Origin of the sequence: Nonomuraea sp. NPDC049624 (assembly GCF_040675255.1) — a bacterium.
Classification (GTDB): Bacteria; Actinomycetota; Actinomycetes; order Streptosporangiales; family Streptosporangiaceae; genus Nonomuraea.
Map to the genome: position 1 here is coordinate 1 of NZ_JBFAOR010000011.1, position 51,427 is coordinate 51,427.

Here is a 51,427-nt window from a genome sequence, read left to right on the forward strand (position 1 = left end):
GGCTACGGCCGCAACTGGGACCAGGCCACCTCCTCCGGCCCCTTCTTCTTCCTGTTCGACTCCATGCGCTCATGGGTCCAGTACCAGTGGCAGGTCTTCACCTTCCACAGCAGGGTGCACGAGTACCACCAGTACATGTCCGACCCCTGGACCTGGCCGCTGCTCGTGCGACCGGTGTCGTTCTACTACCCCGCAGACGTGCCGCCGTCGGCGTGCGGGGCCTCGGCGTGCGCGCAGGCGATCCACGGGGTCGGCACCCCCGCCCTGTGGTTCGGCGCGCTGCTCGCGCTGGCGGGCACGGCCGTCCTGTACGCCAGGAGACGCGACTGGCGGGCCGGGGCGGTGCTGCTGGCGTACGCGATGGGCTGGCTGCCCTGGTTCTACTACGCCCTGGCCGACGACCGCACGATGTACCTGTTCTACATGCTGCCGGTGGTGCCGTTCATGGTGCTGGCGGTCGTGCTGATGGCCGGGCTCGTGCTCGGCCGGGCCGATGCGCCGCCCACGCGCAGGGCCGTCGGGGCGGCGTTCGTGGGCGCGTTCGCGATGATCGTGCTGATCAACTTCTGGTGGCTGCAGCCGGTGCTCACGGCCGAGACGCTCACGCAGACACAGTGGTGGGCTCGGATGCTGATGCGCTCTTGGGTGACCGCCGCCCCCAAGTGACGCCCTTGCGCAGCGTGATGGCCGCCGCGATGCAGGCCAGCGGGACGGCCGGCAGCACGTAGCGGTAGTCGAACTCGGCCGTCGCCGCCGGGGCCAGCAACAGCCCGAACGCCCCCAGCCAGGGCAGCGCCACCGGGCCGCCGAACCGGCGCCAGCGGACGACGATGCCGTACAGGCCGATCAGCATGATGCCGCCGAGCATGATGCCGCGCAGGTAGAAGATCTTCTGGTAGCCGCTCATGATGTCCGCCCACGGGTGGACGATCCTGGTCTCGGGCGGGCCCTGCTCGTAGCTGAACGCGTCGGTGTCGGTGTGGCCGCCCCCGTAGGAGGACCACTTCGGCAGGCGCTTGGGCCGCCCGGTGTCGTCCACCTCGTAATAGGGCCTGAACTGGTACATGTTGTACGTCGACTCGTCCGGGAAGCGCGGCCGCCCCCAGTGGAAGGAGCGGAAGAAGTCGCGCGCGACCACCTTCAGGTAGTCGCCCGGCTGGGACAGGATCGCCCGCGTGGCGAACGCGCTGGCCGCGTCGTTGGTGATGCCGCTGAACTTCTTGTTGATGCCCCACCGGTGGAGGACCTCGCCGGTGCCCGTGCCGTCGCCGTTGCCCTGGCCCCACAGATACCACTGTGCGTAGTCTTTGCGCTGGTTGACCGGGTCGTTGATGCACAGCAGGAGGAGCTGGACCTCCTTGTACTTGTCGATCTTCATCTCGTTGCAGTCGGCGAAGATCGCGGTACGCATGTAGAGGATGAGCCCGTCACTGTTGGTCATCGCGAATTTGCCGTAATTTGTAGAAAACCACCCCATATAGCTAAGAACGGGAACCGCGCACGCCGCGATGACCGCCACGATGGGCCGCCACCCCGTGCGCTGGACGATCAGGTAGAGCACCACGAGCCCGAGGATCGGCATGCCGATCGACCGGGTCAGCCAGGTCAGCGCGAGCAGCAGCCCGACCACGATCCCGGCCCGCCACGACAGCCGCCGCTTCCACAGCACCAGCGTCACCACGCCCACGACCAGCAGCGTGAACAGGGTGTCGGACATGACCATCTGCTCGAGCTGGATCTGGTAGGCGTCGAACAGCACCGGCGCCGCCGCCAGCGTCGCGCCCCACTTGGGCAGCGCGAACTTGCAGCGCAGCAGGGCGTAGATGAGCGCGGCCGCGGCCAGGCCCATCAGGTGTTGCGTGAAGATGGCCAGCGTGAAGCTGTGGAACGGCTTGAGCAGCATCAGCCAGAAGCTGTAGCCGTCGGGCCTGATCGGGTGGGGCCTGGGGTGCAGCGCCACGTTGACGTACTCGTAGGAGTCGTTGAACCACATCGCCGGGCCGTAACCGAGCATGGTGATCAGCCGCAGCACGGCGCCGACGCCGAAGGCCACGGCGAACACGCGATGACGGCGCACGAAGGACAGCACGCGAGCTGCCCGGCCAGGAGCGGAGTGGTCCACAGGGGTAATCTCCGCGACGCTCACCATGCTGTAAAGAATGCCAGTCGTTTTTAGGTCTTGACCCGAGCACGCCGGGCACAGGGCATGATGGTTCACTGGAAGAGCCTTATTACTGAAGGGTTGAGACGTGGAACTGACGGTGGTCATGCCCTGCCTCAACGAGGCGGAGACCGTGGAAGTCTGTGTGCGCAAGGCATTGGCGTGCATGGAGGAGCACGGAATCGAAGGGGAAGTCCTGATCGCCGACAACGGCAGCACGGACGGCTCGCAGCAGCTCGCGCGTGATGCCGGAGCCCGTGTCGTCCACGTCGACGAGAAGGGCTACGGCAACGCCCTCATGGGCGGCATCCGCGCCGCCCGCGGCAAGTACGTGATCATGGGCGACGCCGACGACTCCTACGACTTCACCTCGTTGCTCCCGTTCGTCGAGCAGCTCCGCGACGGCGCCGACCTCGTGATGGGCAACCGCTTCAAGGGCGGCATCGCCCCCGGCGCCATGCCCCCGCTCCACCGCTACCTGGGCAACCCGGTGCTGTCGTTCATCGGCCGGCTGTTCTTCCCGTCGGCCATCGGCGACTTCCACTGCGGCCTGCGCGGTTTCCGGCGCGACTCGATCCTGCGCCTCCACCTCCAGACCGGCGGCATGGAGTTCGCCTCCGAGATGGTCGTCCGCTCCACGCTGTCCGGCCTCGACGTGCGCGAGGTGCCCACCACGCTCTCGCCCGACGGCCGCTCCCGCCCGCCCCACCTGCGCTCCTGGCGCGACGGCTGGCGCCACCTGCGCTTCCTGCTGCTCTACAGCCCCAAGTGGCTGTTCTTCTACCCCGGCGTGTTCCTGATGGTCCTCGGCCTGGTCGCGGGCACGGCGCTGACGTTCGGGCCGGTGGAGATCGGCGAGCTGGCCTTCGACGTCGACACCCTGGTCGGGTCGTCGGCGCTGGTCGTGATCGGCTTCCAGGCGGCGCTGTTCGCGGTGTTCACCAAGGTCTACGCGGCCGAGGAGGGCTTCCTGCCCGAGTCGCGGCGGATCCGGAAGATCATCGACATCGTCACCCTGGAGAAGGGCCTCGTGGTCGGCGGCCTGCTGGCGCTGGCCGGTCTGGTCGGCCTGGTGATGTCGCTGGTCCACTGGCAGGTGCGCAGCTTCGGCGCGCTCGACCCGCGCGAGTCGCTGCGCATGGTGGTCCCGGCCGCCACGGCGCTCGTCATGAGCTTCCAGACGATCTTCGCCTCGCTGTTCATCAGCATCCTCGGCATCCGCCGTACCAAGGAGAGCTCGATCGACGTGGCCGCCAAGGCGGCCGAGGAGGCCGCTGAGGCGGTCTCCCTGGAGAAGTCCAAGAGCTAGGGTCCTCCGCGTCCCGGTGGGAGCCGGCGCCGGCCATGTGCCGGCGCCGGCTTCCGTCTTTCCGCGTGGGGGTTGGGGGTTTGGACGAGGAGCGGGGCCGGGCCCCGTAGGCTAAGCACATGTCCCAGCACATCTTGACCGCCGTCGCGTGGCCGTACGCTAACGGCCCCCGCCACATCGGGCACGTCTCGGGTTTCGGCGTGCCGTCCGACGTCTTCAGCCGCTACCAGCGGATGGCGGGCAACAAGGTGCTGATGGTGTCCGGCACCGACGAGCACGGCACTCCGATCCAGGTGCAGGCCGACAAGGAGGGCGTCAGCGCCCGCGAGCTGGCCGACCGGTACAACAGGGTGATCGCCGAAGACCTGACCGGTCTCGGGCTCTCCTACGACCTGTTCACCCGGACCACGACGAAGAACCACTACGCCGTCACGCAGCAGATCTTCAAGGGCCTCTACGACAACGGCTACATCTTCCCCAAGACCACGATGGGCGCGATCTCGCCCTCGACCGGCCGTACCCTGCCCGACCGCTACATCGAGGGCACCTGCCCCATCTGCGGTTACGACGGCGCGCGCGGCGACCAGTGCGACAACTGCGGCAACCAGCTCGACCCGATCCAGCTCATCAACCCCAAGAGCCGCATCAACGGCGAGACCCCCGTCTTCGTCGAGACCGAGCACTTCATGCTCGACCTGCCCGCCTTCGCCGAGGTCCTGGGCTCCTACCTGCAGTCCAAGCAGGGCGAGTGGCGGCCCAACGTGCTGAAGTTCGCCCTCAACCTGCTCGGCGACCTCCAGCCCCGCGCGATCAGCCGCGACCTCGACTGGGGTGTGCCGATCCCGCTGGACGGGTGGCGCGACCAGCCCAACAAGCGCCTGTACGTGTGGTTCGACGCGGTCATCGGCTACCTGTCGGCCTCCATCGAGTGGGCCAGGCGCTCCGGCGACCCCGACGCCTGGCGCCAGTGGTGGCAGAACCCCGACGCCCGCGGCTACTACTTCATGGGCAAGGACAACATCGTCTTCCACGCCGAGATCTGGCCGGCGATGTTGTTCGGCTACAGCGGCATCGGCGCGCGCGGCGGCTCGGCCGGCGAGCTGGGCGCGCTCGACGTGCCGTCCGAGGTGGTCTCCAGCGAGTTCCTGACGATGGAGGGCAAGAAGTTCTCCTCCTCCAGGCAAGTAGTAATTTACGTGCGCGACTTCCTGGCGCGTTACGACGCCGACGCCCTGCGCTACTACATCGCCGTGGCCGGCCCCGAGAACCAGGACACCGACTTCACCTGGCAGGAGTTCGTCAACCGCAACAACGGCGAGCTCGTCGCCGCCTGGGGCAACCTGGTCAACCGGTCGATCTCGATGGCGTCCAAGAACTTCGGCGTGGTGCCCGAGGCCGGCGACCTGACCGACGCCGACCGGGCCATGCTGGAGCGCTCGCGCAACGCGTTCGCCCCGGTGGGCGCCGAGCTGGGCAGGTCGCGGTTCAAGAACGCGATCACCGAGGCGTTCGACGTCGTCCGCGAGGCCAACAAATACCTGGCCGAGCAGGAGCCCTGGAAGCTCAAGGACGACACCGAGCGGCAGAAGTCGATCCTCCACGTCGCCCTCCAGGTCGTCGACGACGCCAAGACGATGCTCACGCCGTTCCTGCCGAGCTCGTCCAACAAGGTCTTCTCGATGCTCGGCGGCCAGGGCGTCTGGTCGGGCATGCCGGAGATCCGCGAGGTCGACGAAGACGGCGGCGCCCCCTACCCCGTCATCACCGGCGAGTACGACGGCGCCGCGCGCTGGGAGCACCGGCCGATCAAGCCAGGCACCCCGCTCGCGCCGCCCGTGCCGCTGTTCAAGAAGCTCGACCAGAAGGTCGTCGAAGAGGAGCTGGGCCGGCTGGCCGACTGAGGCCGTAGTCCTTGAGCGTGATGGCGGAGGCGGTCTTCCTGACCGACTTCGCTATCACGCCCTTCCACGGCAGATACGGCATGATCTTGTAGTTCTGGTTCATGAACCAGGCCATCAGCCGGTTCTCCGGCACCATGAACTTGCTGACGCCCACGGCCGACTTCTGGCAGCCGGTGGCGTAGGCGCGCACCTCCTGCTCGTAGCGGGCGAACGCGGTGCGGTGGTCGCCGCCGGCCGCGGCCAGCTCGCCCGCCAGCACGTGCGCGCCGACCAGCGCGAGGCCCGTGCCCATGCCCGACAGCGGCGACGGGCAGCAGGCGGCGTCGCCGATCAGCACCACCCGGCCGCGCGACCACGAGTCCAGGTGCACCTGGCTGGTGGAGTCGAAGTAGAAGTCGTCCGCGTCCCACATCCTGCGCAGCAGCGTCGGCGTCTCCCAGCCGACCCCCCGGTACGCCTCGGCCAGCAGCTCCTTCTGCCGGGTGACGTCCCTGCGGTCGTGCTCCAGCGGCGGTGAGCCGAAGTAGAACATGGCCTTGGCCTCGGTGTTGTTCCTGGCGCTGTAGAGGCCGACCGTCTTGCCGGGCGTGCTGTGGAGCAGGCCCGTGTGGTCGAGGCCCAGGTAGTTGTCGAGGGTGAACACCGCGCAGTAGAGCCCGAGGTGGCTGGTGACGGCCTCTTCCGGCGCGTCGAAGGCCAGCGAGCGCACGTTGGAGTGCAGGCCGTCCGCGCCGACCACGAGGTCGAACCTGCGCGTCGCGCCCCGCTCGAACGTCACCGTCACCCCGTCCGCGTCCTGGGCGAGGGAGGTGATGGAGTCGCCGAAGACGTACTCGGCGCGGTCCTTGGTGGCGTCGTGGAGGATGCGGGCCAGGTCGCCGCGGAGGATCTCGACGTCGCCGGAGAACAGGTCGCCGGGCACGGAGGCGAGCTTCCTGCCGGACTCGTTGACGTACGACATGTCGCCCATGTGCGTCTGGAGGCGTTCGACGTCGGCGAGGATGCCGAGCGCGCGCAGCGCGGTCATGTGCGCCTCGCCGCGGAAGTCGACGGAGTAGCCGCCCTCGCGCAGGGCGGGGGCGCGCTCGACGACGGTGACGCGGTGGCCGGAGCGGATGAGGTGGAGGGCCAGGGCGGGGCCGGCGACGCTCGCGCCGGAGATCAGGATGTCCATGCCCGAGAGCCTGCCGGGCCCCGCTCACCGCCCCCTCACCCCACACTCACCGCCACCCCGGCCCCGCTCACCGCATTCCTTGCCCTTGATCGGGTTTCAGGGCGAATCGTGGAGTGGGAAGTCGTCGATGGAGTGCAGGGGGGAGGCGTCGATGACCGCCGCCGGGACGCCGGCCAGCATCAGCGCCTCCCGGTGGGAGAGCCGGGCGCCCGCGCGCCGCGCCCTCGCGTACCCCTGCTCGCCCAGCGCCTCCCGCAGCCGCCGCGACAACCCGGCGACGTGCTCGTCCTCGGGCACGTCGATGCCGCGGATCGCGACGGCGGCGCCGAGCAGCGTGGCCGCGGCCGCCGGATCGTCGTCGAAGGCCAGCACCGCCAGCGCCTCGATCGCCCTGACGCTCTCCGACAGCGCGCCCGACGTGACCGTGCTCTCCATCGCCCGCAGGTAGGAGGCCCGCGCCCCGGCGGTGTCGCCCTCGGCCGCGGCCAGCCGTCCGAGCCCGACGAGCAGCCGGGCCATGTTGCCGGACGTCTTCACCCAGACCGGGTCGGACCGGCGCAACGCATCCTCGTAGAGCTCCCGGGCCCGGGCCAGGTCGCCCTCGCGTACCGCCACGTCGCCCAGGCCGCGCAGGGCCGCCGGCAGGATCGCGCCGCCGGTACGCCCGGCCAGCTCCGCCGCGCGCTCGTAGTCGGCCCGCGCGCCGGCCAGGTCGTGCCGGATGCGGTAGTCGCCCCGGTTGCAGTAGTGGTCGGCCAGGTCCTCCTCCGCGCCGAGCTGCTCGGCCAGCGTGATGGCCTCCTCGGTGCGGGCCAGCGCGGTGGCCTCGTCGCCGCACGTGCTGGCCAGCCAGGCCAGGGCGTCGAGCGTCATCGCCGAGCCCCAGCGCTCGCCGAGGCCGCGGAAGCCCTGGAGGGCCGCCTTGAGGTCCGCCTCGGCGGCGGCGAACTCGCCCGCCGCCATCCGCGGATAGGCCCAGATCAGCCGGGTGGCCGCCGTCTCCCACGCGTCGGGGCCGCGCTCGCCGCGCCGGATCAGCGCGATCGTGACGGCGGGGTCGACCGACGCCGAGGTGACCATCGGCCACAGGCAGGTGACGACCGGGTTCCGCAGGCCGCCCGCCGCGATCATCGTCTCGGCGACGTCCTTGTGGCGCTCCCACAGTTCGCGCCGCCCGCTCGCCGCGGTGAGCAGGGTCAGCAGGTACGCGTCCCCCAGCGCGGGATCGGGCCGTGGACCGGCCGCCTCCAGCAGGGCCGCCGCCGCCTTGGCGGGAACCGTGCGCATGCCGCGCATCCACAGCGAGAACGTCTGTGCGGCCAGCAGTCGCATCCCGAGCGCCACCTCGCCCTGCTCCACCGTCCAGCGCAGCGCCGCCTGGAGGTTGTCGTGATCGGCCGCGAACCGGGCCAGCCACGGCAACTGCTCCGCGCCCCGCAGCCGAGGGTCGCCCTCCTCGGCCAGGGCCAGGAAGTACGCGGCGTGCGCCCGCCGGAAAGTCGCGGCCTCCTCGCCGAGCCGGTCGGCGCAGAACGCCCGGATCGTCTCCAGCATGCGGTAGCGGCCGCCCGACACCTCCAGGAGCGACTTGTCGGCCAGCGAGTCGAGCAGGTGCTCGGGCAGGCCGCAGACGGCCGCGGCGGCGGCCGCGGTGGCCCCGCCAGAGAAGACGGTCAGGCGCATGGCCATGGCCTGTTCGGGCTCGGTGAGCAGCTCCCAGCTCCAGGCGACGACCGCGCGCAGCGTCTGGTGCCGGGCGTCGGCCGTACGGCTCCCGCGTAGGCTGAACCGGCCCTGACCGGCCAGGCGTTCGGCCAGCTCGGCGGCCTCGTGCGTACGCATGCGGGCGGCCGCCAGCTCGATGGCCAGCGGGAGGCCGTCGAGCGCGGCGCAGATGCGTTCGACCGGCTCACCAGGGGTGAAACCGGGACGTACGGCTTTGGCCCGGTCGGTGAAGAGCGTGCGGGCGTCGGAGGGGGTGAGGGGGCGTACCGGCCACAGGTGTTCGGGGGTGATCGCCAGCGGCTCGCGGCTCGTGGCCAGCACGCGTAACGCCGGGCACGCCGACAGCAGCCGCTCGGCCAGGGCCGCCGCCTCGCCGACGACGTGCTCGCAGTTGTCCAGGACCAGCAGGGCCGGCCGATCGGCGAGCACCGCGACCAGGCGGGCCAGCGGATCCGGCTCACCGGACGCGCCCAGCGCCGCGGCCCCCAGCAGCGCGCCGTCGCGTACGCCCAGCGCGGCGAGGACCGCTCGCGCGAGGTCGGCCCCCGGGCCGAGCGGAGCCAGCTCGACCAGGACGGCGTCGCGGTGGTCCCTGGCGAGCTCGACCGCCAGCCGGCTCTTGCCCGCGCCGCCGGGGCCGAGCAGCGTGACGAGACGGGCGGCGGCCAGCAGCGCCCGGACCTCGGCCAGGTCGCCGTCGCGGCCGACGAAGCTGGTGAGCCTGCCGGGCAGCGGCACCGCCGCTGTGCCCGTCACGACCCGGGACGCCGGAGCCGGAGCCGGAGCCGGGGGCGGGGGTGGGCTGGTCGCGCCGCGCAGGAGAGATCGGTGCAGGGCGGCGAGTTCGGGGGAGGGGTCGGCGCCGAGTTCCTCGGCCAGCAGCCGCCGGGTCTCCTCGTAGAGCACCAGCGCCTCGGCCGGCCTGCCGTCGGCGCGCAGCGCCCGCATGAGCTGGCCGCGCAGCCGTTCGCGCAGGGGGTGGCGCTGGACGAGCTCGCCCAGCTCGGGGATGACGCCCTGGTGGCCGCCGCAGCGCAGGTCGGCCTCGATGCGGTCCTCCAGCGCGGCCAGACGGCGCTCCTCCAGCGGCGCGCCGTGCACGGGGTCGAGGTCGGCGAAGGCGGGCCCCCGCCAGAGGGCCAGCGCCTCCCGCAACAACTTCCCGGCCAGCACGGCGTCGGCTCTGTCGATCTCGGCCGGGCCGGCGTCGGCCCGGTCGGTGTCAGCCCGGTCGGTGTCGGCCCGGTCGGTGTCGGCTCTGGCGGTGTCGGCTCTGACGGCGTTCGCCCGGTCGGCGGGGTGGTGGCCGAGGAGGGCGGCGCGGCCGGTGTCGGCGAGGTGCAGGAAACGGCCGGCGTCGAGGTCGTCGGGGGCCACCGGCAGCCGGTAGCCGGCGGGGGTCAGCTCGACCGGGATCCCGTCGCCCCGCAGGCGGGAGACCTGGGAGTGCAGGGCGTGCTGGGCGTTCTTCGGCGAGCGGTCGCCGTACAGGAGGTCGACGAGGCGGTCCTGGCTGACGATCTCGCCCGGCCGGACGAGCAGCAACGCCAGCAGCGCGCGCCTGGCCGGACCACCCAGGGGTACGTCGACGCCGGCCGCGTCCCATGCCCGGGTGCTGCCGAGAATGCCGAAGCGCATGGAGGCTACTTTAGATGCGTGAGCAAGACTCCCGCCGCGCCCGAGCCGCTTTCCGCACCGGTGTTCGACAGCCACTGCCACCTGGACATCATGGTGGGCAACAGGCAGGCGTCCTCGGGCGACCCGGTGGCCCAGGCGGCCCAGGCGGCGTCGGCCACCGTACGGTCCATCCTGCGCGACGCCCGCGAGGTCGGCGTGACCAGGCTCGTCACCATCGGGTACGACCTGCCCTCCTCGCGGTGGAACGCCGAGGTGGCGGCCGAGCAGGAAGGCGTGTACGCCGGGGTCGCCATCCACCCCAACGAGGCCCACGAGGCGACCCCCGAGGTGCTGGCCGAGATCGAGGCGCTGGCCGGGCAGGCCGACGTCCGGGCGGTGGGGGAGACCGGCCTCGACTACTTCCGCGACTGGGCCGGCAAGGACGACCAGCACGCGAGCTTCCGCGCGCACATCGAGATCGCCAAGCGCACCGGCAAGGCGCTGGTCATCCACGACCGGGACGCGCACGACGACGTCCTGAAGGTGCTGGCCGAGCAGGGCGCGCCGGACAGGGTGGTGTTCCACAGCTACTCAGGCGACGCCGAAATGGCGAAAAAGTGCGCGGAAGCCGGATATTTCATGTCTTTCTCCGGTCCCGTCACCTACAAGAACGCCGGCTACCTGCGCGAGGCCGCCGCCGTCGCCCCGATGGAGCTCATGCTCGTCGAGACCGACGCCCCGTACCTGCCGCCGGTCCCGTACCGGGGCAAGCCCAACGCCCCCTACCTCATCCCGCTCACGCTGCGCTGCCTCGCCGAGGTCAAGGGCGTCCATCCGGACGAGTTGTGCGCGGTGATCAGCACCAACGGAGTCACGGTCTTCGGCGAGTGGTGACCATCTTTCGGTGCGGCTTTTCATGAAGCGGTGGAGGCGGGCGCGCCGCCGCCGCTAGCGTTCGGGCGGTCCCTGGCCGTTTCCGGAGGTGGTTCGTGCGAGGCAGGAGGCGTGCGCCGCGTCCGCGGATCCCCTGGCGTTCCCCGTGGACGCCGGTGGTGTGCGTCGTGGGTACGCTGGCCGCCGGCCTGCTGGTCGCGGCTTCGTACCTGGTCAAGGACGTCGTCGTGGTCGTCGACGGCACGCCGGTGGCGATCCGCGGCTTCGCCGCGCGGGTGGCCGACGCGCTCGGCGAGGCGGGCGTGTCCGTGGGGCAGGGCGACGTCGTGCGTCCGGCGCTGAGCGAGGCCGTCGCCGACGGCTCCACCATCGAGGTGCGCCACGCCCGCCTGGTCACGCTGACCCTCGACGGCCACACCACCACCCACCTGGTCACCGCCACCAACGTCCGGGACGTCCTGGCCGAGCTCGACGTCGAGGCGGCGGCCGGCAGCCTGTCCGCGCCGCCCGGCCGCCCGGTGCCGCTGTCGGGCATGTCGCTCACGGCCTACACCGAGCGCAGGGTCTACGTGGTCGCGGGCGCCACCCGGCTCGCCGCGCGCACCACGGCGCGTACCGTCCGGCAGGTGCTCAGGCAGGAGCGCGTCGTCGTCCGGCGCGGATCCATGGTGCGTCCGCCGCTCGGCAGCTTCCCCGAGGACGGGACGGTCATCACGGTCATGCCGCCGCGAGCCGTACAGATCCCGTGGGAGGTGACCCGGCTCGACTGGCGGGCGCTGGCCGACTGCGTGGCGCGTGGCGACCCCCAGGCGTACAACCCCGACGGCCCCTACTACGGGATGTACCAGTTCAGCCTGCCCAGTTGGCAGGCGGTCGGCGGCGTCGGCCTGCCGAGCGCCTGGCCGGAGGAGGAGCAGACCTACCGGGCGCAGCTGCTCTACCAGCGGGTCGGCGGCCGGTGGCAGACCCAGTGGCCCAACTGCGGCGACCGCCTGTTCACCTGACGCCACCCTGTCCGGGCCCCTGCCGCTCACGCCGGGCCCCTGCCCGGGCCCCTGCCGGGGGCCCGGCTCGTTCATCGGGCCCCGCTCACCCGGCCAGTGAGGTGCCGAAGTCGGCGCCCTTGGGGGGTTGCACCGACTGCACGTCGTCGGCATTGCGCGGCGCCACCGCGACCTTCCCGTACGGCGGCCCGTCCGGCTGGCCCACGAAGAGCTTGTTCCCGCTGAAGGCCACCGACCAGCCGAACAGCCCTTCGGCCGTGGCGAGCTTCCGGTCGTCGGCCGGGTTCTTCCACGAGAACACCTGGACGCCGCCGCCGTAGGGCGCGCCGACGGCCAGCCTGCCGTCCGACGAGGCCGCCATGGAGAAGCCGAACGCCTGCCTGCCGCCCTGCCTCAGCATCCTGGTCTGCTTCCTGGCCGGGTCGAGGAGCTGCACGTAGCCGGGGCCGGGCGCGCTGACCGCGTAACCGTTGCCCTCGGCGTAGGCGACCGCGTAGCCGTACCGGTCGCCGGAGGCCTTGGTGGGGGAGTCGAGCTTGAGGCTCACGATCCGGGGAGCCAGCACGTCGTCGATGAAGACCACCGACCCCGAGTCGATCTTGCCGGCCTGGACCTGCCGTCCCGCTCCGTCGTCGTTCTCGTACGGGACGCCCACGACCAGGCCGTTGCGCGGCCCGATCGCCAGCGACCAGCCGAACTGGTCGCCGACCTCGCTGTTGCCGCGCACGTCCACGGTCTCCTGGCTGATCCGGCGCAACGCGCCCGAGCCCTGGCGCACGTAGACGGCTCCGGCGTCCTCGATCTGGCCGTCGTCCTCGTAGGGCGCGCCGATCGCCGTCAGTCCGCCCCTGGCCGCCAGCGACCAGCCGAAGTGCGCGAACCGCTGCGGCTGCGGGGCGGTCAGGCGTTGCGGGGGCGCCGCCTTGCCGCCGTAGACGACGTAGACGCTGCCCGCGTCCTGCTCGCCGTCCACGTCCGCGAAGGGGGCGCCGATCAGCAGGTCGGCGCAGGAGTCGCCGTTGACGTCGGCCATCCGTACGGACCAGCCCAGCCCGTCCCCCTTGACCGGCCCCGGCACGGCGACAGGGGTCACCTTGGCCCCCGACAGCAGGTGGACCGACCCCTTCTGCCCGTCGCCGAACGGGTCGCCCACGGCCACGTCGTCCGCGCCGTCACCGTCGAAGTCGGCCGCTCCGGCGCAGGCCGCCGCCGACGCGGCGGCGGGCGCCGGTGCCAGGACGCCGCCGGCGGCGAGCAGGACGGCCATCGCCACCGCCTTGAATGCGCCGGCGGGGAGCGTTCGGACGGGGCTCACAGGGCGACCTCGATCTGTCGGCCGTTCTCCAGCACGGTCGCGGACATCTTCACGGGCCTGCGATAAGGCGCCAGGTCGAACACGAAGGCGCCGTCCACCCGTCCGCCCGGCTGGAGGGCCGGGGGCAGGGTGACCGGGGCGGGGGCGTGCTCGCCGCCCTTGTCGTCGACCATGGTGACGACCGGCCGGACGAGCCGGCGGGGTTCACCGCCTGGATTGATCACGGTCCAGTGGACCACGCAGAGCTGCCCCTTCGTGGTGGTTTGCCCCTCGAACTCCTTCAGCCCGCACTCCGGCGCCTCAGGCACGACCACGACCGGGTCGTCGAAGTTCCCGCCCAGCGCGAACCTGCGGCCCACGTCGCCCGCACGCGGGTTCGTCACGGCCTTGGAGGGGGTGTTGGAGGTGGCGACGGAGGAGGAGTCGCGGCCGGAGTTCACGATCAGGACGGTGACGGTGACCACGATCGCCAGGACGGCGGCCGCGGCGGCGATCAGCCAGCGGGTGCCCTTCGTGCGGGTGCCGCCCAGCGTGTCCGGTTCTTCGGGGGCGTACGTCAGGGCACCCGGGTCCGTGCCTCCGCCGCTCCAGGACCCGTCAACCGACCGGGAGCCGGCGGCGAATCGATGCTCGGCACCGGATCGATGCTCGGCGGCGGATCGGTGCTCGGCGGCGGATCGGGACCCGGTGAAGGGACGGGACTCGGTGGCGGGCCGGGTATCGGTGGGGGGCTGCGACTCGGTGGGGGGCCGGGACTCGGCGGTCGGTCGGGGCCGTGCCGGTTGGCCGCCCGAGGCGGCCTGCCTGCGTGCCAGTTGGCGGGCCTGCTCAAGCTGGCGCTCCTGCTCCTGGCGGCGGGCCTGCGCCTCGGCCTCCCAGCGCGCCAGCTCCTCGCGGGCGGCCTGCTCCTCGCGCCGTGCCAGCTCCTCCGGGGACGCCTGCCGCGCCCCCGCCTGCCCGCCCGCTAAGTCGGTGGCCCCTCCAGAAGCGTTCCGAACATCGGACCCGGCACCAGCCCCGAACGCCCCGGGCACCTTGGGCCGCCCCGCCCCCGCTCCTGGCCGCGCCGCCCCCGCTCCGGGGCCTGGACCTGCTCCGGGCTCTGAGCCCGCTCCTGCCCCGCCTCTTGCCCCGCCTCCGGGCCCCGAGCCTCCTCCGGGTCCCGAGCCTCCTCCGGGCCCCGAGCTCCCTCCGGGCCCTGAAACCCTTCCCGGACCCGCGGCACTCCCGGGGCCGGGGTTGCGCGCGCCCGTGGCGTCGCTCGGCGGCGGGGTCGTGAACGTGGCCGTGATGTCCGGCTCGTCCACGACGTTCTGCGGCGGCTCCCAGTCGGTCAGCATCTCGGTGGCGACCAACGTGGGCGGATTGTCGGCGATCGCCGGAGTGCTCCCGCCCACCAGCGCGATCAGGAGCTCCTGGGCCGTGGGCCGATGGGCGGGATCCATGGCGGTGGCACGGCGTACCAGCTCGTTGAGCGGCGCGGGAAGCGCGCCCAGCTCGGGCGGCGTGTTCAGCACGCGGGTCGCCATCGTGATGGGATCGCCCCGCCCGAACGGATGCCGCCCGTTGCCCGCGTACGCCACCAGGCACCCCCAGGCGAAGATGTCCGCCGCCGGGGACACCAGCTCACCCCGCACCTGCTCAGGAGCCCACCACCCGGGGCTGCCCAGCAGTTCCCCGGAGAGCGTGAATCCGGTCTCCCGGTCCAGCGCCCTGGCGATCCCGAAGTCGATCACCCGCGGCCCGGACAACGACAGGATGACGTTCGCCGGCTTCAGATCCCGATGCACCAGCCCGGCCACATGGATCGCGGCCAGCGCCGCGGCGACCCCCAGCGCCACGCCGTGCAGCGGCCCCGGGTCGAGCGCCCCGAAAGTCACGATCTGGTCGGAAAGGGGAGTGCCCGCGATGTACTCGGTCACCATGTACGGGCGTCCGTCCCCGGTGTTGCCGTTGTCGAGCACCTGAGCCGTGCAGAACGACGCCACCCGGCGTGCGTTGTCCACCTCGGCGTGGAAGCGGGCGGCGAACCCCTCCTGGTTGGCGAACTCCGCCTTCACCACCTTGAGCGCGACGAACCGCCCCGTCGGGGCCCTGGCCAGGAAGACGGTCCCCATGCCGCCTTCGCCGAGCCGTCCGAGCAGGCGGTAGGGCCCGATCTCCCGCAGATCGGTCGGACGGAGCGGCGCGGCGCCCGTTGGCTCCATCAGGGACGTCCCTTCCTGTTCCACGCCATCCTCTCCTTAGGTCTCCCCCATCCGCCATCGCAGGTTCTTCGATGCGGGAGACTGGTTGGATGATGAGGCTGTTGGGCCCTGCAGAAATACGTATTTTGGCGAACAAGCTAGATCTTCGCCCCACGAAAAAGCTAGGCCAGAACTTCGTGATCGACGCGGGGACCGTCCGGCGCATCGTCCGCGTGGCCGACCTGTCGGCCGACGACGTGGTCATCGAGGTCGGGCCCGGCCTCGGCTCGCTCACCCTGGCGCTCCTGCCCGAGGCCGCGCACGTGGTGGCCGTCGAGATCGACCCGGTCCTGGCCACCCAACTGCCCCTCACCGTCGCCGAGCGCGGCCCGTCCGACCGGCTCACGGTCGTCAACGCCGACGCCATGAAGATCTCCCTCGACGACCTCGCCGGTCACGACCCCACGGCCCTGGTGGCCAACCTGCCGTACAACGTGGCCGTCCCCGTGGTGCTCCACCTCCTGGAGACGCTGCCCTCGCTGCGCAAGGGCCTGGTCATGGTGCAACTGGAGGTGGCCGACCGCCTCGCCGCCGGTCCCGGCTCCAAGGTGTACGGCGTGCCGTCGGTCAAGGCCGCCTGGTACGCCGACGTACGCCGGGCGGGCCCGGTCGGCCGTACGGTGTTCTGGCCGATCCCCAACGTCGACTCCGGCCTGGTCTCCCTCACCCGCCGCGAACCCCCCGCCACCACGGCCACCAGGGAAGAGGTCTTCGCCGTCGTGGACGCCGCCTTCGCCCAGCGCCGCAAGACCCTGAGGGCGGCGCTGGCGTCCTGGGCCGGCAGCCCGTCCCAGGCGGAAACAGCACTGAGAGCGGCCGGCGTGGACCCCTCGGCCAGAGGCGAACAACTCACCATCGACTCCTTCGCCCGAATAGCCGAACAAAAGCCCTAACCCAACCCCCACCCTCAAAGCCCACCAGAGCACCCCCTTCACCCCCCAGGGCTTTGGGGTCCCGCGACTCTTGGGGGCTCCGCCACCTCACGGCCCTTCACCCCGAGTGCTCCAGCGCCGCACCGACCTCAGAGCCTCACCACGTCACGGCTCGGGGCTCGCCACCTGAAACCTCAGGGTTCCTACAGCCCGAGGCGTCCACGTCCGCGAGCCCGGCCGCGTCCGACCTCGGCCCACAGAGTCTCCCTCCTGGGCCCGCACACCTCCCAGGTGCCTCGCAGCGAGCCCCCCGACACCAGCCGGTTGTCCACAACCCCAAGACACGCAACACCTACCTGTCCACAGAACCCCGTTCGGCCCCTCCGCTCCCGGGCCACCCACGTGATCCTGGCTCCCGTCCCTCATCACGACGAAGGAGCCACCGATGAGCACCCGCCACCACATCACCCAACTGTCGATCATCCTCAGCAGCGGCCTCCTGACCGCCACAGGAGCCCACCCCGCCCCCGCCAGAGCCACCCCCACTCCATGCCTCAGGGCCACCATCACCATCCCCGCCGCCGGCGCCAAGGCAACCGCCACCACCCGCTGCCCGGCCCCCCACCACCCCAGGAAACCGAAGCCGAAGAAACCCAGAAAGCGTCCGAAGCACAAGGGCGAAATCGCAGCCGCAGCAGCCCTCACCCAGTTGGGCGTCTCGTTCTCGTGGGGCGGCGGCTCCTCAAGAGGCCCCACCATCGGAGTGGGCACCGGCGCGAACACAAGAGGCTTCGACTGCAGCGGCCTCACCCTCTACGCCTGGTCCAAAGCCGGAGTGAGGCTCGCCCACTACACCGGCACCCAGTTCCGCCAGGGCCGCAGAGTCCCCCTCGCCTCCAGGCGCAAGGGCGACCTCCTCTTCTTCGGCGGCACCGGCGACCCCACCCACGTAGCGCTCTACCTGGGCGACAACATCATGATCCACGCCCCCCGGACCGGCGACGTAGTCCGAAGAACCAACTTCCTGAACTCCGCCTACTACCGAACCGCCTACCGAGGAACCATCCGCCCCACCTGACCCCCGGAAGCCCGCCCCCTCCGGACGTCCCCCCAGGATGTCCTCCCCGGCCACCCACCTCCGGACGTCCACCACCTCCGGACGTCCAACACCCATGGGCGCCAGCCAACTGTGGCCGCTCGTCAACCAGGGCGCCCGCCGTCCCGGGCGCCACCAACTGCTGACGACGCGCCCCCGGCAGGCGGCCATCCACCCTGGACGCCACCGTGAACGCCAACTACCGCCCGGCGCAGACCGCCACCAACTCCTTCACCACCGACTCGAGCAACGCCTGATCCTCAGCCCCCGCCGGCTCATACTCCATGAGCCCCAACCCCACCACCTCGAACCGCTCCGCAACGGCCCTCACCAGCTCCACAAGCTCCTCAGGCCGGAACCCGTCAGGCGTAGGAGACCCCACGCTCCCGAAGATCTGCGGATCAAGCACATCGAAGTCGACATGCACATAGACAGCCGTCCGCTCCGCGCCCCCCGCCGCAGCCGCAGCACCAACAGCCTCGACCAGAGCCTCCACATCCGCCGCCCGAACCCACCGCACACCCTGATCCTCGACGAACGCGACCTCGGCCGGATCCAGATCACGAACCCCCGCCAGCACGACCTGCCCGGCCCCGACCGGCTGCCCGGCCACCAGCCCGTCAGGCCCTTCACCGGTCAACGCCCTCAGGACCATGCCATGAAAGGCCCCCGACGGCGACGACTCCGGCGTGTTCAGATCCCCATGCGCATCGAACCAGACGACGACCAGCCCATCCCCGAACCTCCGCCGCGCCGCCGCCACCGGCTCCAGTTCGACACCGCAGTCCCCGCCCGCGGTGACCAGAAGCCCGTCCCACCCAGCCTCGGCGACCGCCGCCCGAACCCTGGAGGCAGTGACCACCAGATCATCGTCATCGACCTCGACCTGAATCCGACGATCGGCGTCCACCATCTCCGCAACCAGCCGAGCCCCCTCACGCAGCCGCTCAGCCGTACGAGCTCCGGACCCCCGCCACTGCGGCACCTCGACAACCGTCACCTCGGACACGAGCACCTCCACATCAAGTAGTCCTCTCAGCATCCCAAGGCGCCGTTCCGGGGAGAAGGTCGGCGGAGGAAAGGCGTCGCGGAAAGACTGCAATGTCGGCGTATGACCACCTGACTGGCAGAAAGGAGGACGAACCTCACTCTGCGTGGCCCGCAGTCGGCCATCTCACACGTCTAATTCCGAGAACCGCATGTCAGCGCACCCCACCCCGATAACATCGAGTGTCCTTGACCCCGGCAAGCGATGAAAGTGGCAGAAGATCGATGAGTTCGGTGACCGTACGTGTGCCCGCGAAGGTCAACGTGCAGCTTTCAGTCGGCCCGCTCCGGGAAGATGGCTACCACGACCTGGTCAATGTCTTCCACGCAGTGTCGATCTTCGATGAGGTGGTCGCGAAGGAGGCCGAGTCGATCACCGTCACGGTCAACGGCAGATGGTCCGACCAGGTGCCCGTCGATGACGACAACCTCGCCATCCGCGCCGCCCGTGCCCTCGCCAAGCACGCGGGCCGCTCGTACGGCGCCGACCTGATCATCGAAAAGGCCATCCCGGTCGCCGGCGGCATGGCGGGCGGCAGCGCCGACGCGGCGGGGGCCCTCGTGGCCTGCAATGAGCTCTGGGGGCTCGGCCTGCCCTTCGAGGACCTCATGGAGATCGCCGGAGACCTGGGGAGCGACGTACCGTTCTCGCTGCTCGGCGGTACGGCGGTCGGCACCGGCCGCGGCGAGCAGCTCAGCGAGCTGCCCACGGGCGGCACGTTCCACTGGGTGTTCGCGCTGGCCGACGGCGGCCTCTCGACCGCCAAGGTCTACGCGGAGTGCGACCGTCAGCGCGAGGCTTCGAACGCCCGCGTGCCCTGGCCCGAGCTCGACGCCCCGCTCATCGAGGCCCTCGGCACTGGCGACGCGTACGCCCTGGGCGCCCATTTGAGCAACGACCTCCAGGCCGCCGCTCTGGCCCTCCGTCCCGAGCTCGCCACGACCCTCGACAGCGGGCGCCAGCACGGCGCGCTGGGCGCGATCGTCTCCGGCTCCGGCCCCACCTGCGCCTTCCTGGCCATCGACGCCACCCACGCCCGCGACCTCGCCAACAGCCTCACCGCCACAGGCGCCGCCACCACCACGGTCGCCGCCCACGGCCCCGTAACCGGCGCCACCCTGCTCTGACCCCCTGACGACACCCCCAGCGCCTCCAGCGCCCCCAACGACCACAGCCACGCCGGCCCCGCACGGGGACGCCCCGCTGGGCCCGCCACGGCGGACGGCATGGCGGGCGGCACGGCGGACGGGACGAAGATCCGGCGTTGCGGCCCAAGGCCACGGCTCCAGGCGTTGGTTTGCGGTGCGTGTTGAGGCGACGGCGGCGTCGATGAGGGGCGGAGGGCTGGTGGTTGGCGCCGTCATCATCCGCGCTTCAGCCACCGGCATCCGGATCTGAACATTCGTGGGGTACGGGGGTCCGGGCCTGGCCCGTACGGACCTGCTGATCACGGCGGGAGGTGGTGCGGGGTGCCCGGCGTCGCGTGCACCTTCACATCGTGTGAGGGCCCGACGTTCCATCGGGCGGGGACGACGTGAACAGCAGATGGACGTGAGCTGGGCACTCAAGGCGGGCATCAGGTCCGGCAATCCCCGGCCCGTAGACGATCAAGGGACGTCGAGGGCGTCGGGAAGCGGTTGAGGGGACCGATACCCTGGACACGTCATGAATCTGGTCAACCTTGAGTCGGTCTCCCACGCCTACGGGCCCAAGCCGCTCCTCAGCGACGTCTCCCTGGGCATCGAGGCCGGGGAGCGCATCGGCGTCGTCGGCCGCAACGGGGGCGGCAAGACGACCCTGATGTCGGTCATCGCCGGTGACGTGCGTCCCGACAGCGGCCGGGTCACCCACACGCGCGGGCTGCGGGTCGGCTTCCTGTCCCAGCAGGACACCCTCGACCCCGAGGCCACCGTGAGCCAGCTCGTCCTGGGGGACAGGGCTGAGCACGAATGGGCAGGTGACCAGCAGGTCCGCGAGATCCTGGCGAACCTGATCGGCGACCTCGACCTCAGCGCCAAGGCCGCCGCGCTGTCCGGCGGCGAGCGCCGGCGTACGGCGCTGGCCCGTCTGCTCATCGACGACCACGACCTGGTCATGCTCGACGAGCCCACCAACCACCTCGACATCGAGGCGATCGCCTGGCTCGCCGCCCATCTGGCGGCCAGGAAGAGCGCCCTGCTGGTCGTGACGCACGACCGCTGGTTCCTCGACGCCGTCTCCACCCGCACGTGGGAGGTCGTCGACGGCCGGGTCGAGCGCTACGAGGGCGGCTACGCCGCGTACGTGCTGGCCAAGGCCGAGCGCGCGCGCATCGCCCAGGCGGCCGAGGAACGCCGCCAGAACCTCATGCGCAAGGAGATCGCCTGGCTGCGACGCGGCCCGCCCGCCCGCACGTCCAAGCCGAAGTTCCGGATCGAGGCCGCGCAGGCCCTGATCGCGAACGAGCCGCCGGCGCGGGAGACCGTCGAGCTGATGCGGTTCGCCGCGGCCAGGCTCGGCAAGACCGTCTACGACCTGGAAGACGTCACCCTGCACGCGGGCGGCCCCGGCGACGGGCCGCTGGTGCTCGATCACTGCACGTGGCAGTTCGGGCCGGGCGACCGGATCGGCCTGATCGGCGTCAACGGGTCGGGCAAGTCGTCGGTGCTGCGGTTGCTCGCCGACAGCGTCCAGCCGGACTCGGGCCGGGTGATCCGGGGCAAGACCGTACGTCTGGCGCATCTGTCCCAGGAGCTGACCGAGCTCGACCCGTCGCGGCGGGTGCTGGAGTCGGTGGAGGAGATCCGCAAGTACCTCCAGCTGGGCAAGCGGGAGTGGACGGCGTCCCAGTTGCTGGAGCGTCTGGGCTTCAAGGGCGATGCGCAGTGGAAGGTCATCGGCGACCTGTCCGGCGGTGAGCGGCGGCGGCTGCAACTGCTGCGCCTGCTGATGGACGACCCCAACGTGCTGCTCCTCGACGAGCCCACCAACGACCTCGACATCGAGACGCTCAACGAGCTCGAAGACCTGCTGGACGGCTGGCCCGGCACGCTGATCCTGGTGAGCCACGACCGCTACTTCCTGGAGCGCGTGACCGACCGGTGCGTGGCCCTGCTGGGTGACGGCAAGCTGGTGATGCTGCCGGGCGGGGTCGACGAATACCTCGAACGCCGCAGCGCCGGCACGGCCGTGACCGCCCGTATCGGCAGCGCGCCTGCCCCGGCGTCCGGCGCTTCGGCCCCTGCCGCGGCTTCGTCCGGCGCGCAGCCGGAGACCGGGCTGTCGGCCAAGGAGGAACGCGAGCTCCGCAAGGAACTCAACCGCCTGGAACGTCAGCTCGACAAGCTCGGCGACCAGGAGGCCCGCCTCCACGCCGCCATGGCCGAAGCCGCCAGCGACTACGCCAAGCTGGGCTCCCTTGATGCCCAGCTACGCGACGTCCTGACCCAGAAGGACACCGTCGAGGCGGAATGGCTCGAAGTGGCCGATCGCCTCGGCGACTGACTCCCGCACGCTCTCGTACGCGAGGGTTCGCGCCGGTTCGACGGCTGCCGCAGAGGCGGCGTCAGCGGACCGGCCTGGAGCCGTCGCCGGTGCGGGGGCGTAGGGCAGTGGCTGACGTGGCGGCTTCCGCCGCAGGCCGGCGAGGCCCATAGGGGTCATTCCCGTCGACCCACCTCAGGACCGACGCCCGCTGACGTCGGCGGGCCAGGACCCCGCGCAATCACGAAACCGCATCAAACCAAAGAGAACCCCGCAGAAGAGCGGCAGCGCGGCAGAACAGCACCGTGGAAGCGCAGAACCGTGGAAGCGCAGAACCGGGGAACCGCGGAAGCGCCAAACCGCGGAACTGCGGAAGCGCAGCACCGCAGCACCGCGTAACCGCAGCACCCGGCAGAACAGAGCCGCACACAACCGCTCGCCGCCGCCCCTGCCGGGACCGCCGCCGGACGCCGGGCCCTGAGGTCATCCCCGGACGGGGGCCGCCCGCCGCCGTCCGCGCCGGACGATCGTGCGTACGTGGAAGGACTATTGGGGGGAGTCGAAGGGGGCGAGGAGCAGGCGGAGGAGGGCGGCGAGGGAGCGCTGGTCGGCGGGTTGGAGGCCGGAGAGCAGGTCGCGCTCACGCCGGAGCAGGTCGGCGAACGCCGCGTCCACCCGCGCCACCCCCGTGTCCGTCAGCGACACCAGCACGCCGCGCCGGTCCTCGGGGTCGGGCCGCCGCCGCACCAGCCCGGCCTGAGCGAGCCGGTCGATGCGGTTGGTCATCGTGCCGGACGTCACCAGTGTGGCCCGCAGCAGGGCCCCGGGGCTCAGCTCGTACGGCTTCCCGGCCCGCCGCAACGCGGTGAGCACGTCGAACTCCCAAGGTTCCAGATCATGTTCGGCGAACGCCGCCCGCCTGGCGCGGTCGAGATGTTTGGCCAGCCGTGACACCCTGGAGAGGACCTGGAGGGGCTCGACGTCGAGATCGGGCCGCTCGATCCGCCATGCCGCGACCAGCCGGTCGACCTCGTCATCCTGTGGCGTCATGACACAGAGTCTACTGTCTTGACATCGAGATATCTCTCTCGATATCAATTATCTCTATGTCAAGAGATATCTGGGACCCGGTGACCTACGCCGTCTACGCCGACGAGCGGTCGCGGCCGTTCATCGAGCTGATGTCCAGAGTCGGTGCGGTGGCTCCCGATTATGTCGTGGACGCGGGCTGCGGCAGCGGCGAACTCACCGTCATGCTGGCCGAACGCTGGCCCGGCGCCACCGTCGAGGGCTTCGACGCCTCGCCCGCGATGATCGCCAAGGCCCGCAAGCTCACCAGCTCGGTGCACTTCGCCGTGGCCGACGTCGACACCTGGCACCCCGACCGCCCCATGGACGTGATCGTCTCCAACGCCGTCCTGCAGTGGGTGCCCTCCCACCATGGCGTGCTCGAACACTGGCTGGAGGAGCTGGCCCCCGGCGGCTGGCTGGCCTTCCAGGTGCCGGGCAACTTCGACGCCCCGAGCCACGTCGCGATCCGCGAGCTGTGCGCCTCCCGCGCCTGGTCCGACCGGCTCAGCGACCTCAACAGGGCCAACCCGGTGGACGACCCGATCCAGTATCTCGACTTCCTCAACGACGGCGGCTGCCAGGTGGACGCCTGGGAGACCACGTACGTGCACCTGCTCCAGGGCGAGAACCCGGTCCTCGACTGGGTGTCCGGTACGGCCCTGCGCCCGATCTTCGACCGGCTCGACCCGGAGGAGCAGCGGCGGTTCAAGGCCGACCTGGCCGGGCCGCTCGCCGAGGCCTACCCGGCCAGAAGCTACGGCACCCCCTTCCCCTTCCGCCGAATCTTCGTGGTGGCCCAGAAATAACTGATGGCCCGGAGACAAGCTGAGGAGACCCCGCAGATGACGATCAAAGCCCTGCACCACGTGCAACTGGCCGCGCCCAAGGGCAGCGAACCCGAGCTGCGCGCCTTCTACGGCGACGTGCTCGGCCTGACCGAGGTCCCCAAACCGCCGGAGCTGGCCGAACGCGGCGGCGCGTGGTTCCGCGGCGACGGCGTGGAGATCCACCTCGGCATCGAGGACGACTTCAGGCCCGCCCGCAAGGCCCACCCGGCCTTCCTGGTCGAGGACGTCGACGCCTACGCCGCCAGGATCCCCGGCGCGGTGCCCGACGACCTCTTCCCCGGCTACCGCCGGATCTACGTGACGGACCCCGTGGGCAACCGGATCGAGCTCCTGCAAGCCGTGTGATGTTCACCTCCAGGTGGCATCATGGTCCGAAATCGGACACTTGTGAGGTGCAGTGGGCATCGAGATCGAGGACAAGTTCGACGTTCCGACCGACTACACGATCCCGGACCTGAGCGGCTTGGCCCAGGTCACGGGCCCGCGCGGTCACCAGCTCGTGGCGCTCTACTACGACACGGCCGACCTGCGGCTGGCCGCGCGCGGCGTCACGCTCAGACGCAGGCGCGGCGGCGACGACGCGGGCTGGCACCTGAAGCTGCCCAAGGCCAGGGGCGTGCGCCAGGAGATCACCTGCCCGCTCACCCGCAGCACCAAGGTCGTGCCGCCGGAGCTGGCCGAACTCGTCCGGGCCTACGCCAGGGGCGCCGAGCTCCAGGTGGTGGCCGAGCTCGACACCCGCCGCAGCGTCACCCTGCTGCACGACGGCGGCACCCGGCTGGTCGAGATCGCCGACGACCGGGTGAAGGGCACCGTCCACCGGGACGGCAAGGTGCTGCGGTGGCGCGAGGTCGAGGCCGAGCTGCTGGCCGAGGACCGGCCGGACCTGCTGGCCAAGGTCGGCAAGCGGCTGCGCAAGGCGGGGGCGACCCCGGCGGGCAGCGCCAGCAAGCTCGCCCGGCTCCTCGAACCCGCCCCGCCCGCCAGGGCCGCCACCGAGCCCGGCACGGCGGGGGAGACCGTCATCGACTACCTGTCGAGCCAGGTCGCCGCCCTGCTCAGCCAGGATCCGCGGGTGCGCAGGGCCGAGGAGGACGCCGTCCACCAGATGCGGGTGGCCTCGCGCAGGTTGCGCAGCGCGCTCAAGGCGTTCAAGTCGGTGGTGACCGGCACGGAACAGGTCCAGGAGGAGCTGCGCTGGCTCGGCACGGTGCTCGGCGAGGCCCGCGACCTGGAGGTGATCAGGGCCAGGTTCGCCGGGGAGCTGTCCGGTCTCGCCCCCGAGCTGGTCACCGGTCCCATCCGGACCCGTCTCGGCGCGGACCTGCGCGTACGCGAGCAGGAGGCGTACGAGCGCATCAAGGACGCACTCAGCGGCAACCGCTACTACACCCTCCTGGACGCCCTCGACGCCCTGATCGCCACCCCCGAGCTGGGCAAGGCCGCCGCCAAGCCGGCGAAGGACAAGCTCACCGCCCTCGCCTCGGCCGGCTGGGACCGCGTGACCAGGGCGTACGAGGCAGCCCAGGCCACCGAGGACCCCGGACGCCGCGAGATCGCCTTGCACGACGTCCGCAAGGCGGCCAAACGCGCTCGATACACCGCCGAAGCGCTCGAACCGACCCTCGGCAAGGGCATGGCCAGGCTGGCCGAGCTGGCCGAGAACGTCCAGGAGGTGCTGGGGGCCCACCGGGACGGCGTGGTCGCCCAGGAGACGCTGGCCAAGGAGGCCGAAAGCGCCCGGCAGGCGGGCGAGGACACCTTCACGTACGGGCTGCTGATCGGGATCGAACGTAACACCGCCGAACGTGCCGAGGCCGATTTCCCCAGAGTCTGGGCGGAGACCGTGAAGGCGGTTAAGAAGGTTCTATGACGAACCTTCCGGCAATACCCTTCCCGCGCAGCGACCCCCTCGACGTTCCGGCGGCCTACCGGGAGCTGCGGGAGAAGGAGGGCATCGCGCGGGTGCGCACCCCGGTGGGCGACGAGGTCTGGCTGGTCACCGGCTACGAACAGGCACGCAGGCTGTTCACCGACAGCCGGCTGGGACGCTCCCACCCCGAGCCCGAGCGGGCGCCGCGCGTGTCGAACTCGGCCCTGCTCGGCGGGCCGCAGGGCGAGGCCGCCACCGAGAAGGCCGACCACGAGCGCCTGCGCAGGCTCTTCGCGCCCTCCTTCTCGGCCCGGCGGATGAGGCGGCTGGCCGGCGAGGTCGGCGCCCTGGTCGAGGAGCGGCTGGACCGCCTGGCCGGCCTCACGCCGCCGGCCGACCTGCACGCCGAGCTCTCCTTCCCGCTGCCGGTGCTGGTCATCTGCCGGCTGCTCGGCGTCCCGTACGAGGACAGGGAGTACTTCAGCGGCGTGTCCGCGCGTATGGCCGACCTGCGGGACGAGGCGGCCGGCGTCGCGGCGCGGGCGGAGCTGAGCGCCTACATGGCCGGGCTGATCGCCCGCAAACGGCAGGAACCGGCCGAGGACGTCCTGTCGGACCTCGCGGGCGAGCTGGACGACGACGGCAAGATCGCCGAGCTGGCCGCCGGCCTGCTGTTCGCCGGGCACGAGACCACGGTCAACCGCATCGACCACGGCGTGCTCCTGCTGCTGGCCAACCCCGGCCAGCTCGACCTGCTGCGGTCGGACCCCGGGCTCGCGCCCGCCGCGGTCGAGGAGATCCTGCGCATGGCCGCGCCGAGCCTGCACGGCCTGCCCAGGTACGCCCACGAGGACATCGAGATCGACGGCCGCACGATCCGCCGCGGCGAGGCGGTCGTCCTCAACACCGGCGTGGCGAACCGGGACGAACAGGTCTATCCCGATCCCGACACCTTCGTCATCGGCCGTCCTGCGACCGACCCGCATCTCGCCTTCGGGTACGGCCCGCGGTTCTGCATCGGCGCGAGCCTGGCCAGGGTGGAGCTGGAGGCGGTCTTCAGCCGGCTCTTCCAGCGTCTTCCCGGCCTGCGGCTGGCCGTCCCGGTCGCCGAGCTGCCGCGCTACGAGGGCAGGATCACCCAGGGCTTCGCCCGGCTGCCGGTCACCTGGTGAGCCGTCAGGTCGCGTAGCGCTCCACGCCGACGACGTGCCCGCCGACCCGGTGCAGCACCGCGAACGCGCCCTTGCGCAGGTGCACGTCCTTGCCGCTCAGCGCGTGGATGAGGTGCGGCAGGACCTTGCCGTGGCTGCACACGGCCGCGGGCACGGCGAGGTCGCCGACCAGCTCCGGCGTCTTGTGCGGGTCCTGGCCCTCCTCGCTGAGCAGCGGCTCGGTCCTGATCTCGGCCCCGATCCCGGTCCCGTACGGCTCCAGCGTCTGGACGCAGCGCCGGCTGGGCGAGCTGACCAGCAGCTCCGGCCGGTACGCGGGCAGCGCGGTGGCCAGGGCGGCGGCCTGGGAGCCGCCGTGGTCGTCCAGCGGGCGCAGCGCGTCGTCGCCGTCCCACCGGCTCCTGGACCCGGCCGTGGCGTGCCGGACGAGCACCAGCGGCACGGTCGCGAGCGGCGCGGCGGCCAGGGCGCGCAGCAGCCCGGCGTCCCACTCGTAGGTCAGCAGCTCGCGAGCCCGGTCGACGGGCAGCCAGCGCAGCCCGTCGACCTCGTCGCCCGGTTCGAAGCCGGCGTCGGAGGCGACCCGCGCCGTCCAGTAGTCGACGCGCTTGAGCCGGCCGCCGCTGAGGTAGTGGATCGGCGGCAGGGCGCGGCCCAGGACGACCGTCAGGCCGGTCTCCTCGGTGACCTCGCGCAGGGCGGCGGCGATGACGTGCTCGCCGCTCTCCAGCTTGCCCTTGGGGAAGGTCCAGTCGTCGTAGCGCGGGCGGTGGATCACCGCCACCTCGGGGCCGCTCTCCGCGCCCCGCCAGACCACGGCTCCGGCGGCCCGGAGCAGGTCAGTCGTCAACGGTCCTCCATCGCCTGGTGCCGACGAGATGGCTCTGCAGATCCTCGCCCTCGTGGCGGATCCAGGTGCCGTCGGAGTTGAGCCACCACGCGTTCGTGGTGTCGGCCATGGCCAGGTCCATCAGCTCGATCAGGTACGCCTTGTGCTGCTGCGAGGTCACCTTGACCAGGGCCTCGACCCGGCGGTCGAGGTTCCTGCGCATCAGGTCGGCGCTGCCGATCCACACCTCGGGACGTCTGCCGAGGCCGAACTCGTACACGCGGGAGTGCTCCAAAAAGCGCCCCAAAACCGACCTTACGCGGATATTTTCTGACAAGTTGGGGATTCCGGGGCGAAGAATGCAGATACCGCGCACCCACAGGTCCACCGGCACCCCCGCCCTGGACGCCCGGTAGAGCGCGTCGATGATCGGCTCGTCCACCAGCGAGTTCGTCTTGATCCTGATCCGCGCCGGACGGCCCGCCTGCTGGTGGGCGATCTCCCGGTCGATCCTGGCCAGCAGGCCGCTGCGCATCGAGTGCGGCGCGACCAGCAGCCGGCGGTAGGCCGAGTGGTTGGAGTAGCCGGTCAGGTGGATGAACAGGTCGGTGACGTCCTCGCCCACCAGCGGGTCGGCGGTGAGCAGGCCGAAGTCCTCGTACTGGCGGGCCGTCTTGGGGTTGTAGTTGCCGGTGCCGATGTGGCAGTAGCGGCGCAGCTCGCCCGAGGGCTCCTGCCGGACGACGAGGGCCAGCTTGCAGTGGGTCTTCAGGCCGACCACGCCGTAGACCACGTGGCAGCCGGCCCGCTCCAGCTTCCTGGCCCAGGAGATGTTGGCGTGCTCGTCGAAGCGGGCCTTGATCTCCACGACCACGACGACCTGCTTGCCCGCCTCGGCCGCGTCGATCAGCGCGTCGACGATGGGCGACTCGCCGCTGGTCCGGTAGAGGGTCTGCTTGATCGCCAGCACCCGCGGGTCGGCCGCGGCCACCTCGATGAACCGCTGGACGCTGGTCGCGAACGAGTCGTACGGGTGGTGCAGCAGCACGTCGCGCTCGCGCAGGGTGGAGAAGAGGTCGTCCTCGGCGTTGATCACCTCGGCCGGCACGAACGGGCGATAGCTCAGCTCGCCGCGGTCGAGGTCGGCGATGGCGTGCAGGCCGGTCAGGTCGAGCGGGCCGGGCAGCCGGTAGATCTCGTGCGGGGCCAGCTCCAGCTCCTCGATGAGCGGGGCCAGCACCTCGGGCGTGATGGTCTCCTCGACCTCCAGCCGCACGGGCGGCCCGAACCGCCGCTTGAGCAGCTCCTTCTCCAGCGCCTGCATGAGGTTCTCGGTGACGTCCTCGTCGACGTCGAGGTCTTCGTTCCTGGTGACGCGGAAGACGTGGTGCTGGAGGATCTCCATGCCCTTGAACAGCTGGCCGAGGTGCGCCGCGATGACGTCCTCCAGCGGCACGAACCGGTCCTTCGACGCCGGCACGAACCGGGGGAGCTGCGAGGGCACCTTCACCCGCGCGAAGACGGTGTGGTCGGTGATCGGGTTGCGCACCAGCACGGCCAGGTTGAGGCTGAGCCCGGAGATGTAGGGGAACGGGTGCGCCGGGTCGACCGCCAGCGGCGTCAGCACCGGCCTGATCCGCTCCCTGAACAGCTTGCGCAGCTCCGTGCGCTCCTCGCGGCCCAGGTCGTCCCACCGGACGATCTCGATGCCCTCGGTCGCGAGCTGGGGGCAGACACGGTCGTGGAAGGCGGCGGCGTGCCGCTTGGCCAGGGAGTCGGCGATCGTGGCGATCCGGGCCAGCTCCTCGCGCGGCTTCAGCCCGCTCTTGGTGCGCAGCAGCAGCCCGGTGGCCATGCGCCGCTTCAGGCCGGCCACCCGTACGCGGAAGAACTCGTCCAGGTTGCTGGCGAAGATGGCCAGGAAGCGCACCCGTTCGAGCAGCGGGACCGACGGGTCCTCGGCCAGTTCGAGGACGCGCTCGTTGAACTGGAGCCAGCTTTCCTCGCGGTTGAGGAACCGCTCCTGTGGCAGGGGCAGGTCGTTTCCCGATTGCAGCGGTTCCGCGGACATATGGCCTATATTGCCCCGATTGGTTGAACGGAACGTTAACGTAGCCGCAACGAACTCACTCTGGCTGGTCGGCCTGCTCCAGGCGTGCGGCGCGCTCGGCGAGCCTGGCCTCCCGCTGACGGATCTTCTCCTCGCGCTCGCGGGCCTTCTCCGCCTCCTTCAGCAGCCGCTCGCGCTCCTTCAACTCTCGTACCCGGGCTTTCTCCGCGTCACGCAACTCTCGCTGGCGGAGCTTCTCGGCTTCCTTGAGCTCCTTCTCCCGGGCCTTCTCGAATTCGCGCAGATCCTTGTCGCTGACGCGCGGCTTGGCGGCGGCGGCGGCCTGGTTGCGGGTGGCCACCGAGATGACCGGGCTCGGGTTCAGCCCGGTCAGGCCGTTCCAGGCCAGGTTCACCAGGTGCGCGGCGACCTCCTCGCGGCCCGGCTTGCGCACGTCCAGCCACCACTGGCCGGTCAGCGCGACCATGCCGACCAGCATCTGGGCGTACATCGGGGCGAGCTTGGGGTCGTAGCCCCGGCCGGCGAACTCGTCGGCCAGGACGTCCTCGACCTGGCTGGCGATCTCGCTGATCAGGCTGGCGAACGTGCCGGTGCCCGAGGCCGCGTGCGAGTCGCGCACCAGGATGCGGAAGCCCTCGCTGCTCTCCTCGATGTACTGGAGCAGGGCCAGGGCGGCCCGCTCCAGCTTGATGAGGGAGTGGGAGGCGGCGAGGGCCGAGGTGATCATGCCGAGCAGCTTCTGCATCTCGCGGTCGACGACGACCGCGTAAACGCCTTCCTTGCCGCCGAAATGCTCGTACACCACGGGTTTGGACACCTGCGCGGTGGCGGCTATCTCCTCTATGGAGGTCCCGTCGAACCCCTTCTCGGCGAACAGCGTGCGGCTGATCCGGATCAGCTGCTCTCTGCGCTCTCTACCGGACATGCGCCTGCGAGATCGGGGTTCGGTCACGGGTTCCATAATGACGGCCACGGACGAATGGCCGTTCATCGGCTGATTCTCGTCAGGCAATGCGCTTCGCCGCCAGGCGTTCTGGCGTCGGCCAGCGCACGTCGTACACCCAGCCCGCCCGTTCGAAGAGGCGGATCAGGCCGGCGCTGAGGTCGATCTGGCCCTTGAGCGCGCCGTGCCGGGCGCAGGTGGGGTCGGAGTGGTGCAGGTTGTGCCAGGACTCGCCGAACGACGGGATGGCCAGCCACCAGACGTTGCGCGACTTGTCACGCGTCTGGAAGGACTCCTCGCCGAAGACGTGGCAGATCGAGTTGATCGACCAGGTCACGTGGTGCAGCAGGCCGATGCGGATCAGCGAGCCCCAGAACAGCGCGGTCAGGCCGCCCTGCCAGGACCAGGTCAGCAGCAGGCCGAGCACGCCGGGCAGCAGGACCGAGACGAGGGCCAGCGTGGGGAACCACTTGTGCAGCTTCTGGATGTCCTCGTCCTTGCACAGGTCGGGGGCGTACTTCTCGCGGTTGGTGCGCTCGCTCTCGAACAGCCAGCCCATGTGGGCGTACAGCAGGCCCTTGGACATCGACCTGAAGCCGGGGCCGAAGCGCCACGGCGAGTGCGGGTCGCCGTCCTTGTCGGAGAACTTGTGGTGCTTGCGGTGCGTGGCCACCCAGTCCAGCACGGACATCTCCAGCGACAGGCTGCCCGCGATGCCCATCGCGATCTTCAACGGCCGCTTGGCCTTGAACGAGCCGTGCGTGAAGTAGCGGTGGAACCCGACGGTGACGCCGAGCCCGGAGACGACGTAGAAGACGAAGGCGATGACGATGTCCGTCCAGCCGAGTCCCCATCCCCAGGCCAGCGGGACCGCCGCCGCGAGCGCGACCAGGGGCAGTCCGACCACGAGTGCGAACGTGATGATCTCGGCCCTGGACTTCGGTTCTTCTTCGAAGTCGGGCTTCGGGGCGGGGGAGGAACGCTCGGCGAGAACGGTCATGGGCTACCTCCAACTACATGTATGAGGATGAATGTCCAGGCTACGCCACCGTAACCTACGCCATCGTAAGTAAGGAAGCCCTAAGTGTGGATGTCACTTAGCTGACGGCCGGCGCGCCCAGGTGAGTGGGTTTCGTGCCTTGCGGCTTTTGGGGTGTTCTGTTATACGACCAGCGCGCCGACTACCCCCGCGTGTCCCCGGTATTCGCGGCACTGGAGATGTGCGAGAGAATTGAGGGCGCATACGCCCGTGCGGGCTCGGTATCGTAGGGGCTGTGTGTCGGACGCCACGGCGTCCGGTCCGTCCCGGATCGTCTAATCGGCAGGACAAGTGGTTTTGGTCCACTTTGTAGGGGTTCGAGTCCTCTTCCGGGAGCCTTGACAGCCATCCCGCGACTCCCCGCGCGAAAGAGTTCCGAACCGGGCAGGTATCCTCACGGTGTCGGGAGGGTTGCGGCGCGGTAGCCGCGCCGACGACCCTGATCCGTCCAGTCACAGGGAGTCTCAGTCCGTGAGTGTGCCGCGCCCGGCAGCCGTCATCGTCCTCGCCGCGGGCGAGGGCACCCGGATGAAGAGCCAGACCCCGAAAGTCCTCCACGAGCTGTGCGGCCGCGCGCTGGTCGACCACATGCTCGCCGCCGCCCGCGACCTCGATCCCGAGCGGCTCATCGTGGTCATCGGCCATGCGCTCGAACAGGTCGGCGGTCATCTGGCCGCCACCAGCCCCGACGCGCGCGCCGTCGTCCAGCGTGAGCAGCGCGGCACCGGCCACGCCGTCCGCACGGTGCTGGAGGAGGTCGGCACGATCGCCGGCACGATCCTGGTCACCTACGGCGACGTGCCGCTCATGCAGGCCCGCACGCTCGCCACGCTGCTCGCCAAGCACGCCGCCGACGGCAACGCGGTCACCGTGCTGACGGCCGAGGTGCCCGACCCGACCGGCTACGGCCGGATCGTCCGCGACCCCTCCGGCGCCGTGCTGGAGATCGTCGAGGAGAAGGACGCCGACGACGAGCAGCGCGCGATCAAGGAGATGAACTCCGGCATCTACGCCTTCGACGGCCTGCTGCTCGCCGACGCCGTCAAGCGCGTGTCCACCGACAACGCCCAGGGCGAGGAGTACCTCACCGACGTCCTCGGCATCCTGCGCGGCGACGGCCACCGGGTCGGCGCCTGCGTGGCCGCCGACTACGTCGAGGTCGAGGGCGTCAACGACCGCGTCCAGCTCGCCTTCGCCCGCAAGGTGCTCAACCAGCGGCTGCTGGAGCAGCACATGCGCGCCGGCGTCACCGTCGTCGACCCGGCCACCACGTGGGTCGACGTGGACGTCGAGATCGGGCCCGACGCCGTCGTCCACCCCGGCACCCAGCTCCACGGCCGCACGGTCATCGGCGCCGGCGCCGAGGTCGGCCCGGCCACCACGCTGACCGACACCCGCGTCGGCGAGCGCGCCGTCGTGCGCAACGCGGTCTGCGACGACGCCGAGATCGGCCCCGAGGCCAACGTCGGCCCCTACGCCTACCTGCGTCCCGGCACCGTGCTCAGCCGCAGGTCGAAGGCGGGCACGTTCGTCGAGATGAAGAACACCAAGGTCGGCGAGCGCTCCAAGGTGCCCCACCTCACCTACGCCGGCGACGCCACCATCGGGGAAGACGTCAACATCGGCGCCTCCACCGTCTTCGTCAACTACGACGGGGTCGACAAACACCACACCACCGTGGGCGACGGCGCGTTCGTCGGCTGCGACACCATGCTCATCGCCCCCGTGACGATCGGCGAAGGCGCCAACACCGCGGCCGGGTCCGTGATCGTCAGCGACGTACCCCCAGGGGCGATGGGCGTGGCCAGGGCGCGACAGCGCAACATCGAGAAATGGGTCCTGCGCAAGCGCGCGGGCACCAAGTCGGCCGCCGCCGCCGAACGGGCGCTGGCCGAGCGAGCACAGCAGGAGAACGAACAGTGACCAGCATCAAACAGCCGGGCGAGAAGAACCTCATGCTCTTCTCCGGCCGGGCCTATCCAGAGCTGGCCGAAGAGGTTGCCGAGCACGTCGGCGTCTCCCTCACCCCCACCAAACTGATCGACTTCGCCAACGGCGAGATCTACGCCCGCTACCTGGAGTCCGTCCGCGGCTGCGACGCGTTCGTGATCCAGAGCCACACCGGTCCCATCAACAAGTGGATCATGGAACAGCTCATCATGGTCGACGCGCTCAAGCGGGCCTCGGCCAAGCGCATCACCGTGGTCATGCCGTTCTTCGGCTACGCCCGCCAGGACAAGAAGGGCCGCGGCCGCGAGCCCATCACGGCCCGGCTGATGGCCGACCTGTTCAAGACCGCCGGCGCCGACCGGCTCATGTCGATCGACCTGCACACCTCGCAGATCCAGGGCTTCTTCGACGGTCCCGTCGACCACCTGTTCGCGATGCCGGTCCTGGAGAGCTACCTGAAGAACAAGCTCGACCTGGAGAACACGACCGTCGTCTCGCCCGACACCGGCCGCGTCCGCCTGTCCGAGCGCTGGGCCGACACCCTCGGCACGCCCCTGGCCTTCATCCACAAGCGCCGCGACCTCGACGTGGCCAACTCCGTGAAGGTCAGCGAGGTCGTCGGCAAGGTCAGCGGGCGCACCTGCGTGCTGATCGACGACATGATCGACACCGCCGGCACGATCTGCAAGGCCGCCGACGCCCTCTACGAGCAGGGCGCCACCAACGTCATCGTCGCCGCCACCCACGCGGTCTTCTCCGACCCCGCCGTCGACCGGCTGAAGAACTCGCGCATCTCCGAGGTCATCGTGACCAACACGCTGCCGCTGTCGGAGGCCAAGCGGTTCGACAAGCTGACCGTGCTCTCGATCGCGCCGCTCATCGCGCGCGCCGTCACCGAGGTCTTCACCGACGGCTCCGTCACGAGCCTGTTCGAGGGCGACACCTGAGCGAGTAAGCTGTACGGGTTGCGCTCGTAACGCCTTCCGCTAGGGCGGGTGAGGGGGAGCGCGCCACAATCCGATCTCTGCATCCCTAGGAGATGTCGTGTCTGAAGTACGTATCGCCGCCGAGCCGCGCACGGTGTTCGGCAAGGGCGCCGCCCGCAAGATCCGCCGCGCCGACAAGGTGCCCGCCGTCCTCTACGGGCACGGCATCGACCCCAAGCACCTGACCCTGCCCGGTCACGAGGTGCTGCTCGCCCTCCGCACGCCCAACGTGCTGATCCGCCTCCAGGGTGACGGCGTCGACGAGCTCGCCCTGCCCAAGGGCGTGCAGCGCGACCCGATCAAGGGCTTCGTCGAGCACGTCGACCTGCTCCTGGTCAAGCGCGGCGAGAAGGTCACCGTCGAGATCCCGGTCACCACGACCGGCGACGTCAACTCCGAGGGCCTGCTCGACCAGCAGCTGGTCTCGGTGGCCGTCGAGGCCGAGGCCACCCACATCCCGACCGGCGTCGAGGTCGACGTCGAGGGCATGGAGGTCGGCACCGTGGTCACCGCCGCGCAGCTCGACCTGCCGTCGGGCGCCACGCTGGCCGCCGACCCCGAGGCCGTGGTCCTCCACGTCATCGCCAAGCCGACCGAGGAGCCCGCCGCGGAGGCCGAGGAGGCCGCCGAGGGCGAGACCGCCGAGGCCGAGGGCGAGGGCGAGAGCGCCGAGGCTGCCGCCGAGTAAGCACGTACCGCGACAACGGGGGTGGCGCGAGGCCGCCCCCGTTCCGCTGTAAGGGGAGCGCACATGGACCGCTGGCTGATCGTCGGACTGGGCAATCCGGGGCCCGAATACGCGGGTAACAGGCACAACGCGGGCTTCATGGTGCTCGACGAGCTGGCCGCGCGGGCCGGCGGGCGCTTCAAGGCGCACAAGAGCAGGTCCGAGGTGCTGGAGACGCGGGCGGCCGTGCTGGCCAAGCCGCTGACGTACATGAACCTGTCGGGCGGGCCGGTCAAGGCGCTCGCCGACTTCTACAAGATCGGCCCCGACCGGCTGATCGTCGTCCACGACGAGCTCGACGTCCCCTACGGCGCGCTGCGCGCCAAGCTGGGCGGCGGCGACAACGGCCACAACGGGCTCAAGTCCATCACCAAGGTCCTCGGCACCCGCGACTACCTGAGGGTGCGCTTCGGCATCGGCCGGCCGCCCGGCCGCATGGACCCGGCCACCTTCGTGCTGCGAGACTTCGCCACCGTCGAGCGCAAGGATCTGCCCTTCCTCGTCGACCGGGGCGCCGACGTCGTCGAGTCGCTCATGGCCCGCGGCCTGGAAGCCACCCAGAACGACTTCCACCGGGCTGATCTCCACATTTCCGGCCCTCCGCGCTGATCGCCGCATAGAACCGTTCGCCGCCTGTCGCGGCGCACGCCCGGCTAGCATCGGTGACTGTCCGTTCGGGAACGGGCACACAGAGGCGTGCCACCGCCCGGAGCGACGGCGGGAGCGGAGCGGGGGAAGACGGCATTTGGCGACCGAGGCCGCCTCACGGAGTGAGGCAGGAGAGCCCGTGAAGTCCGGCGAGGCCCTCTCGTGGCGGGTCAGCCCGGTGACTCCGGCATGGATGCGTTCCTACCGGTTCCGTGCCGTGGTGGGCGATCTGTGCGGGGCGGGCATCGGGTCCGCCGCCGCCTTCTGCGGCAGGTTCGGCGGGTTCACCCCCTACGTGCTGCCGTACCTGCTGGTCAGCGTGGCGCTGCCGTGGGTGTGGATCTGCGCGGTCGCGCTCAACCGGGCCTACGAGCCCCGCATGATCGGCGTCGGCTCCGAGGAGTTCCGCCGCGTCGTGCACGCCGGTGTGGCGCTGACCGCGGCCACCGCGATCGGCTCGTACGTCACCAAGACCGACGTCGCCCGCGGCTACGTCGTGCTCGCGCTGCCCCTGGTCACGCTGCTCACGCTGGTCGCCCGCTACCTGCTGCGGCGCTCGCTCAACCGGCGCAGGGCGGCCGGGGCCTGCATGCGCCGCGTGGTCGCGGTCGGCCACCCGGCCTCGGTCGCCGAGCTGGTCCACCTCTTCCGCAGGGAACGCCACCACGGCATGGACGTCGTGGCCGCCTGCCTGCCCTACGGCGAGCCGCCCGGGGTGCTGACCGAGGTGCCCGTCGCGGGCGACTTCGGCGACGTGCCGCTGGTCGTCGACCAGCTGCGCGCCGACACCGTGGCGGTGCTGGCCTGCCCCGAGATGGACGGCGACGCGCTGCGCCGGCTGGCCTGGCGGCTGGAGCGCACCCACACCGAGCTGGTGGTCGCCCCCGCCCTGATGGACGTCGCCGGCCCGCGCACGATGATCCGGCCGGCCGCCGGGCTGCCGCTGCTGCACGTCGAGCACCCCGAGCTGACCGGCGCCCGGCAACTGGTCAAGAACGTCTTCGACCGCGTGGTCGCCGCCGGTCTGCTGGTGCTGCTGTCACCGCTGCTGGCGGCCCTGGCCGTGGCCGTGCGCGGCACGAGCCCGGGGCCCGCGCTGTTCCGCCAGACCCGCGTCGGGAAGGACGGCAGGCCGTTCACCATCCTGAAGTTCCGTACCATGCGGCGCGGCTCGGAGCAGCAGAAGATCACCCTCGTCAGCGACCACGACGGCGTGCTGTTCAAGATCCGCAACGATCCGCGCGTGACGCCGCTCGGCACGCTGATGCGCCGCCACTCTCTCGACGAGCTGCCCCAGCTCATCAACGTGCTCCTCGGACACATGTCGCTCGTCGGCCCCCGCCCGCCGCTTCCGGAGGAGGTGGCGCGCTACGGTGACGACGTGCGCAGACGGCTTCTGGTGCGTCCCGGGCTGACCGGGCTGTGGCAAGTGAGCGGACGATCTGACCTATCGTGGGAGGAATCCGTCCGTCTCGACCTGCGTTACGTGGAGAACTGGTCCCTCACGCTGGACCTGCAGATCCTGTGGAAGACTTGGTCGGCCGTCGCCCGCGGGCAAGGAGCATATTGATGACGATTCGCGACGACCACGCCGTGGCCGGCGACCTGGCGACGGAGGCGGGCGAGAGGCTGCTGCAGGTCCGCGAGCGCACCGGGTTCGGCGACTCCGCCGCGTTGCGCGCGGAGGGCGACCGGGCCGCGCACGTGTTCCTCATGGAGGCGCTGGCACGGTTGCGTCCGAGTGACAGTGTGCTGTCCGAGGAGGCCACCCGCGAGGAGCGGCTCGACCCGCGCAGGCTGGGCGCCGAGCGCGTGTGGATCGTCGACCCCCTCGACGGCACGCGCGAGTTCGCCGAGGAGGGCCGGGCCGACTGGGCCGTGCACGTCGCGCTGTGGGAGCGCGGCAAGCTGACCGCGGGCGCGGTGGCGCTGCCCGCGCAGGGCCGTACGCTGACCACCGCCGAGCCGCCCGCCCTGCCGGCCTTCGAGAAGGGCCGCTTCCGCATCGCGGTGAGCCGCACCCGGCCGCCGGAGTTCGTCCAGAAGCTGGCCTACCTGCTGGGGGCCGACCTGGTGCCGATCGGCTCGGCGGGGGCCAAGATCTCCGCGGTGCTCACCGGCGAGGTCGAGGCGTACGTGCACGCCGGCGGCCAGTACGAGTGGGACTCCGCGGCGCCCGTCGCCGTCGCGCAGGCGGCCGGGGCGTTCGCCAGCCGCGTCGACGGCTCGGAGCTGACCTACAACCAAGCGGACCCGTCACTACCGGATATCCTGGTTTCCCTACCGGAGCTGGCGACATCCCTGCTCGCCGGAATTCGGGACCTGCATCGCTAACCGCCGGAGGAAGCGCCCATGCTCCAGCGCGACTACACGACGTCGCAGCTCGACGTACTCGAAGCCGAGGCCATTCACATCATGCGCGAGGTGGCGGCGGAGTTCGAGCGGCCGTGTCTGCTCTTCTCCGGCGGCAAGGACTCGATCGTCATGCTGCGCATCGCGGAGAAGGCGTTCTGGCCCGCGGCCATCCCGTTCCCGCTGATGCACGTCGACACCGGGCACAACTTCGACGAGGTCATCGAGTTCCGCGACCGCCGTTCCGAGGAGCTGGGCGCGCGCCTGATCGTGGCCAGCGTGCAGGAGTCGATCGACAGCGGCCGGGTGGTCGAGGAGACCGGCCGGCGCGCCTCGCGCAACCGCCTGCAGACCACCACGCTGCTCGACGCGATCGAGGAGCACGAGTTCGACGCCGTCTTCGGCGGCGCCCGGCGCGACGAGGAGAAGGCCCGCGCCAAGGAGCGCGTGTTCTCCTTCCGCGACGACTTCGGCCAGTGGGACCCGAAGAACCAGCGCCCCGAGCTGTGGAACCTCTACAACTCCCGCATCCGCAAAGGTGAGCACATCCGGGTCTTCCCGCTGTCCAACTGGACCGAGCTCGACATCTGGGACTACATCCGGCGTGAGGGCATCGAGATCCCCTCGATCTACTTCTCGCACACCCGCAAGGTGTTCGAGCGCGACGGCATGCTGCTGCCCGACTCCGACGTCGTGTCCCGCGGCGACGACGAGCCGCTGTTCGAGGCCGTCGTACGCTACCGCACGGTCGGTGACATGACCTGCACCGGCGCCGTGCAGTCCACGGCCGCCACGGTCGAGGAGATCATCGAGGAGATCGCGGCCACCCGGATCACCGAGCGGGGGGCCACCAGGGCCGACGACCGCTCGTCCGAGGCCGCCATGGAGGACCGCAAGCGAGAGGGCTACTTCTGATGGACATTCTTCGCTTTGCCACCGCGGGAAGCGTCGACGACGGCAAGTCCACCCTCATCGGACGGTTGCTCTTCGACTCCAAGGCCATCTTCGAGGACCAGCTCGAAGCGGTCGAGCGCACCTCCCGCGACCGCGGCACCGAGTACACCGACCTGTCGCTGCTGACCGACGGCCTGCGGGCCGAGCGCGAGCAGGGCATCACGATCGACGTGGCCTACCGCTACTTCGCCACGCCCAAGCGCAAGTTCATCATCGCCGACACGCCCGGCCACATCCAGTACACCAGGAACATGGTCACCGGCGCCTCCACGGCCGACCTGGCGATCATCCTCATCGACGCGCGCAAGGGCGTGCTGGAGCAGTCGCGCCGGCACGCGTTCCTGACCTCGCTGCTGAGGGTGCCGCACCTGGTGCTGGCCGTGAACAAGATGGACCTGGTCGACTACTCGCAGGAGCGGTTCGAGGAGATCCGGGAGGAGTTCACCTCCTTCGCCTCCAAGCTCAACGTGAGCGACCTGACGTTCATCCCGATCTCTGCGCTCAACGGCGACAACGTCGTCTCGCGCTCGGAGAACATGCCCTGGTACCTCGGCACGTCCCTGCTCCACCACCTGGAGAACGTGCACATCGCCTCCGACCGCAACCTGGTCGACGTGCGCTTCCCCGTCCAGTACGTGATCCGTCCGCAGAAGGCCACCGACCACGCCTTCCACGACTACCGCGGCTACGCGGGGCAGGTCGCGGGCGGGGTGCTCAAGCCGGGCGACGAGGTGACCCACCTGCCGTCCGGGCTGAGCACGCGGATCGCCTCGATCGACACGTTCGACGGGCCGGTGGAGGAGGCGTTCCCGCCCATGTCGGTCACGCTGCGCTTCGAGGACGACCTCGACATCTCGCGCGGCGACATGATCGCCAGGCCCAACAACCAGCCGCACGCGGCCCAGGAGCTGGAGGCCATGGTCTGCTGGATGGCCGACGGCCTCAAGCTGACCCCGCGCACCAAGCTGACGATCAAGCACACCACCCGTACGGCGCGGGCGCTGGTGCGCGACCTGCACTACCGGCTCGACGTCAACACGCTGCACCGGGACGAGGAGGCCACCGCCCTCGGCCTGAACGAGATCGGCCGGGTCTCGCTGCGGGTCACCCAGCCGCTGTTCGTCGACGACTACGCCCGCAACCGGCTGACCGGCGGCTTCATCCTCGTGGACGAGGCCACCAACGGCACGGTCGGCGCCGGAATGATCATCGACGCCAGCTGAGCGTCATGCGAACGGCCCGGCGACACCACGCCGGGCCGTTCGCCGTTTCGGTAGATCTTTGCAGGGTTTCCTGACCATCTGATTACCCTCCGCGCTAGGGTCGTCGCGTTCCGTGTTGGCGACGTGAAGGCCCTCCCCTGTGACCGACCGCGCATCCGCCACCCGAGTGATCTTCCTCGGGGGCCTCGGCCGTAGTGGCACCACCCTGCTGGAACGGCTGCTCGCCGAGCTGCCCGGCGTCGTGGCGCTCGGCGAGGTGGTCCATCTGTGGTCCAGGGGCGTGCTGGCCGGAGAGCCGTGCGGCTGCGGCGCCGCCTTCGCCGCCTGCGACTTCTGGCTGCAGGTGGGCCGGGCGGCGTTCGGCGGATGGCGGCCGTCGGTGGCCGAGCGGGTGCTCATGTTGCGGCGACGGGTCGACCGCACCCACCGGATGGGGCGCATCGCGCATCCCGACCTGGCCGAGTACGCGCGGGCGTACCGGAAGGTCTACGAGGCGACCGGCGCACCCGTCGTGATCGACTCCAGCAAACACGCCTCCCTCGCCCACTGCCTGGTCGCGGCCGGCATGGACGTACGCGTGGTGCACGTCGTCCGCGACCCGCGGGCGGTGGCCCACTCCTGGCGCAGGACCGTCGAGCGGCCCGAGGACGGGCGTCCCATGACCCGCTGGGGGCCGCTGCGCACGTCCCTCCACTGGACGGCCCAGAACGCCGGTCTCGAGCTCCTCGCCCGTCAGGGGGCCCTGGTGACCCGGGTGCGCTACGAAGACCTGGTCGCCCGTCCGGAGCCCACGCTGACCTCGCTGGCCGGCTTCCTCGGCCTCGACGTTCCCGGCCTGCCGTTCCTGGAGGGCACGACGGCGCGGCTCGGGCCCGCGCACACCGCGTCCGGCAATCCGATGCGGTTCCAGGTCGGGGGCATCCGGCTGCGGTGCGACGACTCGTGGCGTTCGGGGCTGCCCGTCCGCGACCGGCGGCTGGTCACCGCGCTCACCTGGCCCCTCCGCGTCCGGTACGGCTACCGGGAGGTCGCCGCGTGAGCGCGCCGCCGTCCGTGGGGGTGGTGATCCCGACCTGCGGCGACCGGCCCGGGCTGCTGCGCGAGGCCGTGGCGGCGGTGCTGGCCCAGGACTATCCGGGGCGGCTCGCCGTGGTCGTGGTCCACGACGGCGGGCGCGGCTGCCCGGGGCCGGAGCTGGGCGTGCCCGTCCTGGCCAACCGGCGTACCCCGGGGCTTCCCGGGGCGCGCAACACCGGCATCGCGGCCCTCGACACCGATCTCGTCGCCTTCTGCGACGACGACGACCTGTGGCTGCCGGGCAAGCTCACCGCCCAGGCGCGTGCGCTGGCCGTGACCGGAGGCGAGTTCGCGAGCTGCGCCATCGAGATCGAACACGCGGGGCGCCGGGTGGCCAGGCTCGCCGGCGCCGACACGGTGACCATGGCCGATCTCCTGCGGTCGCGCATGGTGATGGTGCACTCCTCGACGTTCCTGTTCCGGCGCGGGGCCCTGTGGGCCGACGAGAGCGCCCCCGGGGGCCAGAACGAGGACTGGGACCTGGCCCTGCGGGCGGCCCGGCGGCGGCCGATCACGCACGTCGACCGGCCGCTCGTCCGGGTGCGGTGGGGCGGTTCGTCCCACTACGCGGCCCGCTGGGCGGACCGGATCGCGGGGCTCGACTGGATGCTCGACCGCCATCCCGAGCTGGCCGCCGACCGGCGCGGCGCGGCGCGGGTCTACGGCCAGTTCGCCTTCGCGTACGCGGCGCTCGGGCGGCGGCGCGCGGCGGTCCGGTGGGCGGTGCGCGCGTTCGGGGCGCGGCCGGGTGAGCCGCGGGCGCCGATCGCGCTGGCCGTCGCGGCGGGGATCGTCCCGGCCGCGACCGTGCTCGGGCTGCTGCACGGACGGGGGCACGGCATTTGACCCCGCCCAGGACCCGCGTGCCCGCCGTGCCCGTCCAGCGTCCGCCCGCCCCGGACCCCGTCTCCGACTCCCCGCCCGCGCGCGGGCGGGCCGCCGAGGCCGCGTCCGCCCGGACCTACGCGTCGGCGGCCGGGCATGCCGCCGAGGCCGCGCGGGTCCGCGCGGCCGGGCCGGCCGTGGCCGGCCGGGGCCGTGGCGCCGAGCCGGAGGTCGCCCGCACCCTTCCGTCCGAGCGCCTGGCGGGTCGCGGGCCCGCCGAGGCCGGGCGCCGGGGACGTGCGGCGGAGCGCGTGCGGGTGGGCGGGGTCGGGGTGGACGTCGTCACCGAGGCCGACGTGGTGCGCTGGATGGCGGCGGAGGCCGCGGCCGGCCGGGGCGGCCGCATCGTGACGCCCAACGTCGACATCTGCCGGGCCGTCGCCCGCGACCCGGCCCTGCAGGAGCTCGTGGGCTCGGCCGAGATCGTGGTGGCGGACGGCATGCCGCTGGTGTGGGCGGCCAGGCTGCTCGGCACCCCGCTGCCCGAACGGGTCACGGGGGCCGACCTGATCTGGTCGCTCAGCGAGGTGGCCGCGGCCCGGAACTGGCCGGTGTACCTGCTCGGCGGGCCGCCGGGCGTGGCCGAGCTGGCCGCCGACGAGCTCAGGAGCTGCCGTCCCGGGCTGAAGGTGGCAGGGGTGCACGCGCCGCCGTACCGCTTCGACGACACGGCGGAGGGCAGGGAGCGGGTGCGGCGCCGGGTGGTCGCGGCGCGGCCCCGCCTGGTGTTCGTCGGGCTGGGCTTCCCCCGGCAGGATCTGCTCATCGCCGAGCTGCGCGAGGAGCTGCCGCAGGCGTGGTTCGTGGGCTGCGGGGCCGCCATCGCCTTCGCCGCCGGCACCGTCCGGCGGGCGCCGCGCTGGATGCGGAGGGCAGGGCTGGAGTGGGCGTTCCGGCTGATGAGCGAGCCCGGCCGGCTGGCGCGGCGCTACCTCGTGGACGACCTCCCCTTCGCGGTACGCCTGCTCGCCGGCTGCCTGCTGACGAGACTCAGGCGGTGAGGGCCCGGACCCGGGCCGCCTCGGCCGGGGTGAGCCCCCGGGCCGCAGTGGCCAGGGCGTGACGGGAGTCCATCGGACGGAAGGCCGTACGGGACAACCCCGACCAGGCGAAGGCCGCCGACCGGCGGGACGGCGTGGTGCAGGCCCGGACGATCCGGCGTTCGGCGGCCGGCGACCACGGCAGGCCCGCGTGGGCGTAGAGCCGCCGGAAACCGGTCACCGGATCCTGGGCCAGCGACTCGTACGACGCCACCAGGACGCCGGTAGTGGCGGCCAGCACCGACCGTGCGGCCCGCCACAGGGCGGCCGTCGTGGCCAGGTCGTCGGCGGAGCCGAGCAGCGGGCACAGCCGCAGCAGGCCGGGATGGTCGCGGACGAGCAGCGGCTGGCCGAGCAGGTCGCCCACGTCGAACCGCCACCCGAGCCGGCGCCAGCTCGCCACGAACGACACCGGATCACGGACGAGGACGATGACCGCGCACCCCAGCCGCCGGGCGAACCAACCGGCCGACAACACCGCGAACGGGTCGTCGAGCAGCGCCCGGCGCCCGGCCAGGCGGCCGAACGCGAACGCGGTGCCGTAGCGCGCCAGCCGGGCCAGGTCGTAGGGGGAGCGGTTGGCGCGCAGCTCGGCGAGCCAGTGGTAGCGCAGGGCGACCGTGTCGCGGAAGGCGGGCAGGAAGTCGGCGGCGTTGTCGTCGCAGATGTACTGGAACCGGTGGGCGACCTCGGCCCGCAACACGCCGGGGCAGCGGCCGGGCGGGTGTTGCGGGTTGAGCGGCTCGTTGACGTAGACCAGGCCGCCCCCGGCGGCGAGCATCTTGCCGGCCCAGCTCGTGCCGCTCCTCGGCAGGCCGGTGACCAGGACGGGAGTGTTCACGCGGCGGCCGCCCAGGTGCGCGGGCGCAGGGCGGGCAGGGTGTGGCGGCCGAACGGGCGCAGGCCGTAGCGGTGGTGGAGCTGCCACAGCGGCAGCAGGTTCTTCACGATCACCCCGGCCGACCAGCCGACGACCGCGCCGAACGCCCCGTGGGAGGGGATCAGGGCCAGGTCGAGCGCGACCGTGACGGCGACCGCGGCCAGCAGGTTGAGCAGGCTGGCCAGGGTGTGGCCGGCGGCCGTCAGGACGACGTCGACCATGCCGCAGGCGGTGGCCACCAGCATGGTCCCGGCCAGGACGAGGGCGATGGGGGCGGCGGCGCCGTACGCGGGGCCGAAGACGCGCAGCAGCCACGGCGCGAGGACGGCGTAACCCAGCCACACCGGCCAGGTCAGCAGCACCAGCCAGATCGTGGTGGCCTGGTACAGCTCGCGCGCCCGGCCGAGCTCCCCGTCGGCGAGCGCCCGGACCAGCCGCTCCTGCACGGCCTGCGCCAGCCCCTGGTTGGCGAGCTGCCCGACGACCCGGAACCGGGTGGCGGCCGTGTAGACGGCGGCCTGGGCCGGCCCGCCGAGCAGGGCGACGACCACGATGTCCAGCCGCTGGAACACCGCCTGGATGGCCCCCGCGGCGGACCGGGGCGCGGTGTACCGCCACAGGTCACGCGCGGTCCCCGGCAGGTACGGCGTGCGCGGCGCCCGTCCGCGCAGGTCGGCCAGGGCCAGGACGAGCAGCGGCAGGAAGGGCAGCGCCCAGGCCGCCGGCAGCCACTGCGGCGCGTGGGCCAGCGCCGCCCAGGTGACGAGCAGGAGCTGCGCGGCGGGCAGCAGCACGCCGTCCAGCAGCACGGTGGGCCGCATCGAGCCGAACCCGCGGGTGGCGGCCAGCGCGATGTCGCCGAGCACGATCACCGGCAGGGCCCAGGCCAGCAGCCCGATGCGCGGCTCCAGCAGCACTCCGGCCGCGCAGGCGGCCAGCGTGCACGGCACCATGGCCGCCCGGAAATATCCGGAGATACCGCGATAGCCGTACGTCCTGGCCCGCGCGATGAAGTACACCAGACCGTTCCCGGCGTCCAGTTTGGCGATGCCGGCGGCCATCAGCGCCAGGGCCGTCACGCTGAAGAACGCCCCCGCCTGCGCCGGGCTGAACGCCCTGGTCACCACCACGGCCACCAGGAACTGCGTCAGCGCGCTCACCCCGGCGCCGGTCAGCCCGGCGATCCCGCGCCGGACCATCACCGGCGCCACGACGGCTCACCGCCCAGCCAGCGCGTCAGCCGCGCGTCGTAGGGCTCGAAATGGTCCCGGAGCGCCCGTTCCAGCACCCGGGGCACGGGCCGGGGCAGCGGCCGGCCGTTGTGCCGCTCGAACGCCGGATAGCCCAGGTGCGGCACCGTCAGGAACTCCAGCACGCGGTCGTAGGCGGTCTCGGGCTCGGCGAAGAACCGGTGGCTGTCGAGCACCAGCATCCGGTCGCGGCCGAAGAGCGGTTCGAGGCGGTCGAGCTGGTCGGCGTACCGGCCGCGGGCCAGGTAGGCGTGGTGGCGGTGGGAGTGGTGCTCGGAGAACGGCGACACGCGCAGGCTCTCCTCGGCCCCGGCCAGCCGTCCGGCCTCCAGCTCAAGGGCGGATTCGAGGTGCGACTCGGACTCGAAGCCCCTGGCCAGCTCGTGGGCGTGGGCCGAACAGGCCCGCTCGACCGGGTCGCGGACCAGGACGATCAGCTTGACCCCGGGCAGGTCGGCGGCGATCCGCTCACCGGCCAGCGGGTGGAACAGGTAGTAGGGGGACGACTCGAACGCGTGGGTGCGGCCGCCGTACCGGTGGGACAGCAGCGCCGCGCCCGCACGCAGCGGGAAATGCGCCTGGTACCAGGCCATCGGCCGGTGGTAGCCGACGTCGAAGTAGTGGACCCCCTTGTGCAGGACGGGCTTGAGCAGCAGCGGATGCTGGGCCAGCGCCCGGTAGAGCGAGGTCGTGCCGCACCGCTGCGCCCCCACGATCAGGAACGACGGCAGCACCCGCGCGCTCGACGTGAACCGGCCCGCCAGCCGCGAGAAGGACAACACCGGCCGCTTCATCGTCCTCATGGCAGCAGCTCCTCGTGGTCGACGGCCGGGTTGAGCCAGGTCTCGGGCGGCCCGAGCGGGCTGTGACCGTCGGCGGCGTGCCGGTCGGCCAGCACGATGAGGTAGCGCAGCGCCGTCCGCCTGGCCTCGGCCGACGACAGGCCGAGCGGGGCCAGCTCGCGGGGCGCCCTGGCCAGGCAGGCGCGGGCCGCCGTGGCCGGGTCCATCCTGCGCAGCGCCCGCTGGAAGAGGTGGTGCGCGGCGTCGAGGCCGTAGGGGACGCCGGTCTCGTACCGCTCCCAGTCCCAGACGAGCAGCCGGCCGTCGGCGGAGGGGCAGATGTTCCACGGGGACAGGTCGCCGTGCCAGGCCGGCACCGGACCGCCGGTGGCGGCGATCTCCATGATCGCGGCGTGCAGCAGGGCCGGGGGCACCCGGCCGCGCCGTACGGGCAGGGGTGACAGCGCCAGCACGGGCAGGCCGCGCCACTCGCCGTGGTGCAGCACGTCGGGCACGACGACGGTCTTCAGCGGCGCCGCGGCCAGCCCGCGCAGCGCGGCCGCCTCGCGGCCGACCAGCTCGCGGGCGAGCGGGCTGTCGCCGACCTTCACGTACGCCAGCAGCCGCCCCCCGGTACGGGCCTCCAGCACGGGCTTGCGGTTGGGCCGCAACGCCGGACGCACGTGCAGCACGATCTCCACGGGCGCGTCGAAGACCTCGCCCAGATAAGCCGCCACGGACCCCTCCAGCGGCACGGTGACCGCGCCCCCCACGTGCCACCAGCGCCGCGGCGCCAGCCGGCGGGGCAGCACCCGGTGCGGCAGCACCGAGTACGGCCGCGGCGACCCGGTACCAGGGAACAGCAGGCGCACGGTCTCGCGGAGGTATCCGAGCCGCGCGGAGGCGTCCTTCATGCGTTTCTCCACAGCAGGGCGAACGAGATGAGATAGAGGCTCAGCGGCGTCACCAGGCCGTCGTAGACGAACATGTAGAGCAGCACGAGGCCCATCACCAGCACCCCGGCCAGCCCGATCGGGGAGCGGTCGGCCCAGTGGCGGCGGATGGCGCCGAGGAAGAAGGCCACGTAGAGGGCGGCCCCGGTGAAGCCCTGGGTGATCAGCAGTAGCCAGAGCTGCCCGTCGCTGCCGAGCGGCGGGTGCCCGCAGGCCGCGCACCACTGCGTCTTGCCCGTGGTGATCGAGCGGTGGTTGCCGAGCGAGTTGCGGGTGTTGCCGTAGCCGATGACCGGCGAGTGGCGGGCCGCGGCGACCGTGGCGGTCATCGTGAAGGCCCTGACGTCGTTGGAGTGCGGTTTGTCCAGCCGCTGGGCGAACACCGAGGCCAGCGGGCTGAGCGCGAACACCACCAGCCCGGCAGCCACCGCCCCGCACAGCACGACCCTGGTCCGGCCCGCCACCCGCACGATCAGGTACGCCACGGCCAGCCCGAGCCCGATCCACAGGCCGCGGTTGAGCGAGTACACGACCGGGATCGCGGCCAGGGCGATCACCAGCACCGCCAGCACCCGGCGCCCCCGCCCGCCGTACGTCCACCAGCCGACGACGAACCAGATCAGCAGCACCGACGCGTTGCTGCCCCACGCGTTGGCCCACTCGAAGGGCGCCTCCGGCCTGGGGGAGGAGTAGCCGAGCACCTTCTGGGTCTGGGCGGCCGTGGGATGGATGAGGTTCTGGACGAAGGAGTTCTCGCTGATCCAGCCGGGCAGCAGCAGCTCGACCGGCGAGGTGAAGGCGAAATGCGGGACCAGGACGCCGAGCAGGCCGCCGGCGACCGTGGTCAGGAACAACACCCCGAGCCAGCGCACCAGGCGCAGCTGCGGCAGCTCGCGCTCGCTCAGGTTGCCCAGGTAGAGCACCATGACCAGGACGGACACGTACAGGGCCAGGCGCATGGCCCAGCCGATCAGGCGGCCGGCGCTGAACTCGCCGTACGTGCCGGGGGGCAGCTCGTCCAGCATCATCGCGCTCAGCAGGTAGCCGGCCAGCAGCAGCAGCCACAGGCCGAACCCGTGGGGCACCCGGATCGGCCGCCGCCGCCACAGGATCACCGCCATCGGCACGGCCAGGACGACCACCGACAGGCCGCCGAACCCCAGCGCCCACCAGATCGGGTAGCCGAGCAGGAGCGCCGCGATCGGCCAGGCTGGTCGTGTCACGTCTGCTTGCGCTGCCGGTGGTGGAACGACGGCATGGGCGTGGTCTCGGCCGCTAGGCTCACCTCCAGCTCGCCGGTGGCGACGAGCTTGCCGAGCGAGGTGTGGGTGCGCGGCTCCAGCAGCGGGACGAACTCCGGCACCGCGTCGGTCGCCGTCACCACGCCCACGACGGGCACGTCGTGCCGCTCCAGGTGGCGCGCGGCCGCCGTCACCTCCGGGGCGGTGACCCGGCCCAGCCCGACCAGCAGCAGGGCCGCGTCGGCCCGCGCCAGGTCGCGGACGTCGGAGCCGTCGAGCACCGACAGCGGCGCGCTGATGGCCAGCGGCTCGGCCAGCGAGGAGGCGTAGAGGTCGGCGGGCAGCGACCGGACCAGCAGCCGCTTGCCGGGACAGGCCGCGACCACGGCGCAGGCCAGCTCGTGCAGCACGCCGTGCTCACGGGAGGTGGACAGATCGGTCAGCACGGGCAGCCCGGTCAGCCGCTCGACGTCGGCGGCCGTGCGCAGCCGGGTGTCGAGCCGGTCGCGGGCGTAGGCCGCCGCCGCGCCGAGCAGCAGGCCGGCCATCAGGCCGGTGCCGAGGTAGAGGGGCAGGCTGGGGGAGCTCGGCCGGGTCGGCGGCAGCGCCTCGCTGATGACCGAGCCGGGGGTCACCGCGACCGTGCGCAGCGCGTCGTACTTGAGCGTCAGGCTGGCGGCCTGCCGGTTGAGCACGCTCTGGCGCTGGGTGGCGATGGCGTGCTCGGCGCTGCCCTTGGGCAGGCGGCCGACCTCTTTGATGGCCGCGTCGAGGCCGGTGTTGACCTGCTTGAGCTTGGCCAGCACCGCCTGCTGCCGCTCGGCCATCGCGGCCTGCGCGCTCTCGCGCCTGTTGGCCAGGTAGGCGTCGGCGTAGGCCCGGGACTGCGCGGCGGCGGCCACGGGATCGGCGTCGGTCACCGAGACCCACAACACGGCCGAGTTGGGCGGGACGGAGACCTCGACCGGCTGCGGCGCGGTGATCCGCAGGGCCTGGGCGACCCGCGCCGAGACGACCGCCGACTGGGCGATCTGGGCCTCGGTGTCGAGGTTGAGCGGCTCGCGCTGGCGGTTGCTCACCTGGTTGGCCTGGTCCTGACCGTCGACGGGCGTGACGAGGATCTGGGTGACCGCGGTGTAGGCCGGCGGGGTGGCCCGCAGCAGGGCGAGCCCGGCGGTGCCGCCGACCACGACGCAGCCGACGAGCAGCAGCCACCGCCTGCGCAGCAGGGAGAGGTGCTCGTCCAGGTCGGCGCCCGGGCGGCGCGCCTGGAGGTCCGGCGACGGGCTCATGGGGACGGTCTCCTGGAGGGGATGCGCGCTGTCGCGGATTGGCAACGCTGCGTCACTCGGCGCAGTGTGCGCCCACTATAGGCCGGACGGATATTACCCAAGTCGAATACTGAAGATTTTTTCCGGTACGGCCGCGAAGATGCCCCTTTTTAAATGGATATTTCCAGAAAATGTGGGTGGCGGGTTCGGGGCTGTGACCTGGGCAGACGAGCACACTGGCTGAAGTTCGAGGAATGGCATGGCAAGGTTCAGGTTTGATAGGCGGGGGTCCGTCGACAAGGGGGTTGGAAGGCGTTGCAGCTTCGGGGCTTTTCTTATGTCGCGTCTTGCGCGATGAAGTGTCACTTCGCGTCTTTCGCGACGAAAACCGCAATCACCTGCGCGGTGCTCGCCCTCCTGGCCGCCTGCTCGACGGCCGAGGGCGCGCCCGCCCGGGTCGACACCAGCACGGCCGAGCTGGCCGGCGCGCCCTCCTGCGCGGTCACCGCCAGGCTCATCCCCTCCTGCGGCGCCTGGTGGGGCGTGGCGCCCGAGGTCTTCACCGGCGCTCCCGTGGCCGAGGCGCTGCGCGGGGCCGAGTCGCGCATGGGCGCCGGCGCCGACGTGCTGCACGTCTACCACCGCGGCAGCGAGCTGTTCCCCACCCCCCAGGAGATCGGCCTGGCCCGCGACCCGGGCCGTCCCCGGCTGCTCATGATCAACTGGAAGCCGTCGCTCGACCGCACCTGGGCCGACATCGCCGACGGCGCCCTCGACCGGCGGATCGACCGCCTGGCCGACCACCTCAGGCGCACCTTCCCCGAACGGTTCTTCCTCACCCTCCACCACGAGCCGGAGAACGACGTCGACGCCCGCTCGGGGTCAGGCATGCAGGCCGGCGACTACGCGGCGATGTTCCGGCACGTCGTGCTCAGGCTGCGCGAGCGCGGGGTGAAGAACGCCGTGACGGTCATGACGTACATGGGGGCGCCCAACTGGGCGGCCAAGCCCTGGTTCGAGGATCTCTACCCCGGTGACGACGTGGTCGACTGGGTGGCCATGGACCCGTACGCCGACGACCGGGTGCACGACTTCGACGGGCTGGTGAACAAGACCCGCAAGGAGTACGGCAGCTGGCCGGGGTTCTACCGGTGGATGCAGGCGCGCTTCCCCGGCAAGCCGGTCATGGTGGCCGAGTGGGGGGTGTTCGAGCGGCCGGCCGACCGGGCCTTCAAACGGCGCTTCTTCGAGTCGGTGCTGAGACAGATCAAGCGGTATCCGCAGATCAAGGCGTTGTTGTACTTCGACTCGCCGCAGGCGCCGCGCGGCAACACGAGCTTCGACTCCGATCCGGGCGCGGCCCGCGCCTTCACCCAGCTCGCCCGCGACCGCTACTTCCGCTCGACCCGCGTGCCGCGGCCCTAGCGGTGTTCATGGCCTCACTGCGTGAGGCGGCTCGGTCGCCTTACGCCGCCGCCTTCCCCCGCTCTGGTCGCTGCGCTCCCGCCGCTCCTCCAGGCGACGGCACTCCCTCGCGG

At 71.5% G+C, this 51,427-nt stretch carries 41 protein-coding genes, 1 tRNA gene and 1 pseudogene; 26 read left to right on the forward strand and 17 right to left on the reverse strand.

Features of this window, described 5'->3' with window-relative positions; genetic code table 11:
• A pseudogene (locus tag AB0J76_RS38240) lies at positions 1–666 on the forward strand (phospholipid carrier-dependent glycosyltransferase); the annotation flags it as partial.
• Here AB0J76_RS38240 and AB0J76_RS38245 read toward each other — a convergent pair.
• The gene (locus AB0J76_RS38245) at positions 602–2,089 is read right to left on the reverse strand and encodes a hypothetical protein (protein WP_352330687.1); all 1,488 of its coding nucleotides are present in this window, start codon (positions 2,087–2,089) and stop codon (positions 602–604) included. The pseudogene AB0J76_RS38240 and the gene AB0J76_RS38245 overlap by 65 nt on opposite strands.
• A 160-nt stretch (positions 2,090–2,249) precedes the next feature.
• Between AB0J76_RS38245 and AB0J76_RS38250 the strand changes: the two genes are divergently transcribed.
• Positions 2,250–3,470, forward strand: coding sequence for a glycosyltransferase (locus AB0J76_RS38250; protein WP_352330688.1), 1,221 nt, complete (start codon positions 2,250–2,252; stop codon positions 3,468–3,470).
• A gap of 119 nt (positions 3,471–3,589) precedes the next feature.
• Positions 3,590–5,371 (forward strand): methionine--tRNA ligase, encoded by a 1,782-nt coding sequence (gene metG / locus AB0J76_RS38255; protein ID WP_352321937.1) that lies wholly within the window; start codon positions 3,590–3,592, stop codon positions 5,369–5,371.
• Here metG and AB0J76_RS38260 read toward each other — a convergent pair.
• Positions 5,316–6,545 carry an FAD-dependent monooxygenase gene (locus AB0J76_RS38260; RefSeq protein ID WP_352321939.1) on the reverse strand — a complete coding sequence of 410 codons (1,230 nt, stop codon included), beginning with the start codon at positions 6,543–6,545 and terminating at the stop codon, positions 5,316–5,318. The two genes, metG and AB0J76_RS38260, sit on opposite strands and share 56 nt — an antisense overlap.
• Before the next feature lie 96 nt (positions 6,546–6,641).
• Positions 6,642–9,908 carry a BTAD domain-containing putative transcriptional regulator gene (locus AB0J76_RS38265; protein WP_352321941.1) on the reverse strand — a complete coding sequence of 1,089 codons (3,267 nt, stop codon included), beginning with the start codon at positions 9,906–9,908 and terminating at the stop codon, positions 6,642–6,644.
• A gap of 18 nt (positions 9,909–9,926) precedes the next feature.
• Here AB0J76_RS38265 and AB0J76_RS38270 point away from each other — a divergent pair, with 18 nt between their 5' ends.
• Positions 9,927–10,781 carry a TatD family hydrolase gene (locus AB0J76_RS38270; protein WP_352321943.1) on the forward strand — a complete coding sequence of 285 codons (855 nt, stop codon included), beginning with the start codon at positions 9,927–9,929 and terminating at the stop codon, positions 10,779–10,781.
• Between the two features lie 167 nt (positions 10,782–10,948).
• On the forward strand, positions 10,949–11,785 hold the full coding sequence (locus AB0J76_RS38275) for a ubiquitin-like domain-containing protein (protein WP_352321945.1): 837 nt from the start codon (positions 10,949–10,951) through the stop codon (positions 11,783–11,785).
• 85 nt (positions 11,786–11,870) lie between these two features.
• On the opposite strand, the gene AB0J76_RS38280 is transcribed toward AB0J76_RS38275, so the two are convergent.
• Together AB0J76_RS38280 and AB0J76_RS38285 are read right to left on the reverse strand one after the other, a co-directional pair.
• Positions 11,871–13,100 carry an FG-GAP-like repeat-containing protein gene (locus tag AB0J76_RS38280; RefSeq protein WP_352321947.1) on the reverse strand — a complete coding sequence of 410 codons (1,230 nt, stop codon included), beginning with the start codon at positions 13,098–13,100 and terminating at the stop codon, positions 11,871–11,873.
• Positions 13,097–15,307, reverse strand: coding sequence for a protein kinase (locus tag AB0J76_RS38285; protein WP_352322004.1), 2,211 nt, complete (start codon positions 15,305–15,307; stop codon positions 13,097–13,099). Before AB0J76_RS38285 ends, AB0J76_RS38280 begins: the two co-directional genes overlap by 4 nt.
• A gap of 71 nt (positions 15,308–15,378) precedes the next feature.
• Here AB0J76_RS38285 and rsmA point away from each other — a divergent pair, with 71 nt between their 5' ends.
• The gene (rsmA, locus tag AB0J76_RS38290) at positions 15,379–16,239 is read left to right on the forward strand and encodes a 16S rRNA (adenine(1518)-N(6)/adenine(1519)-N(6))-dimethyltransferase RsmA (RefSeq protein WP_352321949.1); all 861 of its coding nucleotides are present in this window, start codon (positions 15,379–15,381) and stop codon (positions 16,237–16,239) included.
• Positions 16,240–16,663: 424 nt separating this feature from the next.
• Positions 16,664–17,296 carry an NlpC/P60 family protein gene (locus AB0J76_RS38295; RefSeq protein ID WP_352321950.1) on the forward strand — a complete coding sequence of 211 codons (633 nt, stop codon included), beginning with the start codon at positions 16,664–16,666 and terminating at the stop codon, positions 17,294–17,296.
• Between the two features lie 217 nt (positions 17,297–17,513).
• Here AB0J76_RS38295 and AB0J76_RS38300 read toward each other — a convergent pair whose 3' ends face one another.
• On the reverse strand, positions 17,514–18,335 hold the full coding sequence (locus AB0J76_RS38300; RefSeq protein WP_352321952.1) for an arginase family protein: 822 nt from the start codon (positions 18,333–18,335) through the stop codon (positions 17,514–17,516).
• A 251-nt stretch (positions 18,336–18,586) separates the two neighbouring features.
• Here AB0J76_RS38300 and AB0J76_RS38305 point away from each other — a divergent pair, with 251 nt between their 5' ends.
• Together AB0J76_RS38305 and AB0J76_RS38310 are read left to right on the forward strand one after the other, a co-directional pair.
• Positions 18,587–19,489: a 4-(cytidine 5'-diphospho)-2-C-methyl-D-erythritol kinase gene (locus AB0J76_RS38305; RefSeq protein ID WP_352321954.1), complete on the forward strand. Its 903-nt coding sequence runs from the start codon at positions 18,587–18,589 to the stop codon at positions 19,487–19,489.
• Positions 19,490–20,027: 538 nt separating this feature from the next.
• Entirely contained in the window at positions 20,028–21,845 is a 1,818-nt protein-coding gene (locus AB0J76_RS38310; RefSeq protein WP_352321955.1) for an ABC-F family ATP-binding cassette domain-containing protein, read from the forward strand.
• A gap of 525 nt (positions 21,846–22,370) precedes the next feature.
• Here the strand turns inward: AB0J76_RS38310 and AB0J76_RS38315 are convergent.
• Positions 22,371–22,874: a MarR family transcriptional regulator gene (locus tag AB0J76_RS38315; protein WP_352321957.1), complete on the reverse strand. Its 504-nt coding sequence runs from the start codon at positions 22,872–22,874 to the stop codon at positions 22,371–22,373.
• Between the two features lie 56 nt (positions 22,875–22,930).
• Between AB0J76_RS38315 and AB0J76_RS38320 the strand changes: the two genes are divergently transcribed.
• From AB0J76_RS38320 to AB0J76_RS38335, 4 genes are read left to right on the forward strand one after another with little or no spacing between them, the layout of a single operon-like run.
• On the forward strand, positions 22,931–23,701 hold the full coding sequence (locus tag AB0J76_RS38320; RefSeq protein WP_352321959.1) for a trans-aconitate 2-methyltransferase: 771 nt from the start codon (positions 22,931–22,933) through the stop codon (positions 23,699–23,701).
• Positions 23,702–23,737: 36 nt separating this feature from the next.
• Positions 23,738–24,088, forward strand: coding sequence for a VOC family protein (locus AB0J76_RS38325; protein ID WP_352321961.1), 351 nt, complete (start codon positions 23,738–23,740; stop codon positions 24,086–24,088).
• 52 nt (positions 24,089–24,140) lie between these two features.
• Complete coding sequence (locus tag AB0J76_RS38330) at positions 24,141–25,616, forward strand: CYTH and CHAD domain-containing protein (protein ID WP_352321963.1); 1,476 nt, start codon at positions 24,141–24,143, stop codon at positions 25,614–25,616.
• Positions 25,613–26,788 (forward strand): cytochrome P450, encoded by a 1,176-nt coding sequence (locus AB0J76_RS38335; RefSeq protein ID WP_352321965.1) that lies wholly within the window; start codon positions 25,613–25,615, stop codon positions 26,786–26,788. The genes AB0J76_RS38330 and AB0J76_RS38335 overlap by 4 nt, the downstream gene beginning before the upstream one ends.
• A 4-nt stretch (positions 26,789–26,792) precedes the next feature.
• On the opposite strand, the gene AB0J76_RS38340 is transcribed toward AB0J76_RS38335, so the two are convergent.
• From AB0J76_RS38340 to AB0J76_RS38355, 4 genes are all read right to left on the reverse strand, one after another.
• The gene (locus AB0J76_RS38340) at positions 26,793–27,638 is read right to left on the reverse strand and encodes an NUDIX hydrolase (RefSeq protein WP_352321967.1); all 846 of its coding nucleotides are present in this window, start codon (positions 27,636–27,638) and stop codon (positions 26,793–26,795) included.
• On the reverse strand, positions 27,628–29,688 hold the full coding sequence (locus AB0J76_RS38345) for an RNA degradosome polyphosphate kinase (protein ID WP_352321968.1): 2,061 nt from the start codon (positions 29,686–29,688) through the stop codon (positions 27,628–27,630). Before AB0J76_RS38345 ends, AB0J76_RS38340 begins: the two co-directional genes overlap by 11 nt.
• Positions 29,689–29,743: 55 nt before the next feature.
• Positions 29,744–30,613: a TetR family transcriptional regulator gene (locus AB0J76_RS38350; RefSeq protein WP_352321970.1), complete on the reverse strand. Its 870-nt coding sequence runs from the start codon at positions 30,611–30,613 to the stop codon at positions 29,744–29,746.
• A 79-nt stretch (positions 30,614–30,692) separates the two neighbouring features.
• Positions 30,693–31,631: an acyl-CoA desaturase gene (locus tag AB0J76_RS38355; RefSeq protein WP_352321972.1), complete on the reverse strand. Its 939-nt coding sequence runs from the start codon at positions 31,629–31,631 to the stop codon at positions 30,693–30,695.
• Between the two features lie 303 nt (positions 31,632–31,934).
• Between AB0J76_RS38355 and AB0J76_RS38360 the strand changes: the two genes are divergently transcribed.
• From AB0J76_RS38360 to AB0J76_RS38415, 12 genes are all read left to right on the forward strand, one after another.
• Positions 31,935–32,006 (forward strand) — tRNA-Gln (locus AB0J76_RS38360).
• Between the two features lie 135 nt (positions 32,007–32,141).
• On the forward strand, positions 32,142–33,593 hold the full coding sequence (gene glmU / locus AB0J76_RS38365; protein ID WP_352321974.1) for a bifunctional UDP-N-acetylglucosamine diphosphorylase/glucosamine-1-phosphate N-acetyltransferase GlmU: 1,452 nt from the start codon (positions 32,142–32,144) through the stop codon (positions 33,591–33,593).
• Positions 33,590–34,567: a ribose-phosphate diphosphokinase gene (locus AB0J76_RS38370; RefSeq protein ID WP_352321976.1), complete on the forward strand. Its 978-nt coding sequence runs from the start codon at positions 33,590–33,592 to the stop codon at positions 34,565–34,567. The genes glmU and AB0J76_RS38370 overlap by 4 nt, the downstream gene beginning before the upstream one ends.
• 97 nt (positions 34,568–34,664) lie before the next feature.
• A complete protein-coding gene (locus AB0J76_RS38375; protein WP_352321978.1) occupies positions 34,665–35,294 on the forward strand; it encodes a 50S ribosomal protein L25/general stress protein Ctc in 630 nt (209 codons plus the stop codon).
• 63 nt (positions 35,295–35,357) lie between these two features.
• Positions 35,358–35,942 (forward strand): aminoacyl-tRNA hydrolase, encoded by a 585-nt coding sequence (pth, locus tag AB0J76_RS38380; protein WP_352321980.1) that lies wholly within the window; start codon positions 35,358–35,360, stop codon positions 35,940–35,942.
• A 232-nt stretch (positions 35,943–36,174) separates the two neighbouring features.
• Positions 36,175–37,551 (forward strand): sugar transferase, encoded by a 1,377-nt coding sequence (locus AB0J76_RS38385; protein ID WP_352322006.1) that lies wholly within the window; start codon positions 36,175–36,177, stop codon positions 37,549–37,551.
• Positions 37,551–38,315 (forward strand): 3'(2'),5'-bisphosphate nucleotidase CysQ, encoded by a 765-nt coding sequence (locus AB0J76_RS38390; RefSeq protein ID WP_352321982.1) that lies wholly within the window; start codon positions 37,551–37,553, stop codon positions 38,313–38,315. Before AB0J76_RS38385 ends, AB0J76_RS38390 begins: the two co-directional genes overlap by 1 nt.
• 18 nt (positions 38,316–38,333) lie before the next feature.
• The gene (gene cysD, locus AB0J76_RS38395; protein WP_352321984.1) at positions 38,334–39,248 is read left to right on the forward strand and encodes a sulfate adenylyltransferase subunit CysD; all 915 of its coding nucleotides are present in this window, start codon (positions 38,334–38,336) and stop codon (positions 39,246–39,248) included.
• Positions 39,248–40,510: a sulfate adenylyltransferase subunit CysN gene (gene cysN, locus AB0J76_RS38400; RefSeq protein WP_352321986.1), complete on the forward strand. Its 1,263-nt coding sequence runs from the start codon at positions 39,248–39,250 to the stop codon at positions 40,508–40,510. Before cysD ends, cysN begins: the two co-directional genes overlap by 1 nt.
• A gap of 139 nt (positions 40,511–40,649) precedes the next feature.
• Positions 40,650–41,549 carry a sulfotransferase gene (locus tag AB0J76_RS38405; RefSeq protein WP_352321988.1) on the forward strand — a complete coding sequence of 300 codons (900 nt, stop codon included), beginning with the start codon at positions 40,650–40,652 and terminating at the stop codon, positions 41,547–41,549.
• Positions 41,546–42,433, forward strand: coding sequence for a glycosyltransferase (locus AB0J76_RS38410; protein WP_352321990.1), 888 nt, complete (start codon positions 41,546–41,548; stop codon positions 42,431–42,433). Before AB0J76_RS38405 ends, AB0J76_RS38410 begins: the two co-directional genes overlap by 4 nt.
• Before the next feature lie 17 nt (positions 42,434–42,450).
• Positions 42,451–43,473, forward strand: a complete 1,023-nt coding sequence (locus AB0J76_RS38415) for a WecB/TagA/CpsF family glycosyltransferase (protein ID WP_352321991.1) — start codon at positions 42,451–42,453, stop codon at positions 43,471–43,473.
• Here AB0J76_RS38415 and AB0J76_RS38420 read toward each other — a convergent pair.
• The 6 genes from AB0J76_RS38420 to AB0J76_RS38445 are packed head-to-tail and all read right to left on the reverse strand — an operon-like array spanning position 43,463 to position 49,910.
• Positions 43,463–44,353: a sulfotransferase gene (locus AB0J76_RS38420; RefSeq protein ID WP_352321992.1), complete on the reverse strand. Its 891-nt coding sequence runs from the start codon at positions 44,351–44,353 to the stop codon at positions 43,463–43,465. The two genes, AB0J76_RS38415 and AB0J76_RS38420, sit on opposite strands and share 11 nt — an antisense overlap.
• Positions 44,350–45,603: a lipopolysaccharide biosynthesis protein gene (locus AB0J76_RS38425; RefSeq protein ID WP_352321994.1), complete on the reverse strand. Its 1,254-nt coding sequence runs from the start codon at positions 45,601–45,603 to the stop codon at positions 44,350–44,352. The genes AB0J76_RS38420 and AB0J76_RS38425 overlap by 4 nt, the downstream gene beginning before the upstream one ends.
• A complete protein-coding gene (locus tag AB0J76_RS38430) occupies positions 45,591–46,445 on the reverse strand; it encodes a sulfotransferase domain-containing protein (RefSeq protein ID WP_352321996.1) in 855 nt (284 codons plus the stop codon). Before AB0J76_RS38430 ends, AB0J76_RS38425 begins: the two co-directional genes overlap by 13 nt.
• The gene (locus AB0J76_RS38435) at positions 46,442–47,338 is read right to left on the reverse strand and encodes a hypothetical protein (RefSeq protein WP_352321998.1); all 897 of its coding nucleotides are present in this window, start codon (positions 47,336–47,338) and stop codon (positions 46,442–46,444) included. The genes AB0J76_RS38430 and AB0J76_RS38435 overlap by 4 nt, the downstream gene beginning before the upstream one ends.
• A complete protein-coding gene (locus AB0J76_RS38440) occupies positions 47,335–48,600 on the reverse strand; it encodes a hypothetical protein (RefSeq protein ID WP_352321999.1) in 1,266 nt (421 codons plus the stop codon). Before AB0J76_RS38440 ends, AB0J76_RS38435 begins: the two co-directional genes overlap by 4 nt.
• A complete protein-coding gene (locus tag AB0J76_RS38445) occupies positions 48,597–49,910 on the reverse strand; it encodes a Wzz/FepE/Etk N-terminal domain-containing protein (protein WP_352322000.1) in 1,314 nt (437 codons plus the stop codon). The genes AB0J76_RS38440 and AB0J76_RS38445 overlap by 4 nt, the downstream gene beginning before the upstream one ends.
• 384 nt (positions 49,911–50,294) lie before the next feature.
• Between AB0J76_RS38445 and AB0J76_RS38450 the strand changes: the two genes are divergently transcribed.
• A complete protein-coding gene (locus tag AB0J76_RS38450) occupies positions 50,295–51,314 on the forward strand; it encodes a hypothetical protein (protein ID WP_352322002.1) in 1,020 nt (339 codons plus the stop codon).
• Positions 51,315–51,427 lie beyond the last annotated feature (113 nt).

What these genes read in the sequence shown, in the direction of transcription:
- AB0J76_RS38305 (WP_352321954.1), top strand. Translation starts at nt 18,587, where the DNA reads ATGAGTTCGGTGACCGTACGTGTGCCCGCGAAGGTCAACGTGCAGCTT.
- AB0J76_RS38320 (WP_352321959.1), top strand. Translation starts at nt 22,931, where the DNA reads ATGTCAAGAGATATCTGGGACCCGGTGACCTACGCCGTCTACGCCGAC.
- AB0J76_RS38435 (WP_352321998.1), bottom strand. Translation starts at nt 47,338, where the DNA reads ATGAAGGACGCCTCCGCGCGGCTCGGATACCTCCGCGAGACCGTGCGC.
- AB0J76_RS38335 (WP_352321965.1), top strand. Translation starts at nt 25,613, where the DNA reads ATGACGAACCTTCCGGCAATACCCTTCCCGCGCAGCGACCCCCTCGAC.
- AB0J76_RS38355 (WP_352321972.1), bottom strand. Translation starts at nt 31,631, where the DNA reads ATGACCGTTCTCGCCGAGCGTTCCTCCCCCGCCCCGAAGCCCGACTTC.
- AB0J76_RS38260 (WP_352321939.1), bottom strand. Translation starts at nt 6,545, where the DNA reads ATGGACATCCTGATCTCCGGCGCGAGCGTCGCCGGCCCCGCCCTGGCC.
- AB0J76_RS38310 (WP_352321955.1), top strand. Translation starts at nt 20,028, where the DNA reads ATGAATCTGGTCAACCTTGAGTCGGTCTCCCACGCCTACGGGCCCAAG.
- AB0J76_RS38445 (WP_352322000.1), bottom strand. Translation starts at nt 49,910, where the DNA reads ATGAGCCCGTCGCCGGACCTCCAGGCGCGCCGCCCGGGCGCCGACCTG.
- AB0J76_RS38295 (WP_352321950.1), top strand. Translation starts at nt 16,664, where the DNA reads ATGAGCACCCGCCACCACATCACCCAACTGTCGATCATCCTCAGCAGC.
- AB0J76_RS38350 (WP_352321970.1), bottom strand. Translation starts at nt 30,613, where the DNA reads ATGTCCGGTAGAGAGCGCAGAGAGCAGCTGATCCGGATCAGCCGCACG.
- AB0J76_RS38285 (WP_352322004.1), bottom strand. Translation starts at nt 15,307, where the DNA reads ATGGAGCCAACGGGCGCCGCGCCGCTCCGTCCGACCGATCTGCGGGAG.
- pth (WP_352321980.1), top strand. Translation starts at nt 35,358, where the DNA reads ATGGACCGCTGGCTGATCGTCGGACTGGGCAATCCGGGGCCCGAATAC.
- rsmA (WP_352321949.1), top strand. Translation starts at nt 15,379, where the DNA reads ATGCGGGAGACTGGTTGGATGATGAGGCTGTTGGGCCCTGCAGAAATA.
- AB0J76_RS38385 (WP_352322006.1), top strand. Translation starts at nt 36,175, where the DNA reads ATGCGTTCCTACCGGTTCCGTGCCGTGGTGGGCGATCTGTGCGGGGCG.
- AB0J76_RS38345 (WP_352321968.1), bottom strand. Translation starts at nt 29,688, where the DNA reads ATGTCCGCGGAACCGCTGCAATCGGGAAACGACCTGCCCCTGCCACAG.
- AB0J76_RS38390 (WP_352321982.1), top strand. Translation starts at nt 37,551, where the DNA reads ATGACGATTCGCGACGACCACGCCGTGGCCGGCGACCTGGCGACGGAG.
- AB0J76_RS38430 (WP_352321996.1), bottom strand. Translation starts at nt 46,445, where the DNA reads ATGAGGACGATGAAGCGGCCGGTGTTGTCCTTCTCGCGGCTGGCGGGC.
- AB0J76_RS38315 (WP_352321957.1), bottom strand. Translation starts at nt 22,874, where the DNA reads ATGACGCCACAGGATGACGAGGTCGACCGGCTGGTCGCGGCATGGCGG.
- AB0J76_RS38325 (WP_352321961.1), top strand. Translation starts at nt 23,738, where the DNA reads ATGACGATCAAAGCCCTGCACCACGTGCAACTGGCCGCGCCCAAGGGC.
- cysN (WP_352321986.1), top strand. Translation starts at nt 39,248, where the DNA reads ATGGACATTCTTCGCTTTGCCACCGCGGGAAGCGTCGACGACGGCAAG.
- cysD (WP_352321984.1), top strand. Translation starts at nt 38,334, where the DNA reads ATGCTCCAGCGCGACTACACGACGTCGCAGCTCGACGTACTCGAAGCC.
- AB0J76_RS38265 (WP_352321941.1), bottom strand. Translation starts at nt 9,908, where the DNA reads ATGCGCTTCGGCATTCTCGGCAGCACCCGGGCATGGGACGCGGCCGGC.
- metG (WP_352321937.1), top strand. Translation starts at nt 3,590, where the DNA reads ATGTCCCAGCACATCTTGACCGCCGTCGCGTGGCCGTACGCTAACGGC.